We start from the raw sequence: 57,671 nt of genomic DNA on the forward strand, positions 1-57,671 counted from the left end.
AGCTGCAATCTTTCTGTCAGGATTTTCAGAAACACGTTTTGCCGCAGCTGCTGTAGAAGCAAAATCTTGTTTAGGAACGTTAGGATATTTTTGATTCAGGAAATGAAAACTTTGAGCAAGAGCTTGTGGATGAGAATAGATTTTCTCCATTTCAGTTTCATTTTCTTGACTTGGATGAATCATCAGATGGTGAGCAATCGGCATCACTGCTTCAGCTTCAATCTTGATTTCCGGCGTTTGATAAAGATAATCCAAAGTCATCGAAACCGTTCCTTCTATCGAGTTTTCCAACGGAACAACCGCTTTATCAGCTTCATTATTCTGAACCGCCAAAAAGCAATCCAAAATATTAGCTTTCGGAATCAATTCTTCGTTTGGGAATAATTGAGTCGTGGTCAACTGCGTAAAAGAGGCTTCAGGTCCTAAGAATGCTATTTTCATATTGCGAAATTAAAGATTATTCTGATTTCTTAGAGAAATCGAAATTAAAATTGGCGCTTACGATAAAACCATTGTTGTATTGGAACACATTTTTACCTTCAACTTCTCTCCCCAACTGCACAATCTGATTCAGATAACCACCTTCTATTCTTACCAAATCATTGAATTTATATCCCAACAAAATGCCGATTCGGTTTTGGTCAAAAATATTTTCGCCAACATTTTTCCCAAAGCCAATCATTACCTCATCGTAAACCGCAACATAAGGCGTTTTCGTTGCAATGGAATTTCCTTTCAACGGCATTTGCAAACGAATCATATATCGCGCTCTATTCATAAAAGGATATTGGTCTTCCGAAGTAAGATTGGCATTAGAATATCTCCCAACCCAACGCTGTTCCAGCATAAAACGATGTGACAAATCGATTTTTCCAATCTTGTCGGTCACAGTTGCCATTTCGTAAATTCTATGTTCAGTAAAATCTTTTCCCATTGCGTTCAGTGGGATTTCTCCGTAAGGAAAAGTCTCTACCCAAGCATAACCAAGACGCAATTGCAGGTTCGGATTTGCTTGATAATTGATTCCCAGACGCAAAAGACTCTGTTGCCAAGTCATGATATAATCATTTCTTCTCCACTGATATTCTGTGTGGATTGAGAATTTGGAATCGAGTTTAAAAGTTCCGTTGTAAGCATACCAGCCAATATTATTGTGATTGCTGATTCTGTTTTGCGCGGAAAATGAATTGGAAATTAAAACTAGAAATAATGCGCTAAAGAATAATTTTGCTTTAGTGAAAATCATATTTAAATTTTATCGATTTCAGCAAAAATAGGGATTCATAAAGGCAAAAGCAAATAGGTTAAAGTATATTTTTTTTAAAAAGGAGGATTCAAAATCATTTGAAAGAAAATTATTTTTGAGACACAAGTATTTAATTTCATTAAGATTTAATAAAGTTTCGATAGGGTTGTAATTTTTTTTAAGTCAAAAACAATTTTACATATTTTTCATTAATAGCACATTATTTGTAACTATTTCGAAAAGTAAAAATGGAAAAGGAGATAAAAAAGAAAATCAGACCTCAGCAAAAACAGAGGCGACCTGGATTGGAAAAAAATATGAATCCAGTTCCTGAAACTGAACCAATCGATTATCCTAAAGAAGGAAAATTGAAAAATAAAGTCGCACTAATTACTGGCGGAGATAGCGGAATTGGAAAAGCAGTCGCATTATTGTTTGCAAAGGAAGGTGCTGATGTGGTAATCGCTTATCTCAGCGAAACAAAAGATGCTAAAGAAACCAAAAAAGAAATTGAAACTTATTCAAGAAGATGCACTTTGATAAAAGGAGATTTAGGAAAAGAAAATCACTGCAAAAAAGTCATTGATATCACCATTAAAAATCACAAAAAAATTGATATCATCATCAATAACGCTGGTTTACATTGGGAATCTAAATCTATTGAAGATATTACTACGGAACAATTAATAAAAACGTTTCAAAATAATTTCTACTCCTATTTTTGGATAACTAAATATGCAATACCTTATCTCCAAAAAGGTTCTTGCATTATCAATACGGCTTCTGTAACCGCTTATCGCGGAAGTCCCGGATTGATAGATTATTCTGCAACAAAAGGAGCAATAATATCTTTTACCAGAAGTCTTTCTGCTAATTTGATTGATAAAGGAATTCGTGTAAATGCAGTTGCTCCAGGTCCAATCTGGACTCCCTTGATAGCGTCATCATTTAAGCCTACAAAGAATTCAGAATTTGGTAGTGATTCTCCAATGAAACGTGCAGGCCAACCTAATGAGGTTGCTCCGAGTTTTCTGTTTCTAGCCAGCGAAGATTCTAGATACATCAGCGGACAAGTACTTCATCCGAATGGCGGGGAAATTGTTAATGGGTAATTTAAATTTTACAAATCACTAAAAATAAAATATTATGTCAACCGAAAACCTAACACAGCAAGAAGCAATTAAGAAAATCAAAGAACTATCCGAAAAAGCCAGAATCTGTATGTTCTGTACAGAATTGGAAAGATTGCCAGTTAATTCCAGACCAATGGGAATTCAGGAAACCGATGATAACGGAAATCTTTGGTTTATCAGCAGTGAAACAAGTAATAAAAATTTCGAAATCAAGGAAGATAATCGGGTACAGCTTTATTTTATGAATAACAGCGACTCCGAGTATCTTTCTATTTACGGGGAAGCCTTTGTTTACACAGACCGAGCAACGATTGAAGATAAATGGTCTCCGATGGCTAATGCTTGGTTTGATGGAAAAGATGACCCCAATGTTTCTATCATCCGCGTAGAACCGAAAGAGACTTACTATTGGGATACAAAAGCTGGGAAATTAGTAAGTCTTCTTAGTTTTGCTGCGGCTGCAATAAGCGGAAATAAGACGGATAATTCTGACGGAGTTGAAGGAACAGCAAGAATTTAAATCTAACAATTCCTAGGATCTAATGGAAATGTAGCTTTTTCTATTGAAGAAGTTTTTTATGATACGGCAATCTCCCCAAGCGGAAGTGTTGTAGCGGGTGCTGAAAGGGCTTATGAAATCATAGAAATATTAGGCGCAGACGTATTCTTAACCTAAAAGTCGGATTTAACGATTATAAAAAATACCGTTATGCAAACATCTATTAAAACGACTTGTTATCCAGCTGCAGTTAATTATCTTAAATTTTATAAAAAAGGGAAGGTTATGGAGATATTCAAAGTTTTAAAAACGGATAAATAATAAAAAAAAGTTTATAAAGGGAGGTAGTTTCTCCCTTTTTGTTTTATAAATGATGACATTTTTTAAGTTTGATTTGAAAAATAATTAGTTTAGAGTTAAAAAATCCACTTTGTGTAAAATATGAATTAATTTAAACGAATAATATTCTCAAAAATATTCTATAAAATGAAGAATTTATTAAGCTTTTGATAATGATTTGCTACGTTGAATATAATAGTGTAATTTTGCCAACTTAATTTTGAACCTCATGGAATTAGAATATGTAGAGCATCTTAGCCCAATGCTGAAAGGTGATATCAAGAATTATTTAATCGATATCGATGGAACAATTACAGATGATGTTCCTAATGAAGAACCAGAAAGAATGGTAACTTGCGAGCCTTTTCCGGACGCTTTGGCGACAATAAACAAGTGGTATGACGAAGGTCATCAGATTTGTTTTTTTACTTCCAGAACAGAGGATTTGAGAGAGATTACAGAAACTTGGCTCAACAAACACGGTTTCAAATACCACAGCGTTTTGCTGGGAAAACCAAGAGGTGGAAACTATCACTGGATAGACAATCACCTTGTGAGAGCAACAAGATATAAAGGAAAATTCACGGATTTGGTTGAAAAACAAGTAACCATAGAGGTTTTCCGTGACTAATAATATCAATGATAAATGATGAGTGATAGATGATGTCATTAGAATTGGTTCGACATCAGTATCATTTATCACCTATCGATTATCAATTATACAAAAATATGAAAGTACTTGCTAATGACGGATTGACACAATCTGGAATAGACGCTCTTAAAGAAAATGGATTTGAAGTAATCACGAACAAAGTGGCTCAGGAAAATCTAATCACTTACATCAACGAAAATCAAGTGAAGGTTTTGCTTGTAAGAAGCGCAACGAAAGTGACGAAAGAAATGGTGGACAATTGTCCAAGTCTGGAAATCATCGGTAGAGGTGGTGTTGGAATGGATAATATCGAAGTGGCTTATGCAAGAGAGAAAGGTAAACACGTAATCAATACACCTGCAGCTTCCTCGGAATCTGTTGCGGAGTTGGTGTTTGCGCATCTTTTCTCTGGAAGCAGATTTCTGCAAGACTCCAACAGACAAATGCCTGTGAAAGGAAACACTGAGTTTGCAAAATTGAAGAAAAAATACGAAGCCGGAATTGAACTTAGAGGTAAAACCATCGGAATCGTAGGAATCGGAAGAATCGGGCAAGAAGTTGCAAGAATCGCTCTAGGATTGGGAATGAAAGTGATTGCTTCTGACACCAGAATCGGGAAAGCAAGTGTACGTGTAGATTTCTACAATCAGCAATATATCAATGTGGAGATAGAAACAGAGCCGTTGGAACAATTGATTCAGCACTCAGATTTTATCACGCTTCACGTTCCAGCTCAGAATGGTCCCATCATCGGAAAAGCAGAATTGGAAAAAATGAAACCCGGCGCAGCAATTGTAAACTGTGCTAGAGGAGGTGTAATTGATGAAGAAGCTTTGATAGAAGCTTTAGATTCTGGAAAATTAGCGTTTGCAGGTCTTGATGTTTTCGAGAACGAACCAACGCCTTCTGAAAAAATCTTGACCCATCCAAAAATCTCTTTGACACCTCACACAGGTGCGGCTACAGAGGAAGCTCAGGACAGAATCGGAACAGAGTTGGCAAATCAAATTGCAAGTATTCTTTTGGTTAAATAATTTAACTAAAACATCAATATAATGCTCGTTTTTTTAACGGGCATTTTTTATTTTCCCGATTCAGATTAAAATTTTACTTTTGTTGAGTTTTTTTATGGCAGCTTAATCCGTCTTCCGCTCCCAATCTTTTTGTTCCGCTTTGCTCCACAAAAAGGATTTCCGCTCAAGCCGGGCTGCAACATTTGACCTTTGAATCAAATTCAGTCTATGAAAAGAAAAGTCTTACTTATTTATACCGGCGGAACTATTGGAATGGAGAAAGATTACGAAACAGGAAGTCTTGTTCCATTTGATTTTTCCACTATTTTCAAAAGAATCCCAGAAATGAACCTTCTCGAATGCGAAGTCTCTGTTCATCCATTCGAAAATCCGGTAGATTCTTCCGATATGGGACCCAATGAATGGCGAATGATAGCAGAATGGATTTATAAAAATTACGATGCTTTTGACGGATTCTTGATTCTTCACGGAACAGATACAATGTCTTACACGGCTTCTGCACTTAGTTTTATGCTGAAGAATCTTGGTAAACCAGTGATTTTGACAGGTTCTCAATTACCAATTGGAGATTTGCGAACCGATGCCAAGGAAAATCTTTTGACGAGCTTATATTACGCCAGTCTTTATGAAAATGATGAAGCCGTCATCAAAGAAGTCGCTGTTTATTTCGAATACAAACTTCTTCGTGGAAATAGAAGCCTGAAATATTCTGCTGAGTTTTTTGACGCTTATCAAAGTCCAAATTATCCAATTCTTGGACAGTCGGGCGTTCATCTTAATATTGAAAAAGATTTGCTTTGGAAACCCAAAGGCGAATTTGAGCTTGATATTTATCTCAATGAAAATGTGATTTTTTACAGGATTTTCCCCGGAATGAACTTCGGATCTCTGTTGGAATTCAAAACACCGGAAGCGATTGTCTTGCAGGTTTTCGGTTCGGGAACGATTTTTAATAATGAAAAAACTCAAAATATTCTTCAGGAATTGAGAAATCGTGGAATAGAAATCGTGGTGATAAGTCAATGTGTATCAGGAGGAATTAGTTTTGGAAAATATAGCAATAGTAATATTTTCACAACAATCGGTGCAATCAGCGGAAAAGATATGACAGCAGAAGCTGCGATTACCAAAGTGATGCATATTCTCAACAATCCGAAATATGATAAGTCGTTCTCGGAATTATTGTGTGAAAATATTTCGGGAGAAGTGACAGAAGATTTTTAAAAATCCTTGGAGGAATCAGATATTTCATTATATTTGCAACCTCAATTAGAGAGGTGTCCGAGTGGTTGAAGGAGCTAGCCTGGAAAGCTAGTATACGGGTAACTGTATCGAGGGTTCGAATCCCTTCCTCTCTGCATTTTGAAGTTTTCAAAAACAAAAACGACTAAAATTACTTTAGTCGTTTTTTTATGATCAAATTTTTATATTATTCTACCTTTTCCAAAAGATACAGCTTCCCGCCAGAGAAAGCTAATTTAGGCATCAAATTGCCTTCTAAAACCATTGTTTTGCTTTTAATGTCGATTACGGAAATATAATTGCTGGAGTTATATTCGATGTAGTTTTCTTTTTCTCTGGTTAAAGGATTTTTCCCGAATTCAAAATCATATTTTCCCCAATCCACTTTTTCTGTGCTGCAATGCACCGGTTTGAATTTCGATTTTTTTGAATTGAAAATAATTTGGTCAAAACCTTCAGCACATTCGCTTTCGAAAGAACTGTCCGGATTTTGGTCATTAGTAAAAGTTTCAAAAGAACCTTTGTAAACACCAATCACTTTCCAAGTCCCGTCTATTCTGTCTTCATCTATTTTTCCATTCGCTTTGCTTACCGCCCAGCTTACTCCTTTTACGGTTCCTTTTACAGTTTTGTAGCCAACTTTAGCGACACCTTTTACCACTTTTGCGGCTGTAGAAACAACACACGATTGTAAAAAGGCAATAGCGCAAACAGCAATAATTATTTTTCTCATAGCTTCAGATTTTTCTTGCACGAAGATAATACTAATAAATATATGGTGTACATTATCAATATAAATTAATATTATTAATTTTCGATAAGATTAATTACTGGTAGCGTTCATGTTCTTTTGGTTTTGCAAATTTATCAATAATAGGCTTGAACAAGGCTTTGTATTTTTCGATATCAAATATTTGAGAATCTGTAAGCGCTTTATAGGTTAGCCATAAACTAAAAGGTAATAAAACCATATTCGGAAGCCAAGCTGCAAGATAAGGATCCATAGCGCCTTTCCAGGATAAATTTTCTACGGTAAGGTTCAGGACATAAAAAATGATGAAAATAATTATGGAAATAACTACTGGCAGTCCCATTCCTCCTTTTCTAATGATAGAGCCGAGACTCGCACCAATTAAAAAGAAAATAATACAAGTGAAAGAATAAGATACGATACGCTGTTGATAAAGCACAATCTTATTATGCAGTTTTACAGTGTCATTGATGGCGTTTTCGCTGGACTCTACGCTGGCTTTCAAAGCATCAATCTTGTTATAGGCGTTCCAAAGAACTTCCAGTTTTTTATCTTTTTTAAGCGTGTCTATTTTGTAAGGTTCTTTTATTTTGTCCTTAGTTTTCGTTTTGTCGATATATTCCACATAATTATTAGTCTGTGAAATAATAGGCGACGCAATAGAATTAATTGTAGCAATGTTTCCTTTTCTATTTTTTTCTAGAGTTTCATTGACTTCTGTATAAGTTTGGAAGCGGTAATCATCCGTAATTTTTTCTTTTTCGATAGCATTATTAATTAATTCACTGATGTCAAAGTGATTAACCAAACTGTCAAATTTTATAGACTGATTTGGCTGTTTTTTTCTTTCTTCATAAGGTTTGTTTGTGATGTTATCTGTGAAAACGTAACCTTTGTAGAGAATTAATTTCAAATAATTTTTATCAATAGCAGGCGCAAATTTTCCTGTTGTAGCAATAATCGTCTGTTGATCATCGTATGGACTTGCATTTTTATGAAGAAAAACGCCTTCTAGTTTCTCGCCATTCTCTCCGGAAATTTTATCAAATTTTACAGAATAACCCGAGATTTGGTCTATAAAAACCCCCGGCGTAAAGTTAATAGCAGGTTTAGAAGAGATGATATTGAACATCATATTCTTCGCTTTTCTCTGAAAATCCGGTATGACATTATTTGAAAACAAAAACAAAATCCCGGCGAGAAAAGAAACTGTGACAAAAAGTGGTAACATTACCCGAACAAGCGAAATTCCGGCGGCTTTCATCGCTGCAAGTTCGTATCGCTCTCCAAAATCTCCGAAAGTCATAATCGAAGAAAGCAAAATCGTAAGCGGCAAAACCATACTCACAACATTGATTCCCAGATAAAAAAGAAACTTAGAAATTTCCCAGTAAGTAAGACCTTTTCCCGTCAGTTGTGACATCTGCGTCCAGATAATGTTTACAATAAAAATAAAGAACAATACACTGAAGATGAACAGAAATGGTCCGAAAAAAGTCTTGATTATATATTTATCTAATTTTTTCAATTCAGAAATTTAGACTTCAAAAATACTGTAAAAAAAGCAATACTGAAATTGATTAAGTAATTTTAGGAATATTTTAGAATTAAATCTAAAAAAAACTGCATTGATTAATTGCGGTTTTAGTCTAATGACAATAAAAGTTTATTTTCTATTCCTCTATTATCTCAAAGTCTTGTTAAAAAATATAATCGGTACTCAGGAAGTTAGAATCGTGGTCTCTTACAATCGTGTTCAAGAGTTCTTTGTTGGAATCAGTTACTTTTGCAGCAACCAAAGAACGGATTGAGAAAGATCTCAATGCATCAAAAACAGATAATGTTCCTTCTGCGCTATCTTTTCTTCCTGTAAATGGGAAAACGTCTGGTCCACGTTGCGCCTGGCAATTGATGTTTACACGACTTACCAAATTCACAAAAGGATCAATCAATTTAGAAACTTCCAAAGCATCTTCACTAAAAATACTGACTTGCATCCCGTGATCTGCATTCACTTGATAATCGATTGGTTCTTCAATTGTTTCAAATGGCACAACCGGAATCACTGGACCAAACTGCTCTTCGTGATACAATTTCATTTGGTCATTTACAGGATAAACCACAGCTGGAAAAACAAAAGAAGCTTCATTATAACCGCCATTTTCATTTAATACTTTTGCGCCTTTTGAGACTGCATCAGCGATACATTCTTCCAAATAAGGTGGCTTGTTTACTTCAGGAAGTGGCGTGATCTTCACATCTTTTTCCCAAGGCAATCCACCTTTCAAAGCAGAAACGGCTTCTGTCAATTTCTTTGTAAATTCCTCAGCAACATCTTTCTGAACGAAGATTAGTTTCAATGCTGTACAACGTTGCCCATTAAATGATAATGATCCTAAAATAATTTCACTAACAGCAATATCCAGGTTGGCATTTTTAGTGACGATGGCTGCATTCTTCGCATCAAGACTTAGGATTGCTCTCAGTCTGTTCACTTTTGGATGAAGTTTTTTCAAACCATTGGCTACCTTACTAGAACCGATGAAGGCCAGAACATTCACTTTTCCACTTTCCATAATTGGTGTGATGATTTCTGAACCTTTTCCATACAATGTGTTCACCGTTCCTTTTGGGAAGGCTTCTTGGAAAGCTTTCAATAAAGGATAATGTGCGAGAACACCGTGTTTTGGTAATTTGAACAAAATTGTATTTCCCATAATCAAAGCAGGGATCAACGTTGTGAAAATCTCATTCAATGGGTAGTTAAAAGGTCCCATACTCAAGACAACTCCAAGTGGAGCTCTTCGGATTTGAGCAATAGTTCCTTCTGCTTGTTGGAAACGGGAAGATTCTCTGTCAAGGTCTTTCAGCGCATCGATGGTTTGGTTGATGTAATCTACGGTTCTGTCAAATTCTTTGGTAGAATCGGGGAGGGTTTTGCCAATTTCCCACATCAATAGTTTAATGACCAGATCGCGTTCTTTAATCATTAGACCAACAAACTTCTGCATACATTGGATTCTGCCTTCTACAGACATCGTTGGCCATTCGCCAAGTCCGTTGTCATAAGCTTTTACACAAGCATCCAAAACATCCAACGCTTCTTTTGGTCCGATATTCGGGATGCTACCTAGAAGTTTTCTTTCTAGTCCGTTTTCTGTCGGGATGCAAACTGGCGAATAGATTTCAGTAACGTCACCGTTCCATTGAACCAATTCTCCATTCAGAAGATATTCTCTTTGATGGATGACGGGAATTTTATATTCTTCCGGGATTTCGCTTTCAGATTTGAATAAATTGTTGAAATTGCTTTGTGCTGAACTCATAGTTTTTTGTTTAATGTGAAATTAAATTCGATTTCTCGAAGTATAAATTTAGAGTTTAAAATTGGTTTTAGAAATAGCCGAATTATTGATTTATTATATTCGAAAATAAAAAACTCAACTTTAAAGCTGAGTTGATAATTAATTCAAATCTTATTAATCTGTTGCTTTGATTGCCCATAATAATAACAAAGGCTGCATAAATAATCTAGCCAGTCTTTTATGATCTGTATTGAGACCAAAAGCATTTCTTCTTTCCTTGTATTGCGTATAATTTCCTGGGAAAACGGCAGTGAAAAATCCGGCCGCGATTTTTCCCATTAATGATTCGTACTTTTTAGGTGTGGCAATGATAGCTGTTCCTAATGCGATTTCTGCGATACCCGAATATATAACAGTATCATCCTTTTCCAACGGAACCCATTCCGGGACTTCTGCCTGAAATTCTTTTCTCCCGAATGTGAGGTGTGCAATTCCTGCAGAAATCAACATTGCACCTAATCCGTATTTTGCGATGGTTTTGATTGTACTTGCTTCCATAATGAATGATTTTTATGAAAGAGGTTCAAGAATGGTTCCAAAACTTGTGAAACTTGAACCACAAAAGTCACAAAAGTATATGTACAGCTCTACTGAATTTTTGTATGTTCTGTAGTTTATATGACTTTGATGTTCTGTCGCTTTACACTTTACGTGTCCAAATCGTGCATTTGTTGGCTTTGAATTTTGGAAGTTTGATGGCTATTTTTCTTCTAAATTTTTTATGGTTTACGAAAACTTTAACTATTAGTGATTTCGGTTTTGTAGATTTGAGAATGTAAATTATTGATAAAACTTGCCTAACGTATTTTTTTAATTACAATCAATCCGTAAATCTACTTCTTTAAAGTAATATCATCACTCTTTCATTCGATTGTTGGAAGCAGCGTCTTTGCCTTTTGAAAAGAAGATATCCATCCCGAAAAGCGTTAAAAACCACTTGCTTTCTTACAAATGAAAATACTGCGGATCTGGATACTGGAACTCAAAGTCTAATTCCTGAATCATTTTCTTGGGCGAGATGGTTCTGTCTTTTTTGGCTCGCTCGCCGGAGTAGGGAAGTCCTTTCTGAGCATTGATCACTTCTTCTTTGCTGGGATGGATGGGCGCTACGATATTATAAACCTTGGATTGGGATTTTTGCTCCAGCATTTTCTCGATAACAGTGCAAATATCCGCGTAATGGATGTGGTTTACCAACTGATCGAGATTGGAGATGCTATAGTTCTTGAGCAGTCTCTCATCGCCCATCAAGCCTGCTAATCTCAGGATATTGGTTTGGGGGAATCTTTCCAGAATGAAGCTTTCGCTTTCCACTTCCTGTGCTGGCAGGTCATCTTCTCTAAATTCCCTTTCGGTTTGCGGATAAACGCCCGTAGAGCTGGTGTAAAAAACTTGACCTTTGTAATCGCCGAGAAAATGGAGGAGGTTCTGGCGTTTGTCATTCATCAGAATCTGTGCGCCTCGAAGTCCGGAAAACGGAACGCTGATGATGATGGCGACCAGATCTTTGGCGACTTCCCAAGCTTGCATCTCCGCATCCAACTCGTTGGGGAAACTGACCAGCGTGGCGTGGTAGCCTTTGGTGTTGAGGTCTTGCGCTTTGGCAGGTGTGGTAGTGGTAGCGAAGATGTGGTATCTGTCAGACAGTTTTTCTGCGATGCGACTTCCGAGCCAGCCGAAGCCGATGATTCCTAGGTTTTGCATTGTTGGGATTTTGTGGAGGTAAATTTATTGAATCTTCTCGTTCGAATAGTTATGTTTATGAGGAAATAAGTCTAGCTATAACCTATATTTGCGTACTTAAATATTTTATGATGAAAATATTCATATCTCACTCTTCTAAAAATTCGAAATTTGGACAAGCAATTGTTGATTTACTTTTATCTGTTGGTGTGAGTAGTAACCAAATAATTTTTACAAGTAATGATGCTTTTGGTATTCCAAATGGTAAAAATATCTTCAACTGGCTTAAAGAAAGGATAACTGAAAAACCTCACGTTATTTATTTACTATCACCTGAGTATTATTCTAGTATTGCTTGTTTAAATGAAATGGGTGCAGCTTGGATAATTGAAAATCAGCACACGATTATTTTTACACCCCAATTCAATTCATCAAGCCCAGAATTTCAAAATGGAGCTCTCGACCCTAGAGAAATGGGTTTTAAAATTAATAATGTTGATAGAATAACAGAGTTTGTTGAGTCCTTAAAACAATATTATAGTATTTCTACTAATCCTGTTTTAATAAATCAAAAAATACGAAAATTTATTGAAGATGTAAATAATATTGAAAGTCAGAACATAATTAAGCCTATCACAAATAGATCTCGAGATGTCAATATTTCTGATAAAGAAATATTAGAAAGCAAATTGATAGAAGAGCCATTAAAAAAAAGTGTTGAGCTTAAAACCGAATCTAATCAAGTAAATAAATTTTTCAAAGATCTTCAAGAAGATAAATTAAAAGATGAAGAAATTCTTCTTTTACATTATGTTAACGATACTGCACGATATAAGCTAGGTGTTGGATGGAAAAGCACAGGGGAAATTGAAAATATTAAAGTGTGGGAAGATGTTAATTCTTTAAATTCAAAATTATCAACAAGCTATGATGATATTATGCGTAGGTATGATTTTAAAAAATTAACTGAAGTTTCAGAATTTACAAGTAGTGGTAACCCGAGAGAGGTTATTCTCATTCCTGACTTAAGAGAATTGCTATTAGATCTACCTACGGATATTTTATCGCAAATCAAAAAAGTAGCTGATAGAAATCCAAAAATAATATCAAGTCCATCTCGAAATTTTGGATCGGTAGAGGAGGAGGAGGAAGAAGAGGAAGATTTACCTTTTTAATTATAGGTTTTGTTAAGTTAAAATTACAAAAACCCGCCATAGCAGGTTCTTCTATGTTATGTCATTACTAGCTAAGCGAAGTAATCTATTGGAGTTATCATGATCAATTCACCAGATTGCTTCGTCATTCCTCCTCGCAATGACGTCTAAAACAAACTCTCATCCACGAAATTCGGCAATGTAACTTTCAAATTCGGTTCCGCTTCCATTGCTCTTTTGATGGCGAAAACGGCACCTTCATTTCTTGCCCAGCTTCGTCGGGAAATTCCGTTGTTGACATCCCAGAACAGCATCGATTTCAGCCTTCGGTCGGCATCATCACTTCCATCGAGCAGCATCCCGAAACCACCGTTGATCACTTCGCCCCAGCCAACGCCACCACCGTTGTGGATAGAAACCCAGGTCGCCCCACGGAAACTGTCGCCAATCACATTGTGAATCGCCATATCTGCCGTAAATCTCGAGCCGTCATAAATATTGGAAGTCTCTCTGTACGGCGAATCCGTCCCCGAAACATCGTGATGATCTCTACCCAAAACCACCGCCCCGATTTCTCCGTTGGCAATGGCTTTGTTAAAGGCTTCTGCGATTTTCATTCTGCCTTCCGCGTCGGCATATAAAATTCTCGCCTGCGAGCCCACAACCAGATTGTTTTCCTGTGCACCTTTAATCCACTGAATATTGTCTTTCATCTGCTGCTGAATTTCCTCGGGAGAATTTTTAATCATTTCCTCTAAAACCTGGCAGGCAATTTCGTCTGTTTTCTGTAAATCTTCAGGTTTTCCGCTGGTACAAACCCAACGGAACGGCCCGAAACCATAATCGAAACACATTGGTCCCATAATATCCTGAACGTAAGAAGGATATCTAAACTCTCTTCCCAAAGTCGGATTTTCTGCCATTACATCGGCTCCGGCTCTTGATGATTCCAGTAAAAAAGCATTTCCGTAATCGAAGAAATAGGTTCCTTTTGCTGTATGTTTATTGATGGCGGAAGCGTGTCTTCTCAAGGTTTCCTGAACTTTTTCTTTGAACAATTCAGGGTTTTCTGCCATCATCTTGTTGGATTCCTCAAAGGTTTGTCCGACCGGATAATAACCGCCTGCCCAAGGATTGTGAAGCGATGTCTGGTCTGAACCTATGTCGATTTTTAAATTCTCGGCGTCGAATTTCTCCCAAACCTCAACAATATTTCCAAGATAAGCCAGAGAAACCGTTTCCTTATTTTCCTGAGCTTTTCTCACTCTTTCTACCAAGTCATCCAGATTTTCGTGGATTTCGTTGACCCATTTCTGGTCGTGACGGATTTTGGTAATCTTGGGATTCACTTCTGCAATCACGGTAACGCAACCTGCAATATTTCCTGCTTTTGGCTGAGCTCCGGACATTCCGCCCAATCCTGAAGTTACGAACAATCCGCCTTTTGGTTCTTTATTTATTTTTCTGAAAGCATTCAAAACGGTAATCGTTGTTCCGTGAACAATTCCCTGCGGACCAATGTACATATATGATCCAGCCGTCATTTGTCCGTACTGCGTCACACCCAAAGCGTTAAATTTTTCCCAATCATCCGATTTAGAATAATTTGGAATCATCATTCCGTTCGTCACAACCACTCTCGGTGCGTCTTTGTGTGAAGGAAACAATCCCATTGGATGCCCGGAATATATTGTTAATGTTTGTTCGTCTGTCATTTCAGACAGATATTTCATCGTCAATAAATATTGCGCCCAGTTTGAAAACACTGCGCCATTTCCACCATAAGTAATCAATTCGTGCGGATGTTGCGCCACTGCATAATCCAGATTGTTCTGAATCATCAGCATAATCGCTTTTGCCTGCTCCGATTTTCCCGGATATTCCGCAATATCTCTCGCTTTCATCTCATAATCCGGACGGAAACGGTACATATAAATTCTTCCGTATTTCTCCAGTTCTTCCTTAAATTCCGGTAATAATTCTGCGTGAAACTTAGGATCAAAATAACGTAAAGCGTTTTTCAGAGCGAGTTTTTTCTCTTCATCTGTTAAGATTTCTTTACGTTTCGGAGCGTGATTGATATTGGTTTCGTATGGTTTTGGCTGAGGTAATTCCGTTGGAATGCCTTGTTGTATTTGTTGTTGAAAAGTCATTATATAGTTGATGGTTGTTTATTGGTTGTTGATGGATTCTTTGTGGTTTTAAAGATATTCAAAATGAAAAACATCCGCAAAACGTTTATAATAATTTGTTAAAACCTATATTTGCATCTGTAAAAAAGGGTGAATCGCGTGTGTAATTCACCAACTGTGATCTGTATTTACATAAAGTCGGATCCCCGAATTTTTCACGATTTGAAGTAGAATTCTTTTCAGTTTTCTATTAATTTCAATGTTTAATTTTAATTCTAAAAAAGAAATGAATTACGAAACCCAGATCCAGGAATCTGAAACGCATGTTTTCAAAGTTGTCTTTCCTAATACAACCAATCATCACAAAACCATGTTCGGAGGAAAAGTGATGGAAATGATGGATGAAGTGGCTTTTATGACTGCTACTCGATTTGCTAGAAAATCATTTGTAACCGTAAGCTGTGACAGAATCGATTTCAAGAAACCCATTCCTGCAGATACTTTAGTGGAACTGATTGGAAAAGTGAAGTATGTAGGAAATACGAGTGTAAAAGTAAATGTCGAAATTTTTGTTGAAGAAATGTATGCTGATACTCGTGAAAAGGCTGTTTCGGGAGATTTTACTTTAGTTGCAATTGATGAAAATAAAAAACCTTCCAGAATATTTGAAAACTAAAACAAAAAACCTTACTGAAAAGTAAGGTTTTTGTTTATTCAATGTCGTCGTTTTGTTCTTCGTGGTCGTCCTCGTTATCGCTTTGGCTATAATAATTATTTTCCTCGTCTGGAAGATGGTCTGTAATCTGGTCGAAATTATCATCATCTTCAGCGCCTGGAACGTCTAATCCAAAAGGCATTTCGTCATTCACTTGGGCTGGATTTTTGATTGGATTTCCATCACCATCAATTGGAATATGTTCTTCTCGGTTGAAAATATCTTCGCCTGGATTGTAATCCAAGTCTTCCAAATTTTTCTCGATGTTATCTTTTGGTGTGCTCATAATAATATATTTTTTGGTTAATGATCTACACTCAAATTTGATTCCAAGATTTGAAGTTTAGAAGTTAATTATTCATAAACTTTTGGATTTACAATGGTTGGCATTTTTTCATCTTTTGAAAATGCAACGATATTTTCTGATGCTAATTTTGCCATTCCATTTCTGGCTTCAATCGTTGCGGAACCAATGTGCGGAAACACACAAACATTCGGAAGTTGGAGCAAAGGATTTGTTTTATCCATCGGCTCTGGATTAGTAACGTCTAAACCTGCACCCCAGATTTTTCCTGATTTCAGAGCTTCAAGCAAATCAGTTTCATTATGAAAACCACCTCTAGCTGTATTGATGAAAATCAAATTTGGCTTCATTTTTTCAAACACCGATTTGTTGAATAAATCAGCTTGTTCCGGCGTATAATTGGCGTGGATGCTTATGATATCTGATTGTTGAGTCAATTCATCAAAAGAAACATATTTGGCATCGAGTTCTTTTTCAGCTCGTTCATTATGACTTCTGTTGTGATAAATGATGTTCATACCGAAAGCGGCTTTGCATTTTTCTGCCATTTCAAAACCAATTCTGCCTAAGCCTAAAATTCCCAAAGTTTTCCCATATAACTCTTGACCGAGCTCTTCTAAAGTATCAAAATCTTTCCAGTTTCCAGATTTTACCTTTTCGATGTTGTAATTGGCTTTTCTGGAAACCATTTGCATTAAAAGAAATGCGACGTCTGAAGTAGCTCTGCTTAGAACATCTGGTGTATTTCCAATAGGGATTTTTCGTTTTGTAGCTTCAGCAATATCGACTTGGTCAAAGCCTACTGAAAAAAGTGCGATGGCTTTTATATTAGGGCAAGCATCAAAAAACGCTTTGTCGTACTTATTTTTTCCGCCAACACTTAGAAGAATATCTGCCTTTTTACATTTTTCCAGCCATACTTGGTGGGTTGGATGTTCTGTTTCCTGTGTTATAATTTCCAGATTATTTTCTTTTAAAATATCAATTCCGATTTGTGGAATTCTTTTGTTGATGAATACTTTCATTTTAATATTTAGATTTAAATAAAAAAACCGGAAATAGCTCTCCGGTTTATATGTTTTATTATTATAATCAAAAATTATTCCTGTGTTGGTCTGTCTTTGTCTTTTGAGAAAAAGAATTTGATGATGATTGGTAAAGTAGTTACCAAAACGATAATCAGAACAATGATTTCTAGTTTTTTCTTCAAATCTATTCCGAATTGGTCCAAGAATAATTTGTCCAGATAATGACCTGCGTAAATCATAATGTATGACCAAAGTATTGCGCCAACGACATTGTATAAGAAAAATTTCTTTTTGTCCATTTTCACAATTCCTGCAACGATGGGAGAGAAGGTTCTCACAATCGGGAGAAATCGGGATAAAATAACGGCAACTGTTCCGTGTTCTTCAAAGAAATCGTGTGCTTTGAAAAGGTATTTTTTCTTGAAAAGCAAGGTGTCTTTTCTCTCATACAACAATGGCCCACTTTTGTAACCAAACCAATATCCAACCTCGTTTCCGATGATTGCCGCAATCGCGACAGCTGTCGCCAAAATCGTCGTATCCAGAAAATCTGAACCTGTTGTCCCAAAAGTGGCATCAATGATTTTCACAGCATAAATTCCGGAAATGAAAAGTAAACTATCTCCTGGCAAGAAAAAACCAATGAAAAGTCCGGTTTCTGCAAAAATGATAAATAAAATAAGCCAAAATCCACCCAAATGGATGTAAAATTCAGGGTTTAATAAGTCTTTCCAGCTTTGGTATTCCATAAAAATTAGTTATCTCTCTTGCGCAAATATATTAAAAGCAAATTGAAATAGTTGACTTAAAAAATGATTTTATGATTATTTAACGAAAGCTTTATTAATCGTACTTGTCGCCCCATTTATCTTTGAGCTGTTCCTTGATTTTTTTCTCGGTAGAATTGTTTGCGGGCTGGTAAAATGCTGTACCTTTTATTTCGTCCGGAAGAAATTCTAAATCCACAAAATTGCCTTCGTAAGAATGGGCATATTGATACTCTTTTCCGTAATCTAAATCTTTCATCAATTTGGTTGGAGCATTTCTAAGATGAAGTGGAACAGGGAGATTTCCAGTTTTCTTCACAAAAGCCATTGCTTCATTAATTGCGCTGTAAGTCGAATTACTTTTCGGAGATACAGCAAGATAAACTGCAGTTTCACTTAGAATAATTCTAGCTTCCGGATTTCCGATGACGTTGATTGCTTGGAAACAATTGTTTGCCATTACAAGTGCATTGGGATTTGCGAGACCAATATCTTCGGCTGCTAAAATCATCATTCTTCTTGCAATGAATTTGATGTCTTCACCGCCAACCAACATTCTGGCTAACCAATAAACAGCGCCATTTGGGTCAGAACCGCGCATCGATTTGATGAAAGCTGAAATGATATCGTAATGTTGTTCTCCATTTTTGTCATACAAAGCCATATTTTCCTGAAGAACAGAAAGAACATCTTTGTTGGAGATTTTGTTTTTCTTGGCTGATTTGAATTGATTCAGAACCAATTCTATGGAATTAATCAATTTCCTCGCATCACCTCCCGAATATTGAATAAATGCTTCTTTTTCCTCAAGATAAAACTTAGTATTATTAATTTCATTATACTTTGAAACACTGATGTCTGCTAATTCTTCCAGTTTTTCAAAAGTCAAAGCTTTTAGGATATAAACCTGCGAACGTGAAAGCAAAGCTGAAACAACTTCAAAACTTGGATTTTCTGTAGTTGCTCCAATCAGAACAATCCAGCCTTTTTCAACTGCGTGAAGCAAAGAGTCCTGTTGAGACTTGTTGAATCTATGAATCTCATCAATGAACAAAATTGGGCTTTTACCAGAAAAAAGATTTTGCTTTTTAGCTTCGTCAATAATGTCTCTTACATCTTTTACACCAGCGGAAACTGCTGATAATTTGTAGAATTTTCTTCCAGATTTTTCAGAAATAATTTCTGCTAAAGTCGTTTTTCCAGTTCCTGGCGGACCCCAAAAAATAAGAGAATTAATGGTGTCATTATCCAGCATTCTTTTAATAGTTCCGTTTTTTCCTGTGAGATGTTCTTGACCTAAAACATCATCCAGAGTTTTTGGACGTAGAATTTCGGCAAGTGGAGAATTGTTCATATCCCAAAATTACGGAATTAAAATTTTCGGAGGAATTAAATTATACTAAAAACCCTTTCAAAGTTCTAAACTTGGAAAGGATTGATTTTTATTTTAATGTAAATTCTATAGCTTTCTGCTAATCACGTAATCCAGCATTAGTTTCAGCGATTCTTTAGCTTCATTATCAGGAAATTCAGCAAGAATGTCAAGTGCTTTTTGCTGGTAATCTTTCATTGTTTTGATAGCATAATCCATTCCGCCCGAAGACTTCACAAATTCTACCAGTTCACGCACTTTTTTGGAATCGTTATTATAACGCTTTATCGTTGCAAAGTATTTTTTGTAATTCTCAGGACTTGCATTTTTCAAAGTATAAATCAACGGCAAAGTCATCTTCTGTTCCTTGATATCGATTCCGACAGGTTTTCCGATGATATTGCTCGTTTGATAATCAAAAAGGTCATCTTTGATTTGGAAAGCCATTCCTGTGTAAGTCCCAAATTCCTGCATTTTTTTCGCAGTCGCTTCATCCACACTATTTGATAAAACACCAACTTCGCAACACGCTGCAATCAAAGTTGCAGTTTTTTGACGGATGATTTCGTAATAAACATCCTCTGTAATATCCAGTTTTCTGGCTTTTTCCAATTGAAGCAATTCGCCTTCAGACATTTCTCTGATGGTTCTGGAAATTACAGCTAACAAATCAAAATCCTTGTTGTCTGTAGAAAGAAGAACCGATTTTGAAAGCAGATAATCGCCCACCAAAACCGCAATTTTATTCTTCCAAAGTGCATTAATAGAAAAGAAATTTCTGCGCTTAAAACTCTCATCCACAACATCATCGTGAACCAAAGTCGCTGTATGAATCAGCTCAATCATACTCGCACCACGGAATGTTTTTTCATTCACATTTCCGACCAATTTTGCGCAGAGAAAAACAAACATCGGACGCATTTGTTTCCCTTTTGTCGTCACAATAAAACGCGTGACTTTGTCCAACAGCGCCACATTACTTTTCATCGATTCGTAAAACTTTTGTTCAAAAAGTTTCATTTCGTCAGAAATCGGAGCTTTGATTAGTTCTACTGTATTGGCCACTGTTCGCGTTTAAAAATTATATTTTTGGAGCAAGACGATTAGGTTTCTTTTCACTTTTTCAACCCGCTGTCCGTTGCAATCTTTTTTTACAAAAAAGGATTTCCACTACCATCGGGGCTATGTTGAGGATTTGTCTTTCGTCTCACCGGAAAAACTGTTGTAAAAATATCAAGAATTCTGAAATATCAAAGCATCAGATACAGCTTAATATTCAAATGATGATATCTTACATCCAATCTATTATTCTACAAATATAATTATTCTAAATCTTCAAAAGGAATAAAATAAAGACTTTGAGGTACTTTTTTGATTTTAATACTGAATCGTTCTCCCGAAATGTAAATTCCCTTTTCAGTTGCAGTAATTCCTTCGATTTGCCCGACATTGTAAGCTCTTCCAAGAGAATATTTTTTTAGAGGCTTATTAAAGAAAAGATTTCCAGCTTCATCTTTCTCGAAAATCATCATATAAACCGAAGCTTTTTTTGTGTAACCAACAACGTATAATTTGTTTTCAAAAACCGAAGCATCTGTCACAACAAAACCTGTATCAAAACTCTCGAGTTTTTTTGCTGGTTGATTTTCTGTCAGATTTTTATTAATGACATAATGTGAAACAGTATTTGTAATCCATTCTTTTGTAAATAGATGAATATTTCCTTCCAAGAAAATCATTGCTTCTGCATCAAAATTATTATTGATGTTTTTCGGTGTGAAATCGTTTTGTTCAGGATAAAAAAAGGGAATGGTTTTAATCGAATCAACAATCAAAGAATCATTTCTGAAAGGAATTTGATAAACCTTCAAATCTTTTCTTGTTCCCAGATTATTCCCAAATTCTCCAACGTAGAAATTTTCTCCGTCATTCGTAATTGCTTCCCAGTCAATATTTTTAAGTCTAGTTTGAAAAGTCTTTTCAATGTAAGAACTTCCAGCTTTTATTTCAAAAATTTCACTGGTGTTTCCGCTGTCATTGAAGGAAAATAATCTTCCGTCAATATTGGTTAAACCAGAACTTTCTCGCAAAGAATCACTTAAAACAGCAATTTTATATTTTTTGAGATTTAATGATTGAGTTTTCTGAGCCGAGATTTGAAAACTTAAGAAAACAAATAAGATGTAAAAAATCTGTTTCATATTTCGTAAAAATAAGAATTGATTTTTTGAAAGTGAAATTTAATGAATTAAAGTATTGTTAAAGAATTACTCCGCTGTTTTATTCGCCAATTGTCCACACGCCGCGTCGATGTCGCTACCACGACTTTTTCTAACAACGATTGTGATTCCTGCTTTTTCCAATTCACGGACATATTTTTGTTCAGCTTCAATACTTCTATGGTCAAATTTTCCTTCTCCAATCGGATTGTATTGGATTAGATTCACCTTGCTTGGAACTTGTCGGCAATATTTGATTAAAGCTTTGATATCTTCGTCTCTGTCGTTGATTCCTTTCCAAACACAGTATTCAAAAGTAATTGGAGAACCTGTTTTCTGATACCAATATTGAAGCGAATCCATAATATCAGTCAATGGAAATTTCTCAGAAAAAGGCATTATTTCGTTTCGTTTATGCTCAATTGCGGAGTGAAGAGAAAGTGCTAATTTTACTTTCAGTTCTTCATCAGCGAGCATTTTTATCATCTTCGGAATTCCGGATGTTGAAACAGTGATTCTTCTTGGCGACATTCCTAAACCGTCTGGTTTTGTGATTTTATGAATAGCTTCTACAACGTTTTTATAATTCATCATTGGTTCGCCCATACCCATAAACACGATGTTTGTGAGTGGTCTATCAAAATAGAGTTTACTTTGTCGGTCAATCAGTGCAACTTGGTCTACAATCTCTGCAACTTCCAGATTTCGCATTCTTTTCAGTTTGGCTGTTGCACAGAATTCGCAGTTCAGCGAACATCCAACTTGAGAAGAAACGCAGGCTGTACTTCTGGACTCAGTAGGAATTAAAACAGATTCTACCATCAATCCATCGTGAAGCTTGACGCCATTTTTTATTGTTCCGTCCGTTGATTTTTGTAATAAATCAACAGCAATTGGGTTGATGAAAAAATCACGCGAAAGATTATCACGAAGATTCTTAGAAAGATTCGTCATCTCATCAAAAGAATGCAGATTCTTGCTCCACAGCCAATCATAAACTTGCTTGGCACGAAACGGTTTGTCGCCAATTGTGCTGAAGTAATCTTTGAGTTGATCGAGGGAAAGTGTGCGGATATCTTTCAATGTATTCTGAAAATTTTTGCAAAGATACGTTTAATGTAACAATTTAAAAATCCAATAATGAAACGATAGATATATCTAATAATCTTGAATTTTTGTAAATTTAAAAGATAATTTCTAAGCTAAGTTTTAGATTGATAATTGATTACATTATAATAATTAAGTTTGATAAATTTAGATTAAGGTATTATTAATTTAGAATCGACTTTATTAATATATTCATAATTATTACATTTGCATTGATTTTTACCCGATGAAGTTTCAAACCTTTTACGATAGCCCATTCATACTGAATTTTTCCTTCGAAAAACTTATTCAAAAAATGGAAGCAGAAGCTTCTGATGATCCAGAATATGCGCTTTCACATCAGAGGATTTTGGAAAAGACAAAAGAGTTTCCAGAACTTATAAATGGCATCAAGAATCTTGATTTCTTCGAGGAAAATGAAACATTGATGAAGGAACTTTTGCGAGACCTTTTCCCACCAATGTTGACAGGAAACGAAATCAAAGCTATTGGTTTTCCTTTTTATAATTTCTTTTTCAATCCTACACAGCGTTTTCAGAATATCCTTAAAAATGCTGGCGAAAATTTTGATATGTTCATCAAAGGTCTTGACCCGCATCGCTTTTATGTGATGAGCTGTTGCATTATTCTGAGAAATTTTTACAATGTTCCGCTTAATTTTTCGATGCCTTTTATTTTCGATATTCCGAATGAAGAAAGTGTTGTGAATCATTATCGTTTTCTGAATAATGTTGATTTCATCGATGTTAATCCATTGGAGAATTTCAAAAGATTGACAGAAGAAGAGATTACTGAATTACTGGATAATTTTGAGGATTACGAACTTTGGAAAGAAAAATTCCCCTCAAAAAGTTGGGAGCTGAAAGGTTTTGCTGTCGTTAATTTCTTTGATGCAACAACGGAAATTGCCGTTTCTAATCTCAAAACTAAACTTATTAATCTTGAAGATGATGAAAACCTAAAATCGGAATTGAACAAGATTTTCCGTTCTATTTTTCAGGTTCCTGACTTGGAATTGGGTTATACATCAATCAACCACGAAGAAAATAAATTTGTGAAAACGCCTGTCAATAGTGTGATTGATAGTTTTATTCTCTCAGGATTCAATCATTCTAAAAATGAATTGCTTTGCGAAAAGAACTTCAATGCGTTGGTAGAATCCAGAAAATATTTCAGCATTTCCGATTTTGAAAAAATTTACAAAGAGTTTCCGGACAGTGATTTTGCAAAACAATTCTACGACGCTGGAATCAAAAGTGCGATTTTTGCTCCAATTATAAAGAATAAAAAAGTTCTTGGAATTATTGAGCTTGTTTCTAGAAAAAAAATGCTGAACAGCATCAATGCTCAAAAAATGGAAATCGTAATGCCTTATCTGGAAGATACGATGGACAGGCTTTACGACGGCATAGAGACAAGAATCCAAGCAATTATCCAAAGAGAATACACATCGATACATCCCAGTGTTTATTGGAAATTCCGACAAGAAGCGGAACGCCATATCGGTTTTTACAGAGAAGAATTTGATTTGCCTTACCGAAAGATCACTTTCGAGAATCTGACACCACTTTTTGGACAAACGGATATCAGAAACTCTTCGGTGTCGAGAAATTTGGCAATTAAAAAAGATTTAGAAATTAATCTGATGCTGATTTCTGATGTTTTTAAAAATCTGAGTTCTGACAATGATTTGGAATCAATTAATTTAAAATTGATTCATTTTCAGGAATTGTTGGCTAAAGATTTGAAAGCCGATACAGAAAGTCAGGTTCAGAATTTTATTCATCAAGAGGTTCATCCTTTATTGGAATCAATCAAACTTCAAAACGTTAATTATAATCAAATCGTTACAGATTATCATAAACAATTAGACTCTAAAACTGAATTGGTTTACAATTTCAGAAAGAAATTTGATGATAGTTTGTCTTCGGTTAATAAAACCTTAGCAGACATTCTGGATAAGCGTCAGGAAGAGCAACAGCGCAGATTTCCGTTTTATTATGAGCGTTTCAAAACCGATGGAGTAGAGCATAATATGTATATTGGTTCGTCCATTGAACCAGATTTGACTTATGACCCGATTTTCTTGAAAAACCTACGTTTGTGGCAATTACGTGTGATTTGTGAAACTGAATTAAAATATAAGCATTACAGAGAATCGCTGGATTATTCTCTGGATGTTTCGTCTTTGATTTTGGTTTATAGTACGCCAATCAGCATTAGATTTAGGATGGATGAAAAACGTTTTGATGTGGACGGAAGTTACAATGCGCGCTACGAAATGATTAAAAAACGTATCGATAAATCATTGGTCAAAAATTCGGATGAACGTATTACGCAACCTGGAAAAATCAGTATTATCTATTCTCAGGACAGAGAACGTGAAGAATATTTGAAATTAATCAAAATCCTTCAAGACCAAAATGTACTTTCAACAATAGAAGAATTGGAAGTTGAAGATTTACAAGGGATTAATGGTTTGCGAGCTTTGCGCGTTGCTGTGAATTATGACGCGAAGAATGTGGATTATGATTTTGTGGAAGGGATTTAATTATAAGTTATTTTTTTCATTCAAATAATTGAGCAGACCTAAAATGTGAGATTTTGTATGGTTTTTAAAAATGAACTTAAAAAACCAGATTCCATCATTATAACTATTGTTTTCAAGTCTCCACTTTACTTCTAGTAAATCAATAATAATATCACTTAAATCATCAATAGCATCTCCTAAAACAATTTCTACTTCTGGATTTACAATATTAGATGGATTTAAAACAACATTATAAAAGCCAAATTCAGGAAAATTAGATTTTATATTTTCCTGAATATTTTGATAATTTGAATTGTCAAATTTTGAATATTCACTATCATCAAAATTATAATTGTATTGGAAATAAGAATTATAGATTTGGATTAAATTATGTTCCAAATCGTTTTCTTTTTTGACAATATTAGATTCTAAACCATATTTGGTTATATTGTTAATTATATTTAATAATTTTTCCATTCAATATCAACCCATCACATTCCAAAAAGCCGTTACAAAAGCAATTACAGAAGCGATAATTCCTACTGTGAAAACGGTGTAAGTCAACCTCAATAACTTATATTTTCTATTCAAGACAATTCCCAGATAATATAGGTCTTTTATCATTGTATCGTAGAGATATTGTCGGTCGTTCATCATTTCTTTCATAGCCCAAAGATATTCTTCCAAAGGCATTTTGTAGAAGTTTCCAAAGAATAAGAGATTCACTTTTTTTTCTTCGATTTCCTTTCTGGTAAATGTTCCGCTGGAGACTTTTGGTCTTGTGGACATTATTGCGAGAATAATACACGCAACACTGAACATAATCATTACAAATGATGGAATTACAAGATGAGCATTTCTTGGCGCGTCTAGTTTTGGAATCAGTGTTGACAAGGCGATAGAAATAATAATGGCGTTGACAGAAAGTAAGATATTTGCTTTGCTGTCAGCAATTTGGCTCAGTTTTGTGTGGTTGTTAAGCGTGATTCTGAACATTGTCTCGATTCCTCTTTCCGGAGATTCCAGTTTTTCCAGTTTCTTTTTGTTCAGAAGTGCTTTATCTTTTTCCAGACTGCTTTTTTCTTTTTTCTCTTCCTTCATATTTTTGATGGACGAAAGTATTTTTTCAACATTTTTTTCCTTTTCAGGCTGCCAGTTTTCTTTAGCGAATTTGGTATAGAATTGATGCTTGGCAAAAAAAGTAATATTCAGTTCCGCCCATTGCAGTTTACTGAATTTTTGATGATGAACTTCTTTGATTTCCTGTCTCAGATTCTCACAAATTCTGAAATAATCATCCGAAGCCAAATGATACAAATCCGCATCTTTTATGATTTCTTCCAGATGATTTTTTGGTCTGTAGAACTTGTCTGTAGCGAGAATTAATTCGCCAATTTTCTGGATTCTTTCCTCACTGAATTGATTTTGTCTCAAAAAATCCTGAATTGCTTTTCTGCTTTCTTCCTCGTGATTTTCGCAGTCGCTGATGTAGCCCAAATCGTGAAACCAACCTGCCAGAATCAGATTTTCTGTGTCTTCGGGACCAACGTTTTCTTCTTTTGCAAGGATTTTTATCTTATCTACAACCTGAATCGTGTGGTCAAGATTATGATAAGTGTAAGTAGAAGATAATCTATCTTTGAATAAATTTTTAACGTAATCTTCCGAAATTTTCAAAATATCCATAAAAGCAATTTGAAACAAATTTAAGAAAGTATTTATAGCTTATTAATTTTAATTTTGTTAAATATTGTTAGAGTTTCAGTAATTTCGTGACTATTGTAATCAGAATTGTCAGGCTGAGCTTGTAGAAGCCTCTAACTTAAACCTCAAATTTTATTTATGGCAGCTTAATCCGCCTTCCGCTCCCAATCTTTTTTGCAGAAGATTTCAGATTCAATAGAACTTAAGTATGAGCAAAAAAGGATTTCCGCTCAAGTCGGGCTGCAGATTCAACATTATAACAATATTGATTATAAAAATACAATTTTTGTCATTGACTACGTCGAATCAGTGATTTCCGTAGGAATCTTGACATAGATTAACCAGATTAACTTATGAAATATATATATCAATTTTTTTTCTCAATAATAATCTCAATCACGGCAATTTCCTGCGCAGTTCAAAACGCTAACTACGGAAAAAATGCCAAAGATTTTGCCAAAAATCCAACGATAAAAGATAGCATCATTCACACTTTTTATCTCGTTGGCGACGCAGGAAATCTTGACCAAGATAAAGCTTTCCATAATATGAATATTCTGAAAGATTCATTGTCCAAAGCTTCAGAAAACAGCACGTTGATGTTTCTCGGCGACAATATTTATCCAGTCGGAATGCCAAAAAAAGATGATGAAAACAGAGGTTTGGCAGAGAAAAAAATGGATAACCAAATTTCATTATCCAATCAATTCAAAGGAAAAACGATTTTCATTCCTGGCAATCACGATTGGTATAACAACGGAATCAAAGGTCTGAAGCGAGAAGAAGATTATGTCATAGAAAAGTTAGGCGACAAATCTGCTTTCGCACCAAGAAACGGTTGTCCTATCGAAACCAGAAAAATCAACAAAAAACTAACTTTGATTTTGGTGGATACAGAATGGGTTTTAGCCAATTGGGATAAAAATCCTGGCATCAATGAAAAATGTGATATCAAAACCAGAGAAGATTTCTACACAGAAATCGAAGACCAACTGAATAAAAATCAGAATAAAACAATCGTAGTTGCAACGCATCATCCTTTGATTACAAACGGTTCGCACGGTGGAAAATATTCTTGGGAGAAACAGATTTTTCCTTTAGAAAATAAATTTCCACTTCCGGTTTTAGGCTCCGTTATCAATTTAACAAGAGCAACTGGCGGAATCACGCATCAGGATATCAGCAATCAGAATTATAAAAAATTATCGAACCGACTGAAAACTTTGATTGGCGGACGAAAAAATGTAATTGTAGTTTCCGGTCACGATCATAATTTGCAATATATTGAGCAAGGCGACATCAGACAAATCGTGAGCGGAGCTGGTTCTAAAACCGAATCTGCAAAAGCAGTCGGAGCTAATGACTTTTCATTCGGGAAAAATGGTTATGCTGAACTGAAAATTTCAAATTCTGGAAATGCGGAAGTGAGTTTTTACAACCTTAATCCTAAAAAATCGGAATTGCTTTTCAGAAAAACGGTTTTGGAAAACGAACCGAAAATCGCAAGAGATTATCCTAGTCAATTTCCTCAAAATAAGGAAGCTTCGATTTACGATTCTACAATGACGAAGAAAAGCAAATTTTACGAGTTTCTTTGGGGAAAACATTACCGCGAATATTATTCGAAAAAAATCAATGCAAAAAATCTGGAATTGGATACATTATTTGGTGGTGTAAAACCTGATAGAGCAGGAGGCGGACATCAAACCAAATCGCTTCGTCTGGAAACCAAATCAGGGAACGAATATGTGATTCGGGCACTTAAAAAAAGTGGTGTTCGGTTTTTGCAGGCTGTCGCTTTTAAAAACCAATATGTGATTGATGATTTTTCGGATAGTTATGCGGACAAATTTTTGCTGGATTTTTACACGACTTCGCATCCTTACACGCCTTTAGTAATTGGCGGAATGGCTGATAAATTGGGAATTCGGCATACAACGCCACAATTATTTTATATTCCAAAGCAACCTGCTTTAGGAAACTTCAATGAGAATTTTGGCAATGAAATGTATTACCTAGAGGACCGACCGATGGAAACTGAAGAAAACCCGAACAAAGTCCTCGGAACAGACGAAGTGATTTTGAATCTTGCCAAAGACGAAAAGTACAAAATGGACGAAAAAGCGTGGATAAAAGCACGTTTGTTTGATATGTTAATTGGCGATTGGGACAGGCATCACGACCAATGGAAATTCGAATTCAGAAAAGAAAATGGCAACGTGATTTACAGCCCGATTCCGAAAGACAGAGACCAGGCTTTTGCAAAATATGACGGTTTTATTACAGGAATTTTGATGGAATTTCCAGAACTGAAGCATATGCAGACTTTTGATAATGAAATTGAAAGTGTGAAGTGGTTTAACCGTGAACCTTATCCATTGGATTTGATTTTCGCAAAAAATTCTAATGGAAAAGATTGGCAGGATGTGGCAGAATTTATTCAAAATCATTTGACTGAAAATGACATTAGAGAAGCTTTTAAAAATCTTCCAAAAGAGGTTCAGGACAAAGTTTCGGAAGATTTGATTCAGAAACTGCTGACGAGAAAAAACGACCTTCAAAAATATGCTTCGGTTTATTTTAAAATCCTTCAAGAGAAAGTGATTTTGACCGGAACCGACAAAAAAGACAAGTTTGTAGTTACCAGATTACCCAATAACGAAACCGAAATCAAAATCATCAGACTGAAAAAATCTGGCGAAGAATTGCAATCGTCCAAGCTTTATTCGGGCTTGATGACAAAAGAAATTTTGCTGTATGGATTAGATGATGATGACGAATTTGTAGTAGAAGGTAATCAAAAATCAAGTATTAGAGTTAAACTTTTAGGAGGCTTGGATAACGATAAATACACGGTTTCCTATTCCAAAAAAGTGACGATTTACGATTATAAAAGTAAACCGAACAACTTTGAAAATAAAGGAAACGCAACTATGAAATTGACTGATGATTATGACATCAATCAATATAATTACAGAAATGCAAAATACAATGTTTTTACAACATTTATGGACTTTAATTTCAATCCGGATGATGCTTTGGCAATTGGTTTCAACGCAGATTATACTGTGAATGATTTTATCAAAAATCCGTATTCTCAGAAACATCATTTTACAGCCAACTATTTCACAGGAACCAAAGGTTATGAATTGGCTTATCAAGGTTTGTTTCCTTTATTAAAAGGCAATTGGTTTTACGGTTTGGATACAAGAGTGACAAGTTCACATTATATCAGGAATTTCTACGGAATCGGGAATGAAACGGTTAATCCGAAGGAAGAATTTGGAGATCGCTTTAATAATGTTAGAGCTCGGGAATTTGGATTTTCGCCATCTATCAATTGGAACAAAAATGCATCAACTTTCTCTGCAAAACTGAATTACGAAATTCTGAAAGTCGACAGAACAGCCAACCGTTATATTTCAGTTCCAGGTGTTATCAATGATGATGTTTTCAATTCAAAACAGTTTGGTGGAGCAGATTTGTTATTCAATTATGAAAATTATGATAACAAAGCGAATCCAAAATTAGGAATGAAGTTCGATATCAGAACGGTTTGGAATATGAATCTTCAAAATACAGATAGACAATATACTTCACTCGAAACAGGGCTTGGTTTTCTGCATTATTTGACGCAAAATCAAAAATTAGTTTGGTCTTCTTATGCGAAAGCAAAATGGCTTTTCGGAAATGATTATGAGTTTTATCAAATGGCAACTTTAGGCGGAAGCAAAGATTTGAGAGGTTTCCGATTTAATCGTTTTTATGGGAAGAATTCTTTCTACCAAACTTCTGATTTGAGATATGAAGTTGGTAAAATCACGAATTCAATTTTACCTTTGAGCTATGGATTTTTCGGTGGATTTGATTTGGGTCGAGTTTGGAACCCGAATGAAAATTCCAACAAATGGCACAATTCATACGGCGGTGGATTTTGGCTGAATGCAGTTGACGCTATCTCTGCAAATCTTTCTTATTTCACATCTTCTGATGGCGGAAGATTGGTTGTTGGGATTGGTGGGACTTTTTAGGCGTAAATTATTATAGTTTCAATTGATAAAGATTTCCAGAAGATTTTTTACTACCTTCATCCGTCATCAAAATTGTATTTTCATCCTTAAAACAAAGACCTTCTTTTTGTGTATGATGATTTAATTCAATTTTTTCGACTTTTCCGGATAGGAAGTTATTGCCTTTCCAATTGGTGAAAATCCAAACTTTATCTGAGCTTAAAATGGCAACTTTATCTTTATTTGGGCTAATGTCTGCACTTGTCACAGCACAATTATTGAATTGTTCACAAGTCACAAAACTTCCGATTTTTTTTGCAGGTAATTTCTGAGTTGAATTATTCTCAACTTCATATAAAACAGTTGTCCCATCAAATTTCGAGCTTCTGTTTTTTGTGAAAAGATAAAATTTGTTGTCATGGATAAAGAAAGATTCTACATCAAAAATCCGGTCTTTTTTCTTTGGCGGAAATTCTGTTTGCTCGGGATAATAAAACTGAACAATAGATTCTGCTTTAGCTTCATCTTTATTAAGGTCAGCAGCGTTTATTTTATAAATGGCTAAGTTCTGTCTTTCGTTATCATTATTTCCAAAATCTCCGATATAAATATTGCCTTCATCATCAGAAGTCAAATCTTCCCAATCGTTATTTTCAACATTTGTGATGGTAATAGATTTGATTAATTCTCCTTTTTCATTAAAGCCAAAAAGAATATTATGATTATGATTATCTTCAATCGTCCAAATCAAAGGCGATGCTTTTGAGATTTCACAAGCCGAAGCTTCTTTCAATTTCTTTGGAAGGTTTGCCAATGTTGAAAAATTTTCCTGAGTCTGGGAACAAGAAAATGTTATGGATAATAATGCTAAAAAGGAAAGTGCTTTCATAGGATGAAATTAGATAAAATATAAGAAATAAAAAAATGCACAACTGCAAAAGTTGTGCATTCTTTTTTTTGAAAATTCCAAATCTTAAAGAATCAACATTGCGTCTCCGTAAGAATAGAATTTATATTTTTCTTTGATAGCTTCCTCGTACGCTCTCATTATGAAATCTTTGTTAGCAAAAGCCGCAATCATCATAATTAAAGTAGATTTAGGCGTGTGGAAATTGGTAATCATTGCGTTGGCAACACCAAAATCGTGAGGTGGATAGATGAACTTGTTAGTCCAACCTCTGTAAGCCGATATTTTTTTGTTAGAAGAAACAGACGTTTCCAAAGCTCTCATTGTAGTCGTTCCAACGGCGCAAACTCGGCGTCCTTCTTGTACAGCTCTGTTGATGATTTCTGCATTTTTTTCATCGATAATCGCTTCCTCAGATTCCATTTTGTGCTTAGACAAATCTTCAACTTCGATTGGGTTGAAAGTTCCTAAACCAACGTGAAGTGTAATTTCTGCAAAATCAATTCCTTTGATTTCCAATCTCTTCATCAAATGTTTTGAGAAGTGAAGACCTGCAGTGGGCGCTGCAACAGCACCTTCTACTTTGGCGTAGATCGTTTGGTATCTTTCTGCATCTTCTGGCTCAACGTCTCTTTTGATATATTTAGGAAGTGGAGTTTCTCCAAGTTCTGTCAATTTTGCACGGAATTCTTCGTAAGAACCGTCGAATAAGAATCTCAATGTTCTTCCTCTAGAAGTTGTGTTGTCAATAACTTCTGCAACCAAAGATTCGTCTTCTGTGAAGAATAATTTGTTACCGATTCTGATTTTTCTTGCCGGATCAACCAAAACATCCCAAACACGAGTTTCAGCATCTAGTTCTCTCAACAAGAAAACTTCAATCTTAGCTCCTGTTTTTTCTTTGTTTCCAAATAATCTAGCAGGGAAAACTTTGGTATTATTGAAGATGAAAAGGTCTTTCTCGTCGAAATACTCAATTACATCTTTGAAAAGACGGTGCTCGATAGTCTCAGTTTTTCTGTTAAGAACCATCAATCTTGCTTCGTCACGGTTTTCTGTTGGGTGTTCTGCCAATAATTCTTCTGGCAAATCGAAATTGAAATCAGATGTTTTCATAAAATTTACGGATTTTATTTTAGGACAGGCAAAGCCTGATATTAAATTTTTTCGAGATGCAAAGATACGACATCAAAAAGCCTTTGTCAAGTAATTGTTAAATTTTAAATTTCTGATGTGAATATCAATGAATGTTTGATGTTTTTTTGAGAAAATTGGAATTTATATTTGGTGTTTTCTGTAAAAAACAGTTAATTTAGTGCATTTAAAAGTTGTTATTGTCAATTAATTTGCTTTGTTATGAGTATTGAAAACGAAAATTCTGAGAACGAAAATCTTAATTCTGGTGTCAATTCTGCTGAGAATCAACCATTAAAAGTAGAGAGGGTAGAACAAAATTCAGAATTAGAAACTACCGCAGAGGAACATCAGGAAATCGAAACTGCTGAAGAAAATTTTTCAAATCTATCTTTGAAAGAAGCTTTAGCCGAAATGGAAACCATCGTCAACAAAGATGATGCTCATCATTTTTCTAAACAATTCAATGCTTTGAGAGAGCAAGCGAATCACAAAATTGCCGATGAAATCGAAGATAAAAAACACGATTATCTGGAGCAAGGCAATCCGGAAGAACATTTTGATAATCATCATCCGGAATCTTCCAAATTATCCGCGCTAGTAAATATTTACAGAGAAAAACAAGACAAATTCCATAAATCTCAAGAAGCAGAACATCAAAAAAATCTTGAAGAAAGATTGACAATCATTGAAAGATTGAAGAATCTTTACACCACTTCAGAACCTGGAACTAATCTTTTCAAAGCCATAAGAGAAGTGAAAGAAGCTTGGGGGAAGGCTGGTCAGGTTGCAAAATCCGAATTCAAAAATCTTAATAATAATTATTTCCATCATCTGAAAATGTTCAATGAGATGTTGGACTTGAACAAGGAATATCTTGAGCAGGAATTTGCTCATAATCTTGAAAAAAGACAACATATTATTGAAAGAGCAAAAGAATTACTTGATGAAAAAGTAGTGCAAAAAGCTCTGAATGAATTGCAATATCTTCATAAGCTTTGGAAAGAAGAGGCTGAGCCGGTTGCAGAGGAATTCCGTGAGAAAACTTGGGAAGAATTCAAAGAAATTTCCAATAAAATCCACGAAAGAAAATCTGAATTGATTGCAGTTCTAGAATCTGAACAACAAGAAAATCTTGATAAAAAGAATAAAGTTATCGAAGAATTGAAAACTTTGTCTGCGCCTCAAAATATCAATCATTCTTTTTGGCAGCATGCTATTAAAAGAGTAGAAGAATTGCGCGCAGAATTCTTGAAACTAGGACCAGTTCCTAAAAAATTATCTAACCAGAATTGGACAGATTTCAAACAAGCTTTGAGAGATTTCAATACGGCTAAAAATGATTTTTATAAGAACTTAAAAGGTTCTCAGGTTCATAATCTTGAAGAGAAATTAGGTTTGATAAAAACGGCTCAGGATAATATGAATTCTGAAGATTGGGAGATCGTGGTTCCTCTTTTCAAAAAACTTCAGGAGGATTGGAAGAAAATTGGTCACGTTCCTAGAAGTCAGGCAAACAAAGTTTGGGATGATTTCCGTGATGCTTGTAATACTTTCTTCAAAAATTATAGAGATAAAAATAACGCTCCAGGCGACAATTGGAAAGAAAACTATAAGAACAAAAAAGCTCTTTTAGAAGAATTGAAAGCCTTAAATGATGAGGAGGGTGCTGTAGAAAAAATTGAAACGATTAAGAATTCTTGGAATGCGATTGGGAAAGTTCCAAAAGATAAATTGTCTATCAATACAGAATTCAACAAAACTCTGAGAGAGAAATTGAAACTCAATAAAATTAATGAATTTGATTTGAAAGAAGAGAATCTTACTGAAAATCAATTGACTGATAAAGCACGAAAAATCAAAAATCAAATTGCTGATTTGGAGTCAGAAGTGGTACAATTGGAAAATAATTTGGCATTCTTCAATTCTCCAACTCGTGAAAATCCTTTGTTGAAAGATACATTTGATAAATTGGATGCGAAAAAAGAACAATTGGAAAGTTTGAAAGTGACGCTTCACAATATTATTACTGGAGAATAACAGAAATTAATTAATAATATTTAAATCCCCTGATTAAAAGGGGATTTTTTATTGGTAGAGGTTTGTAAATAATTATTAATATTCAAATTCAAAAAAATAAATAGAATCTTATAAAAAAATGATATTTTTACGACCCGCTATTTAAAAATATCGATATGCTGAAAAAGTACTTATTCGCGATCTTTGCTTTTCCCACTATTCTGTCTGCACAAGCTCCAGAAGGTTATTATTCTGGAACAGAGAGTCTTTCTGGATATGCTTTGAAAAGTAAACTCCATGATATTATTTCTACAAAAACCTACAATTATAATTATGATGATCTGAAAACCTTGTACGGACAGACAGATATTGATAGATTTTATGATTATGATGCGAGTAATTCAACATATTTATTAGATATTTATTCCAATAATCCAATTGGAACTACGGCTTATCATTATACTTTGAGTGACATTGTAGGAAGTGCAAACGCAGAAGGATTGGGTTGGAACCGCGAACATATGATGCCACAAAGTACTTTTAATAGTGCTTATCCAATGTATTCTGACTTATTTTTTGTAGTGCCTACAGACGCAAGAATCAACCAGTTGAGAAGTAATTATCCTTATGGGAAAGTTTCAACTGCTGATTATAACTTTACAAATGGCTCTAAACGAGGGAATAATGGTATTGTTGGTTCTGTATATAAAGACAAAGCTTACGAACCAATAGACGAGTTTAAAGGTGATATTGCTAGGTCTTTACTCTATTACGCTGTGAGATATGAAGGTAAATTGAGTAGCTTCGATCATAGTACAAACGCAGACCCAACCAAGGATAGAAATCCGATGGATGGCACAGACGAAAGAGCTTACGAAAATTGGTACATCACAATGTTGCTTTCTTGGCATCAGCAAGATCCGGTTTCTCCCAGAGAGATTGATAGAAATAATTCTCTTTTTAACCTTCAAAAAAATAGAAATCCTTTCATCGACCATCCGGAATGGGTTAATTTGATTTGGAATCAAACGCCTGATAATGTTGCTCCTTCTGCGCCTTCACAGCTTTCTTTGGAAAGAAACTCTGCTTATTTCGTTAATCTAAATTGGCAGGAAAGTCCGGAAAATGATGTTTTGGGTTATAACGTTTATCAAGATGGTATTGTAGTAGCTAAATCTAAGACTACAACAATTTCTATTGACCATTTGACGCCAGCTACAACTTATAATTTTACGGTTAAAGCTTACGATAATTCTTATTTGGAAAGTCCACAGAGTAATACGATGAGTGTTACAACTTTAGCATCCGATATCTTTGCGAAAGATTTACAAATTATAAAATATTTGGAAGGAACTGGAAATAATAAGGGGCTCGAAATTGCAAACAAAACTGGACATAAGATAAATCTTCAGGGCTATAAATTATCGATGCAGTCCAAAGGAACTGTTTATTACTTCGAAAATCCTTTTGAACTGGAAGGTGAGATAGAAAACAATCAAAGTTTTGTCGTTGTTAATCCGAGCGCAAACTTTAGTTGTTTCAATAATTCTAATGCGAAGTTTGTAACTGCCGCGCCTTCTTTAACTTTTTCGGGAAGTAATTATGTGGATTTATCCTATAAGTCAGGAACTATTGATGCAATTGGTGTCAAAGGTCAAGATAATTCTAATGCCAACAAATCGCTTTACAGAAAATCAGAAATCACCAATCCAACAGCGACTTTTGACATCAATGAATGGACAAGTTATGCGTCAGATTATTGTCAAGGTTTAGGTGTTTTGGGAATTAATGATATCACGAATAGAAATTTAGATTTCAATATTTATCCAAATCCGGTTGTTAGTCAGCTAAATGTTAATGGAGAAATCAGCAAAGCAAAATCGGCGAAGATTTATGACCTTTCTGGTAAATTGATAAAAGAAATTAATAATCCATTTGTTAATCAAAAATCGATTGATGTTCAGTCTTTACTCCCAAGTACTTACATTTTGAATATCGATGGAAAATCGGTGAAGTTTATTAAAAAGTAATTCATTTTTAGAATAAATTATAAAAGCATTTCAAATCCGAAATGCTTTTTTTATTTGTCAAGATTGTTAAGAGTAAGAATATATTTGTCAATATACAATTGCTTTTCTTTCGATTTGTATTGCTGAATGTATCTTGGATGTTCCAGTATTTTCAACTCATCAAACAACTTGGCTTCACGATTTAATTTCTGAATAAAATCCGCATTTTTCTTTCCCAAAACAAAAACTTTTGAAGTGTCGATTCCTAAACTGATATGTTTTTTCAGAGAATCAATCATAAAATCTTTTACCATTTCGAAGAGCGTTTTATCATCATAATAATTTGCATTAATCCATTTGTTTTCTTTAGTTTTTCTAATGATTGCCAAAGGAAAAGGAGAGTTGATGTAAAAGTTTTGGTAGAAAAGTTCCGTCCCTCCGAAAGCTTCAATCATATCATACACAAACACCGACGAAATCTCGTGCGTATAAGAGGATTTCATTTCGATTCCACAAATCTCTTTTAGTCGTTTCGTGTCTGTGAAAGGAACTCCAGTTACGCCAGCACCGTATCTGCTAGGATTAATCCCGATTATGAATTTCCTTATTTCCGAATCATTATAATATTTGTGATAAAATTGTTGCATCACATCCAAAGTTTCAGGATTATCCAAGTAAGGATTCAAAACACGGAATCCGTCTGGAAGTAACCCAGAATATTTTAGATTGAGATTAAAATCAATCACTTTTTCGCCAAAATTTTCTGTCATAAATTAGATTTAGCACTTTCTTTTTTATCAAGATTAATACCTAACAAGTGTTTGTTAATCAATAATTATTACTGAATTTATAATTTTATAAAAAAGAAATATAAAATTCGTAAATTTGTGCATAAATCTAATAGTAAAAAAGTTTAAATGGAAATTGCTTCGTGGCAAATTCCGTTTAAAAAAATGAAAGTAATTATGAGTCAAAAGAAAGAAATGCTTTACGAAGGTAAAGCTAAACAGGTTTTCGCTACGGATAAACCTGACGAAGTCGTTGTACGCTACAAAGATGATGCTACGGCTTTCAATGCACAAAAACGCGGACAGTTCGATAGAAAGGGCGAGCTGAACAATGCGATTTCTACACTAATATTTGGTTATCTTATCGAAAACGGAATCCCAACGCACTTCATTTCAAAGTTGGATGACAGAGAGCAATTGGTAAAAAAAGTGGATATCATTCCATTGGAAATGGTTGTTCGTAATTACGTTGCGGGAAGTATGGCTCAGAGATTAGGCGTTGAAGAAGGTTTGAAATCGCCTGTTACTATTTTTGACCTTTGTTATAAAAAAGATGAATTAGGAGATCCGTTGATCAACGATCATCACGCTGTTTTCCTCGGAGCAGCCACTTATGAAGAATTGAATGAAATGTACGCTTTGACAGATAAAATTAATCAATTATTGATTGCTTTATTTGATAAAGCCAATGTTATTCTTGTAGATTTCAAAATCGAATTAGGAAAAACTTCTGATGGCAAAATTGTTTTGGCAGACGAGATTTCTCCAGATACTTGCAGACTTTGGGACAAGGATACAATGAAAAAACTTGACAAAGACAGATTCCGTAGAGATTTGGGCGAAATCACAGAAGCTTATGTTGAGATTTACAATAGATTACAAACCGCTCTAGAAAAATAAAATCCGAGATTAAATAAAAATGGATTTAGAATTTCAAAAATATAGCACGTTACCGAAATACGCATTTCAAAATCGCTATGAGGAATTCGAAGAAGCCAAACATCTCTCCAAAGAAGAATTAGGAACTTATCCTTTTGACAAAATGGAAGAAGAATGTGGCATTTTCGGGTTGCATTCTACACAAACACAAGATACATTTTCGCTTTCCCAGTTCGGGCTTTTTGCACTGCAACATCGTGGGCAGGAAGCTTGCGGAATTGCAGTAGGAAATAATGGGAAAATCCTTTCTGTAAAAGACGAAGGTTTGGTTTTAGACGTTTTCAAGTCGATAGAAGAACCGGAAAAGTTTATGGGAAGTACCGTAATTGGTCATACCAGATATACAACAGCCGGAGATAAAAAGAAATATAATTTCCAACCGTTTTTTGCCAAGAATGAGTATGACCAAATCATACTTTCCATTGCGCATAATGGTAATTTGACTAATGCCAAACAACTTCGAAAAGAATTAGAAGACGAAGGCGTAGTTTTCCGTGCAACTTCTGACACAGAGGTAATTTTAAGATTAATTCAAAAAAATCTTGACCTTGGACTTCGTGGCGCAATCAAAGCAACGATGGAAAAAATCGAAGGCGCTTATTCTGTAGTTGGGATTACAAGAAACAAATTTTTTGCGTTCAGAGATTTCAACGGAATCCGACCTTTAGTTCTTGGTGCGATTGATGAAAATACTTTTGTTGTGGCGTCCGAAAGTTGTGCTTTGGATGGGGTAGGTGCGCAATATGTACGTGATATTTTACCTGGCGAAATTGTTTATACAAGTGATAACGAAGAAGGTTTACAGTCTTATTTGGTTAAGGACGATTGTGTCAATAAAATCTGTGCTTTCGAATATATTTATTTCGCAAGACCAGATTCTACTTTAGAAGGAATCAATGTTCACGAAGTTCGTGAGAAATCGGGGATGAAGATTTGGGAACAGGCACCTGTGGAGGCAGATATTGTGATTGGTGTTCCGGATTCCGGAGTTCCTGCTGCGATTGGTTTTTCCAAGGCTTCTGGCATTCCTTTCAGACCGGTTTTGATTAAAAACCGTTACATTGGGCGTTCGTTCATCATTCCGTCTCAGGAGATGAGAGAACATTTGGTAAATCTAAAACTAAACCCAATTGTTTCTGAAATCAAAGGAAAAAGAGTTGTCATTATTGATGATTCCATCGTTCGTGGAACAACATCCAGACGTTTGGTGAAGATTTTGAAAAAAGCAGGTGTGAAGGAAATTCACTTCAGAAGTGTTTCTCCGCCGATTATTGCGCCTTGTTTTTTAGGAATTGATACGCCTACAAAAGATGATTTGATTTCGGCTAACATGAACAAAGAAGAGCTTAGAGAATATCTGGATGTTGATAGCCTCGAATTCTTGACTGTAAATAATTTGGTTAATATTTTAGGTTCGCCTAATCATTGTTTCGGATGTTTTACGGAGCAATATCCAGTGAAAAATCCAGACGAGTTAGCATTTGTCGATCAAGGTGATTAATATTTGGCAGCTTAATCCGTCTTCCGCTCCCAATCTTTTTTGCAGAAGATTTCAGATTAAATAGAAATCGAGAACAAGCAAAAAAGGATTTCCGCTCAGGCCGGGCTGCTGCAATTCGCTGATTGAATCGCGTGACAAAAATCAAGTTGATAAAAATCAATTATAATAAAAAACCGCCAAACAAATTATTTGTTTGGCGGTTTTTTACGACTTCAGATAATTTTAAAAACAAAAAAACCCCAACCGAGGTTGGGGTAAAAACTAATAACCATGAAAACTCAAATTAAACATGAGAATCGAATAATTTGTTACAAATACTGTGCCAAATAGTAGCGTTTCCCAGAAAAGAATTTCCGACGACAAATCTAAGGAAAAAATATTGTAAATTTGCAACACTTTAAAATAAAATTAAAATAATGTCAGGAAAAATCACATTTACCATGATTAAGCCAGATGCAGTTGCAGATGGTCACATTGGTGCGATTCTTGGAAAAATCAGTGAAGCTGGTTTTAAAATCAAAGCTTTAAAATTGACGCAACTTACGGTTGCTGATGCAAAAAAATTCTACGAAGTACATTCTGAAAGACCTTTTTATGGAGAACTGGTTGAATTTATGTCTTCTGGACCAATCGTTGCGGCGGTTCTTGAAAAAGACAATGCAGTAGAAGATTTCAGAACTACAATTGGTGCTACAAACCCTCCTGAAGCGGCTGAAGGAACTATCAGAAAACTTTTCGCAAGAAGCATTGGAGAAAATGCTGTTCACGGTTCTGACTCTGACGAGAATGCTCTTATCGAAGCTCAATTCCATTTTTCAGGGAGAGAGATTTTTTAATTTCTTCTGAAAATTAAATATAAAATAGGCTATCAAAACTGATAGCCTATTTTTTTGTTATATTGTTATTAGTCCCGATAGTAGCGGCATCTTTTTTTTGTCTTTGCTGAAAATTCTTTCAATGACAAAATGTCTAAGACAAAAAAGATATAGCCCTTCGACAAGCTCAGGATAAACTACTAGCGGGATTAAGCTCCTAAAAAAAATTAAATCTTCAAAAGTTCAATCGTCTTCTCCGGATTTTCTGAAGAAAAAACCGCGTTTCCTGCCACCAAAACGTCTGCGCCTGCTTCAAAAAGTTTAGATGCATTGTCCAAATTCACACCGCCATCAATTTGGATTAACGCTGTGGAATTGTTGCTCAATATCAAATCTTTGGTTTCGCTGATTTTTTTATAAGTATTCTGGATGAATTTTTGCCCGCCAAATCCTGGATTCACACTCATTAATAAAACCAAATCTACGTCTGCAATAATGTCTTCTAACATTAGAACCGGAGTTGCAGGATTAAGAACTACACCTGCTTTTGAGCCTTTGCTCTGAATCAAATGGATGGTTCTGTGAAGATGCGTACAAGCTTCGTAATGCACGGAAACCAAATCTGCTCCATCATCTATGAATTCTTCTACGTATTTTTCTGGTTCCAAAATCATTAAATGGACATCCACGAATTTTTTGGCGTGTTGCTGCACAGTTTTCATCACTGGGAAGCCGAAAGAGATATTCGGGACAAAACGGCCGTCCATCACATCTACGTGAAGCCAGTCTGCCTGAGAGTTGTTTAGCATCTCAATGTCTCTTTGTAGATTTCCAAAATCCGCAGACAAAAGGGAAGGCGCTATGAGTTTGTTTTTCATTTTATACTTAGATTTTAGAGTCAAGAATCAGGATTCAAGACTTTATTAGATTATTTTTAAAAGTGTATATCATTTTTTGAATTCCAGATAATTCTTGTAAAAGTTCTTCTGTAATTGTTTCTGAGAGAAGATTCAGTTCTTTTACTAAAATTAATTGTGTCTGTAATTCAAATGCCGAACCTAAAGCAATTCCTAGAAAGTGATTGAATTCTTTGTTGCTATTTCTACCAGAGCCTTCGCCAATATTGGATGGGATAGAAACTGCACATCTTTTGATTTGTAAAATTAATCCAAATTTTTCATCAGAATTTACTTTTTTACAATGAATATAAATTTGTTTTGCTAATGAAATTGACTTTTGCCAAAAAATTAATTTCTCGAAATTATGCATAATATTTATTCTTGAATCTAGGTTCCTGTTTCTTGACTCTTTTTAATGATATTTCAACTTCATTGTTGGTTCAATTTTTAGAAGACTTTCGTAAATTAATTTAATGACATTCGAAACATCTTCTTTTGAAACCATTTCTACCGTTGTGTGCATATATCGCAAAGGTAAAGAAATCAAGGCACTTGGAACGCCACCATTAGAATGTGCAAAAGCATCTGTATCCGTTCCTGTTGCTCTGCTTGCTGCAGCTCTTTGGAAAGGGATTTCTTTTTCTTTTGCTGTGCTGATAATCAATTCACGAATGGTATGATGAACGCTTGGTGCGAAGAAAACCACTGGCCCATCGCCACATTTTTGATCGCCTTCTTTTTTCTTTTCAATCATCGGCGTGGTTGTGTCGTGTGTCACATCTGTCACAATGGCAATGTTTGGTTTGATGGTATCAGCAATCATATCTGCGCCATAAAGTCCAACTTCTTCCTGGACTGAGTTTGTGACGTACAATCCAAAAGGTAGTTCTTTCTTATTTTCTTTCAAAAGTTTAGCAACTTCCGCAATCATAAAACCACCGATTCTGTTATCCAAAGCTCGACAAACAAAATATCTGTCGTTCAGCTCAAAAAATTCATCAGGGTAAGTTATCATACAACCTACAAAAATTCCCAATTCTTCTACTTCTTTTTTAGAAGTGGCGCCGCAATCAATAAAGATGTTATCGATTTTAGGAGTTGGTTCATTTTGATTAGCGCTTCTTGTGTGGATTGCAGGCCAACCGAAAACACCTTTTACGATGCCTTTTTCTCCGTGGATGTGGACAACTTTGGAAGGCGCGATTGTTTGGTCAGAGCCTCCGTTTCTGATCACATAAATCAACCCATCATCTGTAATGTAGTTTACATACCAACTGATTTCGTCAGCGTGTGCTTCTATAACAACTTTGAATTCGGCTTCTGGATTGATAATTCCATAAGCTGTACCATAATGGTCAACTTCGATTTTATCTACATAAGGTTTGATATAATCCATCCAGATTTTTTGGCCTTTGTGTTCATAGCCAGTAGGCGAAGCGGTGTTTAAATATTCTTCTAAGAATTTAATTGATTTATTTTCGAAATTCATATCTAAAAGGAATGGTTTTTGATGTTAAATTTTGTTAATTTTTTTATGAGAGTAAAAGTAATGATTTTTGGTAAATTGATTCCGATTCTTTTGATGTTTATTGGCATATTTTGTTTTTCGCAACAAGACACTTTACAGGTAAAATCTTTTGATGATATTCCAAAAAACAAGTTGAAGAAAGATGAGTTCGGGAATGAGTATTATTATGATGAAGTTCAAAAGGCTAAAATCTATAAAATAAACGGGGAACAAGTGATTGTAATGGATGAATTGACTCTCAGAGCTAATCCACATTTCAATAATCAGTTAGATAAAAATTATTATTTTTTCCTTAATAAAAAACTGAATCGTGTTTATCCTTTATTTTTGGATGCATTGGAACAATACCGTGATATTCAAAAAGAAAGTGCTAATATGAAAGGCTCTGATAGAAGCCGTTATATGAAACAGAGACAAACAGAATTGGCTGCCAGTTATGAGAAACAGTTGAGAGACTTAACAACTTCCGAAGGTCAGGTTTTTGCCAAACTGATGAGTAGGGCAACGGGAAAAACTGTTTACGAAATCATCAAAGAATTAAGAGGAGGCTGGAGTGCTTTCTGGTGGAATGTGAAAGGAAATATTGCTGATGTTAGTTTGAAAACGCCTTATGACCCGCATAGATTTAGAGATGACCTTTTTGTAGAGTCTCTTTTGCAATCTAATTGGAATCTTGGTTATTTGCAACCTTATGAAGGTGCAAGTGATTATAAAGTGAAGAAATAAAAAAAAATGCATTACGTTTTTGTAATGCATTTTTTTTGAAATTATATACTGATTTATAATTCTGTTATCAGATAATTTTGATATTTAGTTTTATCAAAGCTGAATAATGATGGAGACAAATTTTGATTTTCTTTATAATTACTTATTGTGATGACCGCCAAATCATTATTGGTAGAAAGTTGCTCAAGTTTGATTAATTTCTTTTGGGGTGTATTAATGTAAAGAGTTACACTTTTTAATCCGTTTGTTTTTACAGGAGTCATTTTTACCACATCAACAGGAATTCCGCTGATTGTTTTTTTACCAGAATAACTCACATTATAATCTTTTTTGTAAGAATCTAAATAACTTAAAGGTGAGAAATGAACTTGGTCATCATTAGCTTTGGAAATGGTAATTTCTTTATCTTCATCATTGATATTATAAAGCTTCTTGCCGTCAAATATTTGTTCCGTTCCCATTATTTTCAGTTTATATCTTGTATTGTCTGAATAGAAAATACCCGTTTGGTTTTGATTATCTGCCTTGTACGAGAATTTGAAATAAGAATTCTTCTTACTCTTATAACTCTTTGTGATATCATCTAAAATGGTTTTTGACTTGCTGTCTATAGTTTGGGAATGAGCAAAAAAACTACTTCCCACAAAAGTTAAAGTCAAAAAAACCTTTAAATAATTTTTCATTTATTTTATAATTAAATTTTTAACAAAGTTAAGTTTTCAATATTAATACCAAACTTTTGAAATGATAAATTTTGTTAAGGAGAATTATAAAAAAACCTTTTCAGGAAATACTGAAAAGGTTTTGTAATTTTGAAAATATCTAAGAGTTATTCTACGATTAACTTCTCAGCATTAGATTTTCCGTTTTCTGTAATCACTACAAGATAAGTTCCTTTGATTAGACCTTTTGTAGAAATAGATTCAGAACTATTTTTCTTTCTCTCAAGAGACTTAACTAATTTTCCGTTCATATCAAGAACATCTACTTTGATCGTGTTGTTTCCAACAGTTGGTGTTGTTTTGATAAAGAATTCTCCTTTAGCTGGATTTGGATAGATTCCGAATGCTTTATTTTTAGCAATATCTTCTGTACCCAATACACATCCTGCAGGAACTGAGAAATCTTCCACCTGATCGGAAATACTTGCAGCTGTACCAGCAGAGGCGTTAAGGCCTAATCCTCTTCTTGCGAAAACATTCCAAATCAAGCAATTGTCAGTACCGCCAGTTAATTGATCTGCTTCCAAAATAGCATCTCTACCAGATACGAAATTAGGATTACAAGGTTGTAACTTTAAACCATCCATTACTAACTGAAGTGCTTTTGCGCTACCAGAATTCATGTCAGCTGTGATATCGTAGTTATACCCGTACTTTTCTGCCATTTTCCAATGAAGATCCCAAAGCATTGTTGCCCAAATCTGTCCAACTGCGTGTGGTTGACCGCCTGTAGAATTTGTATCAGCGTATGTGAACGGGTTAGAAGTCATATCGGTTGTGTAACGGTAGCTTCTAATACCTAAAGCTGTAGGTGGAGTATTGCTAGAGTATGTTGCAATTCCCCTGCCTGTAGTTGATGTGTAATTAGGGGTGTTTGTTAACATTAATGCTAAAAAGTCAGACCAGCCTTCACCCATTTGTTCTAAGTTTGTCAAACAGCTGTAACCTTGACCAGTCAATCTATTTGATACGCCGTGACCATATTCATGAATCATAACGCCATTGTCAAAACTTGAATTTTTGTAACCAACTCCAAGGTCTTTAAGATTAACATTTACTGTTCTTCCTGCTGTAAGCTCATCCGTAATAAAATCTCCTTCATCTTTGGGAATCATAATAGAAGGAATAGAAACATTGGTTACATTGGAAACACTGATATTTGTTACAGTATTAGAAGTGGTTCTATGAACGATCATTCCTATTGCCCCTGCGTCTTGTAATGTTTTTGCTTTTACATTATATGCACACCCAGTGGTATTCACCATTGCTATTTTTCCAGTAAGACTTCCTGCAGTTAATGTTGTACAGCCTGTTGAGACTGGAGGAATAACTATATCTCCAGTAATACCTGTTTCCATTAGCATTTTTCCAAAATTAGCAGAGCCTGTATTGACGGCAGGTCTTGTTGCTAATGTTGGATCTGTGTAAAATAATCTTTGTTTCAAGGTTACACCAGAGTTCCAAAGATACATTTGCATTCTTGGAGCTTGAGTTGTATATGTTCCATTTCCGTTAAGTATCTCATAACCAGAAGCAAAATTAGCGTTATTATATCCGCTGCCATCATAAGCCTCAGCTCTTACGGCATCATTACCAGCGCCTCCTTTTCCGAAATTATTGGATTGGAAGTTTCTAGTACTTTCTGTAAAACCAAACTTATACATGATATCGTGAATCATGTTGTTGGCGTAAAACAAATTAGTAACTGCTGATGCTCTGTTGTCATAGGCGCTTAAAGTTGCAGATTCTGCAAATGGGAAATCAAAAGTTAGGCTTCCGGTTGTACTGCTTACGGGAGAAAATCCTGCAGAGTTAGATGCGTTATTATCGACATAAGCTAATACGTTATTACCGTAGGTATTTGTGAAATTGGAAGTTCCATTAGAATGCCAACCTTCTGGAGAAGCTGTCAAATCCCAAGGATTTGTAACTATTGTTCTAGAACCAAAAGTTGGAGCTTCTACAGGAAAAGGAAATACATTGTAAGAAGCGTCAGTCGCTACTTTAGCGTGAGCTTTGTTTGTAACAGAAGTGTTAAAATGTGTTAAAAGATGATTTGATGTTGATTCTACGTCACCAGCGAAATGGTTATCTTCAAATTGACACTCGTCAATCATATTATTTTTTTCCAGAATTTCTCCGTCGGTTAGACTTACAAGGATTCCGTAAAATTTATTTTCTTTAGACTGATTAATGAAGAATAACTGAGCAGGAATCAAGCTGTTGTTTCTTTCAAAATAAAAACGGATACTTGCTACTTTATTATCCGGAAGATTGATAAGATCTCCATTATTTTCATCCAAAAGTTCAAAACCGCTATCTTTGATATCTGCAGATCTTAATGCCGTAGATAGTGCTTCGGATTTATCTATCTTGTCAGCAACAATACTATTGCTTCCAATTTGTCTGAAATTATTATTCAACGAAAGAACTTTACCTTCTCTTATAACTGCCTTAGCTAATGACTTGTAAATAGGAGTATTATTGTAATACTGTTGTATGTTTACAATTTCAGCTTTTAAACTATTGGATTTATCTTCGCTCTGAATTTTAAAATCTGCATTAGAAATATTTCGGAAAGAAGTATCAGTTTTGATAAAGCTTCGGATAGCTTGTTCATTGGATTGTGCGCTAAGATTGGCAAATAAGAAAAAGACGCCAATCCCAGCGGATTTAGTAAGTTGATTTATCTTCATATTAAAATTTATTATAGATTAGCAAAAATATTAAAATTTTTCTTTTTTTATAAATAAAACATAAACAAATTTAAAATAATTGCTTTTTTGTTAAAATAAATATTGTTTTGTTGTTGATTTTTAAATTAAAAAAGTTTGTTTCCAATATAGACTATATTTGGATTATCTAATAATGAAGCTATACTCTCACGGAATTTCAACATATGGTCGGAAACCTGATGTTGTTGCAAGTCTTCATTACTTTCCCAAGTTTCATGGATGAAAAATACACCTTTGTTTCTATGATCTTCGAAGAGGTCGTATTGGATGCAGCCTTTTTCTTTGCGGGTTTCTATAACTAGTTTTTTTAATAATTCGATGGCATCCATCATCGAGTTTTCTTTGATGTGAATGATGGCACTTAAGTAAATATTCATTGTCTGATTCTAAAAATTTTGATTATCAAATTTATAAAAAATCAAGGCTTATTAATTTTAAAAATATAGAATTGTATAATTAATAAAAAAAAATGTACTTTTGGGAAAATTCAAAAAATCAAAATAATGGCAGAATATAAACTATTGCTCCCGAGTATGGGCGAAGGAGTTATGGAAGCTACAATTATCAGCTGGCTGTTTAATGAAGGCGATTTTATAAAAGAAGACGAATCTGTTGTGGAAATTGCAACGGATAAAGTAGACTCGGATGTCCCAACACCAGTGTCTGGAAAAATCATCAAAATCCTTAAACAGAAAGACGAAGTTGCAAAAATAGGAGAAGCCATTGCGATTTTGGAAACGGAAGGCGGTTCTCAGGATTCTGAAACACCTGAACCCAAGTCTTATGAGGAAGTTAAAGACCAAATTGTTCAGCCTGAGCCAGAAGTTGTGAAAGTTTTGGAGCAACCATTGAGCAATTTTTCTGATAATTCTAGCAGTACTCAAAACTCAGATTTGTATTTGTCGCCTTTGGTAAAGTCTGTTATTCTGCAGGAAAATATCACAGAATCTGAACTTAAAACGATTAAAGGAAGTGGTTTAGAAGGTAGAATTACAAAAGAAGATATTTTTGGATTTGTGAAAAACAGAGGTTCTAAGTCAGAGAGTATTAGTGTTAAAGAGATAGAAAATCCTGTTAAACAAGAAACTCAAACTCAAACTCAAAAAACCTCAAGTCCTCCAACTCTACAGCTCAACGATGGTGATGAGATTATCCAAATGGACAGAGTTCGTAAAATCATTGCAGATGCGATGGTTAATAGCAAACATACTTCGCCACATGTAACATCATTTATCGAAACCGATGTGACCAATGTGGTGTCTTGGAGAAATGCTAACAAAAATTCTTACCAAAAAAGAGATGGAGAAAAACTGACTTTTATGCCGATTTTCATTCGTGCGGTTGTAAAAGCGATTCAGGATTTTCCAATGATCAATGTTTCTGTGGATGGCGACAAAATCATCAAAAAGAAAAATATCAATATCGGAATGGCGACAGCTCTTCCAGACGGAAATCTAATTGTTCCTGTTATCAAAAATGCTGACCAGTTGAGTTTGTCAGGATTAGCAAAAGCAATCAACGATTTGGCTTACAGAGCACGTAATAAAAAATTGACTCCGGCAGATACACAAGGTGCAACTTATACAATTTCGAATGTTGGAACTTTCGGAAACCTTATGGGAACGCCGATTATTCCACAGCCTCAAGTTGCAATATTGGCAGTTGGTGCTATTGTTAAAAAACCAGCAGTTATCGAGACGGAATTTGGAGATGTGATTGCGATTCGTCAGAAGATGTTTATGTCGCATTCTTACGACCATAGAGTAGTGGACGGAAGTTTAGGCGGAATGTTCCTGAAACATGTGAATGATTATCTTGAAAATTGGGATCTGAATACCGAAATATAAAAATATTGACTCAGAATACTGAGTGTTTAAATATAATGTTAAAACCTCTCAATTTATTGAGGGGTTTTTTATAACACAACATGACTTAAAAAGATAAATTTTTGCTTTGATAATTTAAAGGAACAGAATTTATAAGCATCCAAAGGAAAAACTGCGAAACCAAGTTTACTATAATTTCTGTAATCTAATCTAATAACTAAATTGAGAAAGTTGCAAAGTATAGCAAAATATGTAAATAGGGCAGACATTTTTTAATGGAATTATGTTGTTTAAATATAACAGATACTTTGGAAAGAAAAAATCTCACAAAGACAGCATTTGAAAATCTATTTGTTATAATCTTTTTAATATTGAGCGGGCTAAGATGGCATACATTCTGATATGTAGCTAATACCAAATCACAAAATTATGGCAATAGAATTACATTTGAAACAGAACGAAACGTTGAAAGCTTATGTGCCTTCAACTGTATTAATCTCCAAAGAAAACTACAATCCACATTTGGCACAGCAACATTTTTATGCTGGAGCTTATGCAGATAAGCAGGCGCTAAAAAAGTACATTGATGAAGATATCTATTTCTATGATCTCTACATCACTTACCATAATTTTCATCAGGATATTCCTAACAAATAGTTTATTGATTTTGTTGCTGTAGCCAAAAAAATATTTATAAAAAAAATAGGATACAAAAAGCCCCGTTCCAAATTAATGAAACGAGGCTTTATTTTTTTGGAGAAGAGAAAATTTAAACTTTCAAGATTTCCGCTTCTTTGATTTTTAAAAGTTCGTCAGCTTTTTTAACATAAGCATCTGTCAAATCCTGGATGTCTTTTTCAACCCCTTTGATAAGATCTTCTGCAACACCCTCTAATCTTTTCAGTTCTTTGTTACCTTCTTGTCTTGCGTTTCTGATAGTCACTTTGGTTTGATCAGTTTCGCCTTTTGCCTGTTTTGCAAGGTCACGTCTTCTTTCCTCTGTTAAAGGTGGAACGTTGATGATGATGACATCGCCATTGTTAGACGGTGCAAATCCAAGGTTGGAGTTGATGATTCCTTTTCCAATTGCTCCCAAAGCTGTTCTGTCCCAAGGCTGGATAGAAAGCGTCATTGCATCTACCACAGAAACGTTGGCAACTTGACTAAGTGGAGTAGGCGCTCCATAATATTCTACCATTACATCCTGTACCATAGCTGTAGAAGCACGACCAGCTCTAATCTTTTGAAAAGCGTGATCCAAATGCTTGATTGCAGCATCCATCTCTTGCTTTACCGATGCTACAATGAGTTCTAATTCTTCCATTGTATATTTAAAATTTGATAATTGACACATATTTTATGAATGATGAATTATAATTGATAAATGTTTTAGGAATCAAATATCAAAAATCAATCCTCATTTAAACGTTAACTAAGGTTCCGATATTTTCTCCGTCTACCAATTTTTCCAGATTACCTTCTTTATTCATATCAAAAACGATGATTGGCAATTTGTTTTCGTGGCTCAAAGTGAAAGCTGTCATATCCATTACTTTCAGATTTTTTTCAAAAACCTCGTCGAAAGATAGACTATTAAATTTCACTGCGTCTGCATTTTTTTCAGGATCGCTGTCGTAGATTCCGTCCACTCTGGTTCCTTTTAAGATTACATCAGCATCAATTTCGATTGCTCTCAGTGTTGCAGCAGTATCTGTTGTGAAATATGGATTACCTGTTCCTGCTCCGAAGATGACAACACGTCCTTTTTCCAAATGGCGAACTGCTTTTCTTTTGATGAAAGGTTCAGCTACTTTATCCATTTCGATGGCGGATTGTAATCTGGTCATAATTCCGGCATCTTCCAAAGCGCCTTGTAGAGCCATTCCGTTGATAACCGTTGCCAACATTCCCATATAATCTCCCTGAACGCGGTCCATTCCTTTTGCAGCTCCGGCTAATCCTCTGAAAATATTTCCACCACCGATAACAATCGCTACTTCGCAGCCTTTATCTACTACTTTTTTGATTTCGACTGCATATTCTTTCAGTCTGTCGTTATCGATGCCGTATTGGCGTTCTCCCATAAGTGCTTCACCACTCAATTTCAGAAGGATTCTTTTATATTTCATCTAGCTGGTAATTACTTTTTGATTTTTATTTCAAATTTTGACTGTGCAAATATAATGAAAGCAAAAGAATTACGTTAATGAAAAAGATAGTAGTTCAAAAATTTTGATACGCATCAAAATAGATTATTTTTGCAAAGCCAAAAGACAGTGTTGAAGAAGTTTTACAATCTTTTTTTTATCGCAATTTCCAGTGTGGTTTTCTCTCAAACGGGAACCTCGGTTTATCAGTTTCTTAATATTCCAATTTCTCCAAGACAGGCAGTTTTGGGAGATGCTATTTCTGTTCGGGATTATGATGTTAATTTCACTGCAGCCAATCCAGCACTTATGAATCTTGAGATGGATAAAATGTTGTCCATCAATTATGCTTCTTATCTGGCAGATACCAAAATTGGAAGCGTTAATTATGTTCGTGATTTGGGTGAGGGACATTTAGCATCCTTAAGTGCAAGATATATGGATTATGGAAGTATGCCAAGAACGGATGAGAATTCTGTTATCAATGGTGATTTTTCTGCGATGGATGCTTCGGTTGGTGTAGGTTATGCTTATCAGTTTGAAGATAATTGGACGATAGGAATCAATGGAAATTTTGTAACTTCAAAAATAGATACTTATACATCATCTGCTGTTACTGCAACAGCTGGTGTGACTTACTATTTTGACAAAACTAATGAAACTTTAGCTTTGGTATTCAGGAATTTTGGTTATCAAATCAAACCTTATAATGGTGTGAGAGAAAGGTTGCCTTTCCGTGTGGATCTGGGTTATACCAAAATTTTGGACGAATTTCCGGCAGCCTTGACGGTAACTGTGCACGATCTTCAACAATTCAACATTTCAGCTGCTACAGATATTAATGGGCAGGAAACTAAATTTGGTAGGAAAGTTCTTGATCACTTATCTTTTGGTGCAGAATTATTCCCTGGTCAGGCTTTCAACATCAGATTCGGATATAATGTCAAGAGAGGAGGAGAGTTGGCAGTTTTGGATCAAAGAAGTTTTACAGGTTTGTCTGCAGGTTTCAGTTTGAAGATTTCATCTTTCCGATTCGATTATTCTCATATGCGTTACCACAATGCTTCCAATGTCAATATGTTGGGTCTTACAATGGATTTGATACAGCTTGGTGGAAATAGGAGATAAAATACTTTACTTTAATTTTCTACAATATTTAATTTTTATTTTTTTGACATACTCATTACCTTTGCACTATGACAAAAAAACCGGTAATTGCTATCGATGGCTTTTCATCCACAGGAAAAAGTTCGATTTCTAAAATCATCGCCAAAAGATTAGGTCTTATCCATATGGATACAGGTGCGCTTTACAGAGGTATTACTTTTTATGCTATTCAGAATTGTGCTGATCGTGATGGTAATATTGATTTGCAAAAATTAATTTCTTCTCTTCCTAATATCAATTTAGAATTTCAAAATATTGATGGAGAACTGATTTTGTTTCTTAATGGAAAAAATATCGATAAAGAAATCCGTTTTCCACAAGTTTCAGATAATGTAAGTCAGGTTGCGAAAGAAGCTGATGTTCGTAATTTTCTATTGAAGACTCAACGAGATATTGCTGAAAAAGGCGGTGTGATAATGGATGGCAGAGATATCGGAACAGTTGTCTTGCCTAATGCAGATTACAAATTTTTTATGACAGCAAGTCAGGATGAGCGTGCCAGAAGACGTTTCTTGGAATTAGAATTGGCAGGTGAAAAGACAGATGTGGAAACTGTGAAACAAAATCTAATCTCTCGTGATAAGATTGACAGTGAAAGAGAAGTTTCTCCCCTTAAACAAGCAGATGATGCAATTTTAATTGATAATACCAATATCAACAAAGAAGAGACGATTGAGTTGATTTTGTCCTATATCAAAAAGTTTTAACAAAATTTTAAGACCTTTATTTTTTCTTTGGCATTTTAGTTGTAAATTTAGAATCATCAAATCGAATTTACAATAAACTAAAAATTATAAATAATGTCAAAAAAATCAAATTCAGCAGCAGTATTAGCAGCATTGTTAGCAGGAGCTGCAACAGGAGTTATATTAGGATTACTTTATGCTCCGGAAGAAGGTAAAGAAACAAGAAAAAAAATCAGAGAAAAAGCAAATGACTTGAAGGATAAAGCTGTAGATGAGTATGGCAAAACTTCTGAAAAAGTAAAAGATGCTTATTCTGATGTTTCTCACAATGTGAAAGATAAATATAACTCATTGTCTTCAACATTTAAAGAAACAGCTCAAAATGTAGCTTCTACAGTAAAAGAAAGCTATGATAAATACAAAGATCAGATTGTTTCCAAAACTTCTGATGTTGTAAAAGATGTAGAAACAGAATTAGACGGTTTGAAATAGCCTAATCTAATATAGTTATAAAAAGGAATTTAGTTTCTAAATTCCTTTTTTTGTAAATAATTGTGTAATTTTAAAACTAATAAGATTCTTATGATTGATATTATAAAAGATTATACGACCAAGCGTCTGGATTTGATCAAACTCCAGTTCACGGAAAAATCGTCACTTTCAGCGGGAATTATTGCATTTCTATCTATATTATTGATTGCATTTTCTTTCTTCATTATCTTATTCAATTTCGGAATTGCATTTCTCATTGGACAATCTTTAGGTAATGCCGCACACGGATTTTTGATTGTTGCAGGATTCTATTTTGTATTGATGATAATCGTTTTTCTGATGAAGAAAAAAATTGTAACCATTGTGGCAAACCAAGTTATTGACTTTCTAAAAAAATAATTATGGCGACTAAATACACTAACTTAGATGAGTTGAGAAGCGAAAAAAGACTTCTGAAACAAGAGATAGGAGAGTTGGAAGATATTCTGACCTTCAAAAGTAAAAAAGAAAGCTTGGGAATTTTGACGCACGGTTTTACAGATAAATTCTTGAAAGAAACTCAAAATGTAGAAGGTAAAAACGAACTTTCTTTGAATACTCAAAATATTATGAGAGAAATATCATCTAGTTTAAAAGAATCCGCATCTAAAAAAAATGTGATGAGTTTGGCAAACGATACTTTATCTTCTGGATTGTTGGAGACCACAATTAAAATGGGAGTTGTATCTTTGGTGGGTAATTTTGCAAAAAAAAGCGTGATGAATAAAAATTGGAAAAGAAAAGTACTGGGACTTGCATTGATATATGTTGCACCTTATGCTCTTAGATTTGTACGAAAAAAACTGGACGAGTACCAGAGAAATAAAACAGCAAGTAGCTTAGAAAAATTGATTTAGTTATAAATCAATTTTTTATTTTTTAGAGAAAATTTCTCCCAGAATAATTCCTGTTGACATAGAGACATTCAGGCTTTCAGTAGATTGATTTTTCCCAAATCTTGGGATTGTAATCATTTTAGTAATTAAATTTTCTGTAGAAGCTCTCAGTCCGTTTCCTTCATTTCCGAAAACCAAGGAGAATTTTTCTGGGAATTCGATTTTATAAATATTCTCTCCATCCATATCGGTTCCAAGTATTGGATACTCATAAGTTGAGAGATAATTTTCCAAATCAACATAACACACATTCACTCTTAGGAAAGAGCCCATCGTTGCTTGGATCACTTTTGGATTGTAAACATCCACAGTATCATTACTGCAAATAATCTGTTCTATCCCAAACCAATCTGCCAATCTGATGATTGTTCCCAAATTTCCAGGATCCTGAATTCCGTCCAAAACCAATTGAATCGAAACATCTTTCAAGATTTTATTCTCAGGAATTTTGCAAACTGCTACAGAATCTTTCGGAGTTTGTAAAAAGCTGATTTTTTTGAGTTCAGCGGGCAAGATTTTTGTTTCGTTTGCCGTTTTTATATTTAATATCTCAGGATCGATGGAATATAGGTCGCTAATTTCATAATCAGAATTTGGTAGTTCTTTTATGATTTTATTACCTTCAACTAAAAACAAATTGTATTTTTGCCTGTATTTCTTTTTGTCCAGAGATTGTATAGTCTTTATAGTATGAGCCGTAAGCATATCAACAAATATTTTCAAAAATATCATATATTTTATTACTCTGCAATGTTCAGTGTGTTTTTGTATGCATGTAATGTGACAAAAAAAGTTCCTGAAGGTGAGTATCTGTTGACTGCCAACAAATTCGAATACACAGACGGTAAAATTTTCTCTGACGAAATCCCAGACCTTGTAGCTCAAAAACCTAATAAAAAAACACTTTTAGTTTTTCCTTTGGGTGTTGGTCTTTACAATATGGCTAATCCTAAATACGATACAATTTTAAAAGAGTATATGACCTATCCCAGCGAAATGAGAAATCAGAAGCTGAGGGATTCTCTTTTTAGAAAATTTGATCATCCGGAATTTGTAGGGAAAAATTTATTTTGGAATCGATTTTTTCATACTGTAGGACAAGCTCCGGTTATTTATAGCGACGCAAAAACAAAACAAAGTGCGAAAAGTATTAACAATAGATTAATTAATCATGGTTATTGGGATGCTGAAGTTGCGACTAATATAAAAAGAGATTCTGCTGCAAAAAAAGCAGAGGTAGAGTATGTCATTACCCACAAAGATCCAACTTATACCAAAGATTATTTCTATAATATTCCAGATCAAAATATCAGAAAAGTTTACGAATCACAATTGACCAAAAGTCTTGTAAGAAAAGGACAAATTCTGGATGAAACTGTTTTGGAGAAAGAAATTACAAGGATTAATGACTTGATGAAAGAAGAAGGTTATTATAAATTCAATAATGATAATCAGGATATTTATTTTGTTGCTGATTCTTTGCAAAGCAGAAAGAATGTTCCTTTGGTGATGAATATTATTAAAGATTCTATTGGAACGCCTTACAGAAAAGCTACGATTGGGAAAATTACAGTTTCTGTAGCTAACAATCTGAATAATGCAGATAAACTCCCATTAAAAGATAGTATCCGCGGAATCAATATTTTCAGAAGAGACAGTACTTATAAAGCTAATGCACTTTGGTTGCCAATTATCTTAAAACCTGGCGATGTTTACAAACAATCAAATCTTGATTTAACAAGAAGGAATTTGATTTCAATGAATAATTTTACGATTCTGAAAGCTGCCGATTTTTTACGTAAAGAAGGAACAGCTGCGGAAAGAGATAGTATTATTGATGTTGAATATGTTCTGAGACCTTTGCCAAAATACGAGTTCAATATCGCAACAGATATTCATTATTCTCAGATTCTGAATTTTGGTTTCTCACCTTCTGTAGATTTGACTACAAGAAATGTTTTTGGCGGTGCGGAAAATCTCGTGACAAGTTTTTCGGGAGTAATTGGAACAACTAAAGATCCTAAAAATCCTGATGCTGTTTTCAATGCTTATGAATTATCGGCTCAGGCATCGCTTCAGTTTCCAAGATTGTTGGTGCCTTTTAAAAAATATTATAAAGTCATCCCGAAAAGATATTCGCCAATAACAAGTATCAACTTAGGAGCCTCTGTTCAGAATAACATTGGTCTGGGAAGAATCAACTTCAATGCAGGACTTAATTATTCTGCGAATGTTGATGAGGGAAGAGTTCAGCATAGATTAAGCTTATTTAATACTCAATTAAGTTTAACTCAAAATAAAGAACGTTACTACGAATATTTTCCTGCTGAAGATTTGATTAGATTAGCTGTTTTTGATTGGTATGATGACTGGAATCCAGGTGTTGTTAATTCAGGAATATCTTATGACCAGATTTCCAGAATGATTGTAAACGATCAGGCGTTTTTATCATCAATTTCATCCGGTGATCAGGATATTCTTAATGCTTTCCGACAGTCTCTGCTTAATAAAGATAGACAGACACAAGATGTTATTATTTCATCAATTATTTATAACTTCATTTATAACGAGATTGGGAAAAAAGAATATAGCAATCCAATGTTTTTCAGTGGAAAAGTTGAGTTTGCAGGTAATACACTTAGCCTTTTAACTAAAAAAGAAAAAGAAGATGGAGTTGTTTTTGGTAATGCTAAAACGATATTCAAAATTC

At 34.7% G+C, this 57,671-nt stretch carries 52 protein-coding genes and 1 tRNA gene (2 of these 53 running past the window's edge); 24 read left to right on the top strand and 29 right to left on the bottom strand.

The features are described 5' to 3' along the window. On the bottom strand, positions 1-441 hold the 5' portion of the coding sequence (pheA, locus tag V7P73_RS05670; protein ID WP_333851960.1) for a prephenate dehydratase. 408 nt of this gene lie to the left of the window's left edge; only the first 441 of its 849 coding nucleotides appear in the window; its start codon is at positions 439-441; its stop codon lies beyond the left edge, outside the window. Positions 442-457: 16 nt separating this feature from the next. Beyond that, entirely contained in the window at positions 458-1,246 is a 789-nt protein-coding gene (locus V7P73_RS05675) for a DUF2490 domain-containing protein (protein WP_333851961.1), read from the bottom strand. Between the two features lie 248 nt (positions 1,247-1,494). On the opposite strand from V7P73_RS05675, the gene V7P73_RS05680 reads away from it, so the two are divergent. The 6 genes from V7P73_RS05680 (at position 1,495) to V7P73_RS05705 (ending at position 6,261) form a co-directional block, all read left to right on the top strand. Next, positions 1,495-2,358: an SDR family oxidoreductase gene (locus tag V7P73_RS05680; protein WP_333851962.1), complete on the top strand. Its 864-nt coding sequence runs from the start codon at positions 1,495-1,497 to the stop codon at positions 2,356-2,358. A 34-nt stretch (positions 2,359-2,392) separates the two neighbouring features. Next, on the top strand, positions 2,393-2,899 hold the full coding sequence (locus tag V7P73_RS05685; protein ID WP_333851963.1) for a pyridoxamine 5'-phosphate oxidase family protein: 507 nt from the start codon (positions 2,393-2,395) through the stop codon (positions 2,897-2,899). Positions 2,900-3,446: 547 nt separating this feature from the next. Next, positions 3,447-3,848 (top strand): LNS2 domain-containing protein, encoded by a 402-nt coding sequence (locus V7P73_RS05690; protein WP_074233706.1) that lies wholly within the window; start codon positions 3,447-3,449, stop codon positions 3,846-3,848. 98 nt (positions 3,849-3,946) lie between these two features. Beyond that, positions 3,947-4,903: a D-2-hydroxyacid dehydrogenase gene (locus tag V7P73_RS05695; RefSeq protein WP_333852128.1), complete on the top strand. Its 957-nt coding sequence runs from the start codon at positions 3,947-3,949 to the stop codon at positions 4,901-4,903. A gap of 207 nt (positions 4,904-5,110) precedes the next feature. Further along, positions 5,111-6,127, top strand: a complete 1,017-nt coding sequence (locus V7P73_RS05700; RefSeq protein WP_333851964.1) for an asparaginase — start codon at positions 5,111-5,113, stop codon at positions 6,125-6,127. Positions 6,128-6,174: 47 nt separating this feature from the next. Beyond that, positions 6,175-6,261 (top strand) — tRNA-Ser (locus V7P73_RS05705). Positions 6,262-6,332: 71 nt separating this feature from the next. Here the strand turns inward: V7P73_RS05705 and V7P73_RS05710 are convergent. From V7P73_RS05710 to V7P73_RS05730, 5 genes are all read right to left on the bottom strand, one after another. Then, the gene (locus tag V7P73_RS05710; protein WP_333851965.1) at positions 6,333-6,878 is read right to left on the bottom strand and encodes a hypothetical protein; all 546 of its coding nucleotides are present in this window, start codon (positions 6,876-6,878) and stop codon (positions 6,333-6,335) included. Positions 6,879-6,972: 94 nt separating this feature from the next. Next, positions 6,973-8,424: an LptF/LptG family permease gene (locus V7P73_RS05715; RefSeq protein ID WP_333851966.1), complete on the bottom strand. Its 1,452-nt coding sequence runs from the start codon at positions 8,422-8,424 to the stop codon at positions 6,973-6,975. Positions 8,425-8,596: 172 nt separating this feature from the next. Then, on the bottom strand, positions 8,597-10,222 hold the full coding sequence (locus tag V7P73_RS05720) for an NADP-dependent glyceraldehyde-3-phosphate dehydrogenase (RefSeq protein ID WP_333851967.1): 1,626 nt from the start codon (positions 10,220-10,222) through the stop codon (positions 8,597-8,599). A gap of 153 nt (positions 10,223-10,375) precedes the next feature. Continuing rightward, the gene (locus tag V7P73_RS05725) at positions 10,376-10,759 is read right to left on the bottom strand and encodes a DoxX family protein (protein WP_333851968.1); all 384 of its coding nucleotides are present in this window, start codon (positions 10,757-10,759) and stop codon (positions 10,376-10,378) included. Between the two features lie 447 nt (positions 10,760-11,206). Beyond that, on the bottom strand, positions 11,207-11,965 hold the full coding sequence (locus V7P73_RS05730; RefSeq protein ID WP_333851969.1) for a hypothetical protein: 759 nt from the start codon (positions 11,963-11,965) through the stop codon (positions 11,207-11,209). 110 nt (positions 11,966-12,075) lie between these two features. On the opposite strand from V7P73_RS05730, the gene V7P73_RS05735 reads away from it, so the two are divergent. Beyond that, positions 12,076-13,119 carry a TIR domain-containing protein gene (locus V7P73_RS05735; RefSeq protein WP_333851970.1) on the top strand — a complete coding sequence of 348 codons (1,044 nt, stop codon included), beginning with the start codon at positions 12,076-12,078 and terminating at the stop codon, positions 13,117-13,119. Positions 13,120-13,265: 146 nt separating this feature from the next. Here the strand turns inward: V7P73_RS05735 and V7P73_RS05740 are convergent, their stop codons facing one another. Then, complete coding sequence (locus V7P73_RS05740) at positions 13,266-15,251, bottom strand: urocanate hydratase (RefSeq protein ID WP_333851971.1); 1,986 nt, start codon at positions 15,249-15,251, stop codon at positions 13,266-13,268. Positions 15,252-15,516: 265 nt separating this feature from the next. On the opposite strand from V7P73_RS05740, the gene V7P73_RS05745 reads away from it, so the two are divergent. Then, positions 15,517-15,906 carry an acyl-CoA thioesterase gene (locus tag V7P73_RS05745; protein ID WP_333851972.1) on the top strand — a complete coding sequence of 130 codons (390 nt, stop codon included), beginning with the start codon at positions 15,517-15,519 and terminating at the stop codon, positions 15,904-15,906. A 34-nt stretch (positions 15,907-15,940) separates the two neighbouring features. Here V7P73_RS05745 and V7P73_RS05750 read toward each other — a convergent pair whose 3' ends face one another. The 7 genes from V7P73_RS05750 to rlmN all read right to left on the bottom strand — a co-directional run bounded on the left by V7P73_RS05750 (position 15,941) and on the right by rlmN (position 22,718). Next, positions 15,941-16,231, bottom strand: coding sequence for a hypothetical protein (locus V7P73_RS05750; protein ID WP_333851973.1), 291 nt, complete (start codon positions 16,229-16,231; stop codon positions 15,941-15,943). 68 nt (positions 16,232-16,299) lie between these two features. Beyond that, the gene (locus tag V7P73_RS05755) at positions 16,300-17,274 is read right to left on the bottom strand and encodes a 2-hydroxyacid dehydrogenase (protein ID WP_333851974.1); all 975 of its coding nucleotides are present in this window, start codon (positions 17,272-17,274) and stop codon (positions 16,300-16,302) included. A 74-nt stretch (positions 17,275-17,348) separates the two neighbouring features. Beyond that, entirely contained in the window at positions 17,349-18,026 is a 678-nt protein-coding gene (locus tag V7P73_RS05760) for a DedA family protein (protein ID WP_333851975.1), read from the bottom strand. A gap of 94 nt (positions 18,027-18,120) precedes the next feature. After that, on the bottom strand, positions 18,121-19,398 hold the full coding sequence (locus V7P73_RS05765; protein ID WP_333851976.1) for a replication-associated recombination protein A: 1,278 nt from the start codon (positions 19,396-19,398) through the stop codon (positions 18,121-18,123). Positions 19,399-19,503: 105 nt separating this feature from the next. After that, positions 19,504-20,481 (bottom strand): polyprenyl synthetase family protein, encoded by a 978-nt coding sequence (locus V7P73_RS05770; protein ID WP_116032113.1) that lies wholly within the window; start codon positions 20,479-20,481, stop codon positions 19,504-19,506. 257 nt (positions 20,482-20,738) lie between these two features. Further along, the gene (locus V7P73_RS05775) at positions 20,739-21,617 is read right to left on the bottom strand and encodes a hypothetical protein (RefSeq protein WP_333851977.1); all 879 of its coding nucleotides are present in this window, start codon (positions 21,615-21,617) and stop codon (positions 20,739-20,741) included. Positions 21,618-21,683: 66 nt separating this feature from the next. Continuing rightward, the gene (gene rlmN, locus V7P73_RS05780; protein ID WP_333851978.1) at positions 21,684-22,718 is read right to left on the bottom strand and encodes a 23S rRNA (adenine(2503)-C(2))-methyltransferase RlmN; all 1,035 of its coding nucleotides are present in this window, start codon (positions 22,716-22,718) and stop codon (positions 21,684-21,686) included. 319 nt (positions 22,719-23,037) lie between these two features. Between rlmN and V7P73_RS05785 the strand changes: the two genes are divergently transcribed. After that, a complete protein-coding gene (locus V7P73_RS05785; RefSeq protein ID WP_333851979.1) occupies positions 23,038-25,293 on the top strand; it encodes a GAF domain-containing protein in 2,256 nt (751 codons plus the stop codon). On the opposite strand, the gene V7P73_RS05790 is transcribed toward V7P73_RS05785, so the two are convergent. Then, entirely contained in the window at positions 25,294-25,749 is a 456-nt protein-coding gene (locus V7P73_RS05790) for a DUF5063 domain-containing protein (protein WP_333851980.1), read from the bottom strand. Between the two features lie 6 nt (positions 25,750-25,755). After that, complete coding sequence (locus V7P73_RS05795) at positions 25,756-26,958, bottom strand: Pycsar system effector family protein (RefSeq protein ID WP_333851981.1); 1,203 nt, start codon at positions 26,956-26,958, stop codon at positions 25,756-25,758. Between the two features lie 371 nt (positions 26,959-27,329). Here V7P73_RS05795 and V7P73_RS05800 point away from each other — a divergent pair, with 371 nt between their 5' ends. Next, a complete protein-coding gene (locus tag V7P73_RS05800) occupies positions 27,330-31,007 on the top strand; it encodes a metallophosphoesterase (protein ID WP_333851982.1) in 3,678 nt (1,225 codons plus the stop codon). 10 nt (positions 31,008-31,017) lie between these two features. On the opposite strand, the gene V7P73_RS05805 is transcribed toward V7P73_RS05800, so the two are convergent. Both V7P73_RS05805 and queA read right to left on the bottom strand, forming a co-directional pair. After that, entirely contained in the window at positions 31,018-31,875 is an 858-nt protein-coding gene (locus V7P73_RS05805) for a hypothetical protein (RefSeq protein ID WP_333851983.1), read from the bottom strand. Between the two features lie 84 nt (positions 31,876-31,959). Further along, a complete protein-coding gene (queA, locus tag V7P73_RS05810) occupies positions 31,960-33,009 on the bottom strand; it encodes a tRNA preQ1(34) S-adenosylmethionine ribosyltransferase-isomerase QueA (RefSeq protein ID WP_333851984.1) in 1,050 nt (349 codons plus the stop codon). A gap of 240 nt (positions 33,010-33,249) precedes the next feature. Here queA and V7P73_RS05815 point away from each other — a divergent pair, with 240 nt between their 5' ends. Continuing rightward, complete coding sequence (locus V7P73_RS05815) at positions 33,250-35,067, top strand: DUF349 domain-containing protein (protein ID WP_333851985.1); 1,818 nt, start codon at positions 33,250-33,252, stop codon at positions 35,065-35,067. Between the two features lie 155 nt (positions 35,068-35,222). Beyond that, positions 35,223-37,076 carry an endonuclease gene (locus tag V7P73_RS05820; RefSeq protein ID WP_333851986.1) on the top strand — a complete coding sequence of 618 codons (1,854 nt, stop codon included), beginning with the start codon at positions 35,223-35,225 and terminating at the stop codon, positions 37,074-37,076. 50 nt (positions 37,077-37,126) lie between these two features. Here V7P73_RS05820 and V7P73_RS05825 read toward each other — a convergent pair whose 3' ends face one another. Continuing rightward, entirely contained in the window at positions 37,127-37,825 is a 699-nt protein-coding gene (locus V7P73_RS05825) for an SMUG2 DNA glycosylase family protein (protein WP_333851987.1), read from the bottom strand. A 195-nt stretch (positions 37,826-38,020) separates the two neighbouring features. Here V7P73_RS05825 and purC point away from each other — a divergent pair, with 195 nt between their 5' ends. From purC to V7P73_RS05840, 3 genes are all read left to right on the top strand, one after another. Next, a complete protein-coding gene (gene purC / locus V7P73_RS05830) occupies positions 38,021-38,743 on the top strand; it encodes a phosphoribosylaminoimidazolesuccinocarboxamide synthase (RefSeq protein ID WP_312768480.1) in 723 nt (240 codons plus the stop codon). Between the two features lie 142 nt (positions 38,744-38,885). Next, the gene (gene purF / locus V7P73_RS05835) at positions 38,886-40,283 is read left to right on the top strand and encodes an amidophosphoribosyltransferase (protein WP_333852129.1); all 1,398 of its coding nucleotides are present in this window, start codon (positions 38,886-38,888) and stop codon (positions 40,281-40,283) included. A 416-nt stretch (positions 40,284-40,699) separates the two neighbouring features. Then, positions 40,700-41,119 carry a nucleoside-diphosphate kinase gene (locus V7P73_RS05840; protein WP_333851988.1) on the top strand — a complete coding sequence of 140 codons (420 nt, stop codon included), beginning with the start codon at positions 40,700-40,702 and terminating at the stop codon, positions 41,117-41,119. Positions 41,120-41,325: 206 nt separating this feature from the next. Here V7P73_RS05840 and rpe read toward each other — a convergent pair whose 3' ends face one another. The 3 genes from rpe to chrP are packed head-to-tail and all read right to left on the bottom strand — an operon-like array spanning position 41,326 to position 43,486. Then, entirely contained in the window at positions 41,326-41,976 is a 651-nt protein-coding gene (gene rpe / locus V7P73_RS05845; protein ID WP_333851989.1) for a ribulose-phosphate 3-epimerase, read from the bottom strand. A gap of 34 nt (positions 41,977-42,010) precedes the next feature. After that, positions 42,011-42,367: a four helix bundle protein gene (locus tag V7P73_RS05850; protein ID WP_333851990.1), complete on the bottom strand. Its 357-nt coding sequence runs from the start codon at positions 42,365-42,367 to the stop codon at positions 42,011-42,013. A gap of 42 nt (positions 42,368-42,409) precedes the next feature. Beyond that, positions 42,410-43,486, bottom strand: coding sequence for a chryseobasin maturation metalloprotease ChrP (gene chrP / locus V7P73_RS05855; protein WP_333851991.1), 1,077 nt, complete (start codon positions 43,484-43,486; stop codon positions 42,410-42,412). A 60-nt stretch (positions 43,487-43,546) separates the two neighbouring features. Between chrP and V7P73_RS05860 the strand changes: the two genes are divergently transcribed. Then, positions 43,547-44,251, top strand: a complete 705-nt coding sequence (locus tag V7P73_RS05860; RefSeq protein WP_333852130.1) for a DUF4294 domain-containing protein — start codon at positions 43,547-43,549, stop codon at positions 44,249-44,251. 53 nt (positions 44,252-44,304) lie between these two features. Here V7P73_RS05860 and V7P73_RS05865 read toward each other — a convergent pair whose 3' ends face one another. From V7P73_RS05865 to V7P73_RS05875, 3 genes are all read right to left on the bottom strand, one after another. Beyond that, positions 44,305-44,934: a LolA family protein gene (locus V7P73_RS05865; protein WP_333851992.1), complete on the bottom strand. Its 630-nt coding sequence runs from the start codon at positions 44,932-44,934 to the stop codon at positions 44,305-44,307. Between the two features lie 146 nt (positions 44,935-45,080). Next, positions 45,081-47,669 (bottom strand): T9SS-dependent M36 family metallopeptidase, encoded by a 2,589-nt coding sequence (locus V7P73_RS05870; RefSeq protein ID WP_333851993.1) that lies wholly within the window; start codon positions 47,667-47,669, stop codon positions 45,081-45,083. 125 nt (positions 47,670-47,794) lie between these two features. Then, positions 47,795-48,085, bottom strand: coding sequence for a putative quinol monooxygenase (locus V7P73_RS05875; protein WP_333851994.1), 291 nt, complete (start codon positions 48,083-48,085; stop codon positions 47,795-47,797). A gap of 126 nt (positions 48,086-48,211) precedes the next feature. On the opposite strand from V7P73_RS05875, the gene V7P73_RS05880 reads away from it, so the two are divergent. Further along, the gene (locus V7P73_RS05880) at positions 48,212-49,555 is read left to right on the top strand and encodes a dihydrolipoamide acetyltransferase family protein (RefSeq protein WP_333851995.1); all 1,344 of its coding nucleotides are present in this window, start codon (positions 48,212-48,214) and stop codon (positions 49,553-49,555) included. A gap of 408 nt (positions 49,556-49,963) precedes the next feature. Next, entirely contained in the window at positions 49,964-50,191 is a 228-nt protein-coding gene (locus V7P73_RS05885) for a hypothetical protein (RefSeq protein WP_333851996.1), read from the top strand. A 112-nt stretch (positions 50,192-50,303) separates the two neighbouring features. Here the strand turns inward: V7P73_RS05885 and frr are convergent, their stop codons facing one another. Further along, positions 50,304-50,858 carry a ribosome recycling factor gene (gene frr / locus V7P73_RS05890; protein ID WP_333851997.1) on the bottom strand — a complete coding sequence of 185 codons (555 nt, stop codon included), beginning with the start codon at positions 50,856-50,858 and terminating at the stop codon, positions 50,304-50,306. 97 nt (positions 50,859-50,955) lie between these two features. Then, positions 50,956-51,663, bottom strand: coding sequence for a UMP kinase (gene pyrH, locus V7P73_RS05895; RefSeq protein ID WP_333851998.1), 708 nt, complete (start codon positions 51,661-51,663; stop codon positions 50,956-50,958). 147 nt (positions 51,664-51,810) lie between these two features. Between pyrH and porQ the strand changes: the two genes are divergently transcribed. The 5 genes from porQ to V7P73_RS05920 all read left to right on the top strand — a co-directional run bounded on the left by porQ (position 51,811) and on the right by V7P73_RS05920 (position 54,922). Then, positions 51,811-52,809 (top strand): type IX secretion system protein PorQ, encoded by a 999-nt coding sequence (gene porQ / locus V7P73_RS05900; protein ID WP_442896959.1) that lies wholly within the window; start codon positions 51,811-51,813, stop codon positions 52,807-52,809. A gap of 68 nt (positions 52,810-52,877) precedes the next feature. After that, on the top strand, positions 52,878-53,555 hold the full coding sequence (gene cmk / locus V7P73_RS05905; RefSeq protein WP_333852000.1) for a (d)CMP kinase: 678 nt from the start codon (positions 52,878-52,880) through the stop codon (positions 53,553-53,555). Between the two features lie 93 nt (positions 53,556-53,648). Next, positions 53,649-54,026 (top strand): YtxH domain-containing protein, encoded by a 378-nt coding sequence (locus tag V7P73_RS05910; protein WP_333852001.1) that lies wholly within the window; start codon positions 53,649-53,651, stop codon positions 54,024-54,026. A gap of 90 nt (positions 54,027-54,116) precedes the next feature. Then, positions 54,117-54,425 carry a phage holin family protein gene (locus V7P73_RS05915; protein ID WP_333852002.1) on the top strand — a complete coding sequence of 103 codons (309 nt, stop codon included), beginning with the start codon at positions 54,117-54,119 and terminating at the stop codon, positions 54,423-54,425. A gap of 2 nt (positions 54,426-54,427) precedes the next feature. Further along, entirely contained in the window at positions 54,428-54,922 is a 495-nt protein-coding gene (locus V7P73_RS05920; protein ID WP_333852003.1) for a phosphoribosyl-ATP pyrophosphatase, read from the top strand. 15 nt (positions 54,923-54,937) lie between these two features. Here V7P73_RS05920 and V7P73_RS05925 read toward each other — a convergent pair whose 3' ends face one another. Next, complete coding sequence (locus V7P73_RS05925; RefSeq protein ID WP_333852004.1) at positions 54,938-55,666, bottom strand: TrmH family RNA methyltransferase; 729 nt, start codon at positions 55,664-55,666, stop codon at positions 54,938-54,940. Between V7P73_RS05925 and tamL the strand changes: the two genes are divergently transcribed. Then, positions 55,652-57,671: the 5' portion of a translocation and assembly module lipoprotein TamL gene (gene tamL, locus V7P73_RS05930; protein ID WP_333852005.1), read on the top strand. It continues 578 nt past the right edge of the window; the window shows 2,020 of its 2,598 coding nt (coding positions 1-2,020); the start codon lies at positions 55,652-55,654; its stop codon lies off the right edge, out of view. The two genes, V7P73_RS05925 and tamL, sit on opposite strands and share 15 nt — an antisense overlap.

The organism is Epilithonimonas sp., from assembly GCF_036780765.1.
Lineage (GTDB): Bacteria > Bacteroidota > Bacteroidia > Flavobacteriales > Weeksellaceae > Epilithonimonas.

Excerpts from the sequence above, each read along its gene's own strand:
- V7P73_RS05675 (WP_333851961.1), bottom strand. The coding sequence starts at position 1,246 with ATGATTTTCACTAAAGCAAAATTATTCTTTAGCGCATTATTTCTAGTT.
- V7P73_RS05680 (WP_333851962.1), top strand. The coding sequence starts at position 1,495 with ATGGAAAAGGAGATAAAAAAGAAAATCAGACCTCAGCAAAAACAGAGG.
- V7P73_RS05685 (WP_333851963.1), top strand. The coding sequence starts at position 2,393 with ATGTCAACCGAAAACCTAACACAGCAAGAAGCAATTAAGAAAATCAAA.
- V7P73_RS05690 (WP_074233706.1), top strand. The coding sequence starts at position 3,447 with ATGGAATTAGAATATGTAGAGCATCTTAGCCCAATGCTGAAAGGTGAT.
- V7P73_RS05695 (WP_333852128.1), top strand. The coding sequence starts at position 3,947 with ATGAAAGTACTTGCTAATGACGGATTGACACAATCTGGAATAGACGCT.
- V7P73_RS05700 (WP_333851964.1), top strand. The coding sequence starts at position 5,111 with ATGAAAAGAAAAGTCTTACTTATTTATACCGGCGGAACTATTGGAATG.
- V7P73_RS05710 (WP_333851965.1), bottom strand. The coding sequence starts at position 6,878 with ATGAGAAAAATAATTATTGCTGTTTGCGCTATTGCCTTTTTACAATCG.
- V7P73_RS05720 (WP_333851967.1), bottom strand. The coding sequence starts at position 10,222 with ATGAGTTCAGCACAAAGCAATTTCAACAATTTATTCAAATCTGAAAGC.
- V7P73_RS05725 (WP_333851968.1), bottom strand. The coding sequence starts at position 10,759 with ATGGAAGCAAGTACAATCAAAACCATCGCAAAATACGGATTAGGTGCA.
- V7P73_RS05730 (WP_333851969.1), bottom strand. The coding sequence starts at position 11,965 with ATGCAAAACCTAGGAATCATCGGCTTCGGCTGGCTCGGAAGTCGCATC.
- V7P73_RS05735 (WP_333851970.1), top strand. The coding sequence starts at position 12,076 with ATGAAAATATTCATATCTCACTCTTCTAAAAATTCGAAATTTGGACAA.
- V7P73_RS05740 (WP_333851971.1), bottom strand. The coding sequence starts at position 15,251 with ATGACTTTTCAACAACAAATACAACAAGGCATTCCAACGGAATTACCT.
- V7P73_RS05745 (WP_333851972.1), top strand. The coding sequence starts at position 15,517 with ATGAATTACGAAACCCAGATCCAGGAATCTGAAACGCATGTTTTCAAA.
- V7P73_RS05750 (WP_333851973.1), bottom strand. The coding sequence starts at position 16,231 with ATGAGCACACCAAAAGATAACATCGAGAAAAATTTGGAAGACTTGGAT.
- V7P73_RS05755 (WP_333851974.1), bottom strand. The coding sequence starts at position 17,274 with ATGAAAGTATTCATCAACAAAAGAATTCCACAAATCGGAATTGATATT.
- V7P73_RS05760 (WP_333851975.1), bottom strand. The coding sequence starts at position 18,026 with ATGGAATACCAAAGCTGGAAAGACTTATTAAACCCTGAATTTTACATC.
- V7P73_RS05765 (WP_333851976.1), bottom strand. The coding sequence starts at position 19,398 with ATGAACAATTCTCCACTTGCCGAAATTCTACGTCCAAAAACTCTGGAT.
- V7P73_RS05775 (WP_333851977.1), bottom strand. The coding sequence starts at position 21,617 with ATGAAACAGATTTTTTACATCTTATTTGTTTTCTTAAGTTTTCAAATC.
- V7P73_RS05785 (WP_333851979.1), top strand. The coding sequence starts at position 23,038 with ATGGAAGCAGAAGCTTCTGATGATCCAGAATATGCGCTTTCACATCAG.
- V7P73_RS05790 (WP_333851980.1), bottom strand. The coding sequence starts at position 25,749 with ATGGAAAAATTATTAAATATAATTAACAATATAACCAAATATGGTTTA.
- V7P73_RS05795 (WP_333851981.1), bottom strand. The coding sequence starts at position 26,958 with ATGGATATTTTGAAAATTTCGGAAGATTACGTTAAAAATTTATTCAAA.
- V7P73_RS05800 (WP_333851982.1), top strand. The coding sequence starts at position 27,330 with ATGAAATATATATATCAATTTTTTTTCTCAATAATAATCTCAATCACG.
- V7P73_RS05805 (WP_333851983.1), bottom strand. The coding sequence starts at position 31,875 with ATGAAAGCACTTTCCTTTTTAGCATTATTATCCATAACATTTTCTTGT.
- queA (WP_333851984.1), bottom strand. The coding sequence starts at position 33,009 with ATGAAAACATCTGATTTCAATTTCGATTTGCCAGAAGAATTATTGGCA.
- V7P73_RS05815 (WP_333851985.1), top strand. The coding sequence starts at position 33,250 with ATGAGTATTGAAAACGAAAATTCTGAGAACGAAAATCTTAATTCTGGT.
- V7P73_RS05820 (WP_333851986.1), top strand. The coding sequence starts at position 35,223 with ATGCTGAAAAAGTACTTATTCGCGATCTTTGCTTTTCCCACTATTCTG.
- V7P73_RS05825 (WP_333851987.1), bottom strand. The coding sequence starts at position 37,825 with ATGACAGAAAATTTTGGCGAAAAAGTGATTGATTTTAATCTCAATCTA.
- purC (WP_312768480.1), top strand. The coding sequence starts at position 38,021 with ATGAGTCAAAAGAAAGAAATGCTTTACGAAGGTAAAGCTAAACAGGTT.
- purF (WP_333852129.1), top strand. The coding sequence starts at position 38,886 with ATGGAAGAAGAATGTGGCATTTTCGGGTTGCATTCTACACAAACACAA.
- V7P73_RS05840 (WP_333851988.1), top strand. The coding sequence starts at position 40,700 with ATGTCAGGAAAAATCACATTTACCATGATTAAGCCAGATGCAGTTGCA.
- rpe (WP_333851989.1), bottom strand. The coding sequence starts at position 41,976 with ATGAAAAACAAACTCATAGCGCCTTCCCTTTTGTCTGCGGATTTTGGA.
- V7P73_RS05850 (WP_333851990.1), bottom strand. The coding sequence starts at position 42,367 with ATGCATAATTTCGAGAAATTAATTTTTTGGCAAAAGTCAATTTCATTA.
- chrP (WP_333851991.1), bottom strand. The coding sequence starts at position 43,486 with ATGAATTTCGAAAATAAATCAATTAAATTCTTAGAAGAATATTTAAAC.
- V7P73_RS05860 (WP_333852130.1), top strand. The coding sequence starts at position 43,547 with ATGATTTTTGGTAAATTGATTCCGATTCTTTTGATGTTTATTGGCATA.
- V7P73_RS05865 (WP_333851992.1), bottom strand. The coding sequence starts at position 44,934 with ATGAAAAATTATTTAAAGGTTTTTTTGACTTTAACTTTTGTGGGAAGT.
- V7P73_RS05870 (WP_333851993.1), bottom strand. The coding sequence starts at position 47,669 with ATGAAGATAAATCAACTTACTAAATCCGCTGGGATTGGCGTCTTTTTC.
- V7P73_RS05875 (WP_333851994.1), bottom strand. The coding sequence starts at position 48,085 with ATGAATATTTACTTAAGTGCCATCATTCACATCAAAGAAAACTCGATG.
- V7P73_RS05880 (WP_333851995.1), top strand. The coding sequence starts at position 48,212 with ATGGCAGAATATAAACTATTGCTCCCGAGTATGGGCGAAGGAGTTATG.
- V7P73_RS05885 (WP_333851996.1), top strand. The coding sequence starts at position 49,964 with ATGGCAATAGAATTACATTTGAAACAGAACGAAACGTTGAAAGCTTAT.
- frr (WP_333851997.1), bottom strand. The coding sequence starts at position 50,858 with ATGGAAGAATTAGAACTCATTGTAGCATCGGTAAAGCAAGAGATGGAT.
- pyrH (WP_333851998.1), bottom strand. The coding sequence starts at position 51,663 with ATGAAATATAAAAGAATCCTTCTGAAATTGAGTGGTGAAGCACTTATG.
- cmk (WP_333852000.1), top strand. The coding sequence starts at position 52,878 with ATGACAAAAAAACCGGTAATTGCTATCGATGGCTTTTCATCCACAGGA.
- V7P73_RS05910 (WP_333852001.1), top strand. The coding sequence starts at position 53,649 with ATGTCAAAAAAATCAAATTCAGCAGCAGTATTAGCAGCATTGTTAGCA.
- V7P73_RS05915 (WP_333852002.1), top strand. The coding sequence starts at position 54,117 with ATGATTGATATTATAAAAGATTATACGACCAAGCGTCTGGATTTGATC.
- V7P73_RS05920 (WP_333852003.1), top strand. The coding sequence starts at position 54,428 with ATGGCGACTAAATACACTAACTTAGATGAGTTGAGAAGCGAAAAAAGA.
- V7P73_RS05925 (WP_333852004.1), bottom strand. The coding sequence starts at position 55,666 with ATGCTTACGGCTCATACTATAAAGACTATACAATCTCTGGACAAAAAG.